The following is a 56285-nucleotide window of genomic DNA, read 5'->3' as shown; positions in this document are numbered from 1 at the left end:
ATGGGGCAGGCCGCGCCGGAGGGCCCTACCTACACACTGACGTTGATCGGCCAGAGCGCACTCACAGGCGATCGGTCCGCCTTGCGAACGAGGTCAGTGCTCGTCGTAGTGGCCTGCGTGTGCCGCGTGCCGGTGACCGTGGTGGATGTAGTCGAGGTGGTCGCCGTGCAGTACGGGGGAGTGGCCGCAGCCGTCCCCGTGGACGTGGTCGTGCTCTTCCGCGACCGCATGCTGACCCGATGCGCATTCGTCGTAGTGGTCGTCGTGCTCGTGGTGCACGTGCCCGTCGTGGAGGTAGTCGGTGTGTCCGTCGTGCGCGACCGCAACGTGCCCGCACCCGTCCCCGTGGCGGTGCTGGTGCTGCTCGGCGGGGCGGTGGCCCTCGGTGCTGCACTCGTCGTAGTGCCCGTCGTGCGCGTGGTGCAGGTGCTCGTCGTGCACGAAGTCGACGTGCCCGAGGTGCTGCACGCTCGGGTGCCCGCACTCTGGCCCGTGGGTGTGGCGGTGTTCGTCGACGTGGGTGGGGTGGATGGTGCTGGTGCTCATCCGTCCTCCTGAAATTGGCTCGCCCCAACAATATATGCGTGAAGACGCATCTGTCCGGTGATTGGGAACATAGCCGCGCCGTGGCGACGGCGACGACGGCTGGCGGCCGAACGGGGGCGGCGAGCTGTGAAACGAAAACCAGTACCGTTAGGTTGTGAGTCGACCCTTCGACGGCGGAGGTCTCGTGGCGCCGGAAGCGCTTGAGTGCTGGCCAAGGCACCTGAGCCGGCCTCGGCGGCCCGGCTGCCCCTGACACGGATCCTCGCTGCGGTCAAGCGGGCACGGCGCCACCACGCGACGGTCAAGGCTGAGGCGATTCGAGATGCGCCACGGACCGAGCACCTGCGCCAACCGTCCGTCGTGACAACCGCGTACGCCGTCACGGTCCGCGCACAGATCGCCGTCCTGGCCACCCTCAACGCCGAGATCAAGACCTTGCAGGACCAGGTGAGGGACCATCTTGGTCAGCACCCGGACGCTGATATCTACGTCAGCCAGCCTGGGTTGAGCGCTGCGCTCGGCGCCCGGGTGCTCCCCGCTACTACGGCCAACTCCGCGCTCGCGGCGTCGGCCACCGCGCCGCGCTACCCCAGCTCGGCAACCGACTCGTCGGCGTGCTCCACGGCTGCCTGAAACCAAGACCAACTACGACAAGAGACCGCCTGGCCCGACCTCACGGAACGCTTAGAACATGTCGCTTGACGGCCCTGCGTCGGGGTGGTCGGCTCAGTCCGCCAGATTCATGATCTTGTAAAGACGCTGGTCTACCGTGGTTTCTTGGCGGACTCCGATCCGCGGCTACCTTCTTTCGGTTCCCGTGGGCTCCCCCGGGCAGCAGGAGCACCCAGGCGCGCACGCACATCCGTCACCGGCGCCGTCGGCGCTGGGTGCGGCCACGGTCAGCGGGACTGCGCAACAGTTGTCCCCGCGCCACGCTTGCCGGCCTTCCTTGACCGCGACCACGGCGATCGCCAGCGCCGCGATCGGGTCGGCCCACGACCAGCCGAAAAGGCTGTTGAGGGCCAGGCCGACGAGCAAAACCGCCGACAGGTAGGTGCACAGCAGTGTCTGCTTGGAGTCGGCCACCGCCGAGCGGGAACCAAGCTCGCGGCCGACGCGACGTTGTGCCGCCGACAGCACCGGCATCACCACCACCGACAGTCCAGCCAGTACCAACCCGACCGTGGAGTGCTCGGCCTCGGCGCCGCCGAGCGCCCGTACCGCCTCGACCGTGACGTAGGCGGCCAGGGCGAAGAACGACAACGCGATGACACGCAGCGCGGCCTTCTCCCGGGCCTCGGGATCCAGGCCGGCGAACTGCCACGCCACCGCAGCCGCGGACGCCACCTCGATGATGGAATCCAGACCGAAGCCGATCAGCGCGGTCGACGAGGCGATCGTGCCGGCACCGATCGCCACGATCGCCTCGACGACGTTGTAGGTGATCGTCACGGCGACCAGCAGCCGGAGCCGTCGAGCGAGCACGGCGCGGCGGGCCGGCGCGGGACCAGCCGGCGCCAATGGAACCAATCGCAGGCTCATCAGCAGCAGTCCTCGCCGGAGTCGCCGCACGCGGCCGGGTCCACGGCGAGAACGACACCAAGGAGGTCGCCCAACGCGTGGGCGAGCCGAACGTCAGCCAATTCGTAGCGGGTACGCCGACCCTCGGCAACGGCCACGACCAGGCCGCACCCGCGTAGGCAGGCCAGATGGTTGGACAGGTTCTGCCGGCTGGTACCCAGCAGGTCGGCCAGCTCCGCCGGGTAGCCGGGTCCGTCCCGCAGGGCCAGCAGTAGCCGGGCGCGCAGCGGTTCGGACAGGGCGTGGCCGAAGCGGGCCAGTACCTGCGCGTAGGTCAACGTCTCCACCACGAAATAATACATCCAACGCTGAATCCAGCAGAAGATGTACCGAGGCAAGGGATGACCCAAGGACGACGCCCACCTTCGGGCCGTTCCACATCCAAGACCACGAACTTGGCGGGCTGGGACAGCTACCCAGGCACCCGGCCTTGACAGCCAAACCACACCGGCGGGCGGGCTGGCCACCAGCACCTTCGCCGCCCAGGACCCGGCGTTCATCGCCGCCATGGACGCCCTCGCCGCGCATCTGCGGGCGGACCGGCCCCGACCGGCGCCGGCCGCCGACCCGTTCGCCGACGAACGGGCGGTCACCGCACCATGGCAGCCGCCGGCCTCGCCGTCACCGCGATCAGTGAGCACCGGATCGAGAGCCGCTTCCGCGACGTGGACCACTGGATGGAGTGGATGTGGTCGCACGGTGGACGCGCGCTGCTGCGGCGCATCCCGGCCGAACATCTCGCCGCCGCGACCGACGCAGCGCGAGCACTCAGACCCGCCTGCCTGGGCCGGGGCGGCTTGACCTTGACCACCGGAATTCGGGTCACCGTCGCGACGCCGCAGCCAGCCGCCGCATGTCCAGAACCGTCGTAACGATTCCTACGGCGCATGACAGGCGGGGCAGGGCGTCGGTCCCAGCGACGCATAATTGTGGCACCGCAGGTAGAAGGCGAGATCGAAAGCGCCGAGTAGGCTACGGCCGCCAGCAAGGAGAATGCGTTCACGGTGACCCAGACGATGCAGAACGTAACCCGTAACACCCGTCAGCGGGGCGAGGTGCTGGCACTGCTGCGCGAGGTCGAGGGGTTCCATTCGGCACAGCAGCTGCACCAGATGCTGCTCGCCCGGCAGGCGCGCGTCGGCCTCACCACCGTGTACCGGACGTTGCAGATGCTGGTCGAGGCCGGCGAGGTCGACTCCACGCGGCTGCCCGGCGGCGAGCAGTTGTTCCGCCTGTGCAGCCAGAGCGCACACCATCATCATCTGGTCTGCCGCCAGTGCGGACGCACGGTGGAGGTCGCCGGACCCGCCGTCGAGCGGTGGGCCGACCAGCTGGCCGCCCAGCACGGCTTCACCGACGTCGCCCACACTCTGGAGGTCTTCGGCACCTGCGCGGAGTGCTCCCGCTGATCACAGCCATTCTTCGCTGAGGGAGGTCTCGTACCTCGGAGAAGGCGTTGTCCAGTGCCGGGTTGGTGTTCGGCCGGCGAGGGCGATGGTGCGGGTCGACGATGTCGGAAGCGGCGTTGGTCGATATGTGGGCGGCGCGGCGGTAGGGGGCAGGATCTTCAGGTCATCGTGCTCAACAAGACGGACCTGGTCAGCGACACCGACCTGGACGAGATCCGCCAGCGGCTCCGCCCGATCAACGCCCTCGCCGAGATCATCCCGGCCCAGCAGGCGAAGATCGACCTGGACCGGATCCTCGACGTCGGCGCGTTCGACCTCACCCGGGTGCTGCAGACCGACCCGCAGTTCCTCACCGACACCGACCACCAGCACGACACCACCGTCACGTCCAGGTCCACCTTGCCGCCGAGGGCTTCCGCATGCTCGCTGACCCGACCCGGATCAAGATTCTGTGGGCGCTGCTGCACGGTGAGTCGTCGGTGGCATGTCTTGCCGAGCTCGTCGGTGCCGTGCCGACCGCGGTCAGTCAGCATCTGGCGAAGCTTCGCCTGGCCGGTCTGGTCCAGTGCCGCCGCGAAGGTACCTTCGTCTACTACTCCGCCGCCGACCTCCACGTGCGGGCGCTGCTGGCCGAGGCGCTGTACCACGCCGACCACACCGACCGGAACCTGTCCGACCACCCCGCCGACGACCACGACTACCACGCCACCGCCGGTGCGGGCGCCGGCCGGAGCCGGTAGCTGCCACAGCCGTTCGCCGTGCGGTCCGACAGGTCCGTCAGGGTTGCGTCAGGACTTCGCAGCCATCCTCGGTCACCACGAGCGTGTGCTCGAACTGGGCTGTCCAGCTGCGGTCTTTGGTCACGGCTGTCCAGCCGTCGCTCCACATGTCGTACTCGTGGGTACCGAGCGTGATCATCGGTTCGATGGTGAAGGTCATCCCCACTTCCATCGTCGTGGTCAGCCGGGGATCGTCGTAGTGGGGGATGTGCAGCCCCGAATGAAACACTTCCGCGATGCCGTGGCCGGTGAAGTCTCGCACCACTCCGTAGCCGAACCTCCGGGCGTACGACTCGATGACCCGGCCGATCGCGTTGATCGGCCGTCCGGGCGCCACCACCCTGATGCCCCGCATCAGCGCCTCACGGGTGCGGGCGACGAGCAGATCCGCTTCCTCGGTGACCTCACCGACCAGGAACGTGGCGCTGGTGTCCCCGTGCACCCCGTGGATGAACCCGGTGACGTCGACGTTGACGATGTCACCGTCCTCGAGCACGGTCGAGTCGGGTATGCCGTGGCAGATGACTTCGTTCAGGGAGGTGCAGCAGGACTTCGGGAAGCCTCGGTAACCCAGCGGCGACGGGTACGCCCCGTGGTCGCAGAAAAACTCATGCACCACGCGGTCAATCTGGTCGGTCCGCACGCCGACGGTGCAGTGGGCGCCGGCGAGTTGCAGCGCCTGCGCGGCCAGCCGACCGGCTAGCCGCATCCGCTCGATGGTCTCGGGAGTTTGCACGTCGGCGCCGCGCCACGGCTTCGGGCCCGGCCGCCCGACGTACTCCGGACGAGGGATCGTCGCGGGAACGGACCGCTCCGGGGACAGCCGGCCGGGGGCAAGCGCACTACGAACGGTCATCCTCCCAGCCTAGCAATCATGGGAAAGGAAAACCATTTCCATTAAGGCGCCCAGGTGCCGCGTACGCGCGTCTGCCGTCTCCTGCGCTCACCGCCGGCCGTGCGGGTGTGGGCTGCCGATACCGGGCAGGTGGATGCGTTCACCACTGCGGTTGAAGATGGAGAGGACTTCGACCGGTTCACCGCCGAGGGCGGCGACGCCGTGTGGGATGCGGGTATCGAATTCGGCCGCTTGACCGGCCTCGATGACGAGTTCGCGGTCGCCGAGGATGACCCGGGCGCGGCCGCGTAGGACGTAGAACCATTCGTAGCCGTCGTGGCTGCGGGTCTGCATCGGCTCGGTCGTGGGGGTGAAGGTCATCTTGAATGTCTGGACGGGCGCGGTGTCGGGCGACAGGTATTCGACGGTGAGGTTCCCGAAGTGTCTGGTGCGCGACTGCACTCGCGGGTCGGGCGCATGCCACATCAGCAGGTCGTCGAGGCTCAACCGCAGGGCCCGGGTGACGGGCAGGAGCAGTTCCAGGTTCGGTGCGCGCTTGCCGGCTTCAAGCCGCGAGAGGGTCGAGGCGGAGATACCCGTGATCTCGGAAAGCGCCTCCAGGGTCAGGTCGTGCTTGAGACGGGCAGCGCGCGAGCTCGGACACATCCCGCCCGCCGAACACGAGGCCCTACACGCGATGACCCAGCCGGTCACCGCACCCCTGAAAACCAGCTAACCAACTCTCCATCAAACCCGGGGCTTGACACTCCCCACCATGCATGTCCTCGTGGGAGGTGGTCTCACAGCCCGCTTCGACCCGCGCGGTGTTCCAGTCCTCCGAGGCAGGGGAACAGCGCCATCCGCCGCCGAACCGTCGTGGCCTGCTGAACAGCATTGCGAAGGCGTAGTTCCCGCCGTGCCCGTTGACGATCACCAGGCTCTCCACGCCCGACGCCCGCAGGGACTCGTCGACATCCTCGATCACCGCGAGTAAGGTGCGGGCACTGATACTCACCGTCCCGGCGAACCCCGCGTGCTCATGCGAACACGAGATCGTCAGCGGCGGCAGCAACAACACCGGATAATCCTCAGCAACACGCCCGGCAACCAAACACGCAACCACCGTGTCCGTGATCAAGGGCAGGAACTCGCCGTGCTGCTCAAAGCTGCCCACCGGCAACACCGCCATCCGAGCAGCACGGACACGCTCATCACCGGACGTCGCGATCGGAAGCAGAAAGGTCACCCGGACAGCCTGCCACGAGCCGACGACGGCCTCGTCCATGCATCGCAGCGCGCGAGGCCCCGCCGGGTCAGGCGCCCGCGAACCGACGCAAGGCTCACCCTGCTTGGCCTCACGGCCAACACCAGGCCCAGCGACCTTCGGACCATCGGCTACGTTCGGTTACCGGCCAACGACGGCCAGCGCTCGGATCGCGGTAGTTTAGTGCAGCGGGGGCTGTCTCGCTAACGGTGTTTCCGGCGATCTTGGTTAGTAGGTTTCAGCGGCTGGGAAGCGGTCGCTGAAGGTGATGGCGAAGGCGTTCAACGCGGGTTTCCAGCGCATCGTCCATCGGGTTCTGCCTGCTCCGGTGGGGTCCAGGGATCGGGTCACCAGGTACAGACACTTCAACGCGGCCTGCTCGTTGGGGAAGTGGCCGCGGGCCTTGACCGCCCGCCGGTAGCGGGCGTTGAGCGACTCGATCGCGTTCGTGGAGCAGATGACCTTGCGGATCTCCAGGTCGTAGTCGAGGAACGGGATGAACTCCGCCCAGGCGTTGTCCCACAGGCGAATCACCGCCGGATACCGCCCGCCCCGCTTCTCCGCGAGGTCGTCGAACGCCGCCCGGGCGGCGGTGGCGTTGACCGCGGTGTAGATCGGCTTGATGTCGCGCTTGAGTTCGTCCCAGTAGCGGCGTGAGGTGAGCCGGAACGTGTTGCGGATCAGGTGGATCACGCACGTCTGCACCACGGTCCGGGGCCAGACGTTCGTGACCACCTCCGGCAGGCCTTTCAGGCCGTCGCAGACGAGGAAGAACACGTCCTTCACGCCCCGGTTGCGCAGGTCGGTCAGCACGCTCATCCAGAACTTCGCGCCCTCACCGCCCGTGCCAGCCCACAGGCCGAGGATGTCCTTCTCGCCCTCGAGCGTGACTCCGATCGCGGCGTAAAAGGGCCGGTTGGCGACCTGCCCGTCGCGGACCTTGACCACGATGGCGTCGATGAACACGGCGGCGTAGATCTCATCCAAGGGCCGGTGCGACCAGTCCGTCATCTCCTCGATCACCTTGTCGGTAATCCGCGAGATCGTCTCCTTACTGACCGAGGCGCCGTAGATCTCGGCGAAGTGAGCGCTGATCTCCCCGGTCGTCAAACCCTTGGCATACAACGACAACACGACCTCGTCGACCCCCGACAACCGGCGCTGCCGCTTCTTGACGATCTGAGGCTCGAACGTGCCAGCCCGATCTCGCGGCACCTCGACCTGCACCGGTCCGTTGGCCTCGGTCAGGACCGTCTTCGACCGGGTGCCGTTGCGGATGTTGCCCGACCCAGCACCGGCCTGGTCGTTCAGTGTCGCGGTCATCACGGCACCCTCCTCACCAGGCACAACGCCCAGCAGGTCAGGCCGGAAACACCGTTAGATCCACACGCCCGTGCAGCGGGTCCCTCCACGAAAAGCACCGACAGGGCGACTCGTGTGAAGGTTCTGCCCGTGGCTGCGACGGCGTTAAGCCCTGAAGCATCGTCCGGTCAAGGACGAATCTGTGGGCCTCGCTGGTGGTTGTCGTCTGGCTCGGGCGGCGGATCGTCGGGTGGTGAGCGGCGCATCGGGGTCCGGTTCAGCAGACCCGCGCCAACGGCGATGGCGAGAAAGATCGCTCCCACGGCGAGAATGGTCAGGACTACGTATTTGAGGATTTCCATGCTGGTTTCTGCCGTTTCATGGCTGGTAGCGGTAGCCCATGCCGGGTTCGGTGATGAGGTGGCGAGGTCGGGTGGGGTCGGCTTCGAGCTTGCGGCGTAGCTGTGCCATGTACTGGCGCAGGTAGCTGGTCTCGGTCCGGTACCCCGGGCCCCACACGTCGTGCAGGAGCTGTCGTTGGCTGATCAGCTTGCCGGGGTTGCGGAGCAGTGCTTCGAGGACTCCCCACTGGGTGGGGGTCAGTTTGACGTCGGTGCCGTCGTCGCGGGTGACGGTGTGGGCGGTGAGGTCGACGGTGTGCGGGCCGAGCCGCGCGGTGGGGCTGACCGGGTCGGCGCCGGCCCCGTGGCGGCGGGTGGCGGCGCGGATGCGGGCGAGGAGTTCGTCGACGCCGAAGGGTTTGGTGACGTAGTCGTCGGCGCCGGCGTCGAGGGCGTTGACCTTGTCGTCGCTGCCGGCGCGTCCGGAGAGGACGATGATGGGGACGGTGGTCCAGCCGCGCAGTCCGCGGATGATGTCGACGCCGTCGAGGTCGGGCAGGCCGAGGTCGAGCACGACGAGGTCGGGTGGGTGGCTGGCGGCGGCTTTGAGCGCGGCGGTGCCGGTGGCGGCGATGTCGACGTCGTAGCCGCGGGCGCGCAGGTTGATGCGTAGGGCGCGCAGGATCTGGGGTTCGTCGTCGACGACGAGGATGCGGTTCATTCCTGCGGGCCCTCCGGGGGGTCGGTCGGTGTGGCGGCGGGCAGCCGCAGCACCATGGTGAGTCCTCCGCCTGGGGTGGTTTCTGGGGTGATGCTGCCGCCCATGGCTTCGGCGAGGCCGCGGGACAGGGCGAGGCCGAGGCCGACGCCGGTGGTGTTGTCGCGGTCGCCGAGGCGCTGGAACGGCAGGAACACGTGCTCCCACTGGTCTTCGGGGATGCCGGGGCCGGTGTCGATGATGCGGAGTTCGACCTGGCCGGTGTGGGCGCTGGCGGTGATGGTGGGTGGTTGGCCGGGTGGGCTGTGGCGCAGGGCGTTGGCGATGATGTTGACCAGGACCCGTTCCAGCAGGCCCGGGTCGGCGGTGACGGCCGGCAGGTCGGCGGGGATGTCGGTGCGCACGTCGGCCGCGGATGGGCCGAGTTCGTCCAGGGCCCGGGGTACGGCGTCCTCCAGACCGATGGGTACGGGGTGGACGCCGAGCGCGCCGGCCTGCAGCCGGCTCATGTCGAGCAGGTTGGCGACCAGCCGGCTAAGCCGGTCGAGGGACTCGTCGGCGGTGGCGAGCAGCTCGGCCTGGTCGTCGGGATCGAAGTCGACGTCGTGGCTGCGCAGGCTGGACACGGCGGCTTTGGCCGACGCGAGGGGTGTGCGCAGGTCGTGGCTGACGGCGGCGAGCAGCGCGGTGCGCATCCGGTCGGCCTCGGCCAGGGGCCGGGCGGCGGCGGCCTGCTCGGTGAGGCGTTCCTGGCGCAGCGCGACGGCGGCCTGGGCGGCGAACGCCTCGACGACCCGCCGGTCGGCGGCCTCGAGCCGGCGGCCGGCGAGGACCACGGTGAGCCGCTCGTCCACCGGCACGGACGTCTCCCCCGCGCTCGGGCTGCACGGCGGCGCGTCGCCGACGCTGGCCACCACCCGCCACGCCTGCTCGTCCCGGGCCCGGCCGGGACGCCCCTCGGCCTCGGCGACCAGCTCCAGCACGCTCACCGCGCGCAGCCCGAACGTCTCGCGGAGCCGGTCGAGCAGGGCGGTCAGCGGGCGTGCACCGCGCAGGACCCCGCCCGCGACGGTGGCCAGGGTCTGGGCGTCGGCGGAAGCGCGTGCGGCCTCCCGGGTGCGCCGCGCCGCGACATCGACGATCCAGCTGACCGCGACCGCGACGCCGACGAAGACGCCGATCGCGAGGAGGTTTTCCCCCTCGGCGATGGTGAGCGTGTAATAGGGCGGGGTGAAGAACCAGTTGAGCAGCAGCGATCCGCCGAGCGCGGCGACCAGCGCCGGCCACAGGCCGCCGACCAGCGCGACGCCGACCACGGCGGCGAGGAAGAGCAGGATGTCGCTGGTCAGGGTGAGGCCGGGCAGCGCCTTCAGCAGCGCGGTCAGGGCGGGCATGCCGAGGCCGGCGAGCGCGAACCCCAGCAGCCGCCGCCGACGCGACAGCGCCGCCGGCACCTCGGCCCCCCGCCGCCTGCGGCCCGCCTCGGGGTGGGTGACCAGGTGGACGTCGATCGGCCCGGACAGCGCCGTGGTGGTGACGCCGACGCCCTGGGAGAAGATCTGCGCGATCCGGCCGCGGCGGCTGGCGCCGAGCACGAGCTGGGTGGCGTTGACGCCGCGGGCGAAGTCGAGCAGCGCCGCGGGGATGTCGGTGCCGAGCACCTGGTGATAGGTGCCGCCGAGGCTCTCCACCAGGACCCGCTGCCGGGCCAGCTGGGCCGGGTCGGCTCCGGCGAGGCCGTCGCTGCGGGCGACGTGGACGGCCAGCAGGTCGGCGCCCTTGCTGCGGGCGGCGATCCGGGCGGCCCGGCGGATCAGGGTCTCCCCTTCCGGCCCGCCGGTGAGCGCGACCACCACCCGCTCGCGGGCCTCCCAGGTGGCGGAGATGCCCTGCTGGGCGCGGTAGCGGTCGAGCTGCTCGTCGACCTTGTCGGCGAGCCAGAGCAGGGCGAGTTCGCGCAGCGCGGTCAGGTTGCCGACGCGGAAGTAGTTGCCGAGCGCGGCGTCGATCTTGTCGGGGCGGTAGATGTTGCCGTGGGCCATCCGGCGGCGCAGCGCCTCCGGGGTCATGTCGACCAGCTCGACCTGCTCGGCGGCGCGCACGATCTGGTCCGGGACGGTCTCGCGCTGGGTGGTGCCGGTGATCTGCGCGACGACGTCGTTGAGCGACTCGAGGTGCTGGATGTTCACCGTGGTCAGCACGGTGATCCCCGCGTCGAGGAGTTCCTGGATGTCCTGCCAGCGCTTCTCGTTGCGGGAGCCCGGAACGTTGGTGTGGGCGAGTTCGTCGACCACGGCGACGTCGGGCCGGCGGGCCAGCACCGCGTCGAGGTCCATCTCGGTGAACTCGGCGCCCCGGTAGGCGACGGTGCGTCGGGGCACCACCTCGAGGTCGCCGATCATCGCCGCGGTGTGCGGCCGGCCGTGGGTCTCGACCAGGCCGATCACCACGTCGGTGCCGCGCTCGGCCCGGCGGTGGGCCTCCTCCAGCATCTCGTACGTCTTGCCGACGCCCGGGGCGGCCCCGAGGTATATGCGGAGCTCTCCCCTTGCCACGAAACAATCCTCCCTGATCGGGGGGTCACAGGTCATCGGACGGTCGAGCGACGCGGGCGGGGCCAGCAGGTGGTGACCCCGCCCACGATCGTCCGGTCAGCGGGCGGGGAACTCCTGGTCGAGCGCGAGGTTGAGTTCGAGCACGTTGACCGCGGGCGCGCCCATGAAGCCGAGGGCCCGGCCGGTCGTGTGCTCGGACACCAGGCGGCGGATTGCCGCCGGGTCCGCGCCGCGCTCGCGGGCGACCCGGTTGACCTGGATTGCCGCGTATGCGGGGCTGATGTGCGGGTCGAGGCCGCTGGCGCTGGCGGTGACCGCGTCGGCGGGCACCGCCGGGATGGCGGGGGCGTCGCCGCGGATCGGGGTGATGAGCCCGCCCTCGGCGCGGTAGTCGTGGCCGGGCTGGGCCGGCTCGACCGGCACCCCCTGGTAACTGCTCACGAAGGGGGCGGCGGGGGCGGTCTGGTTGACGCTGACCACTCGGGTGACCGGGCCGGTGAGGCCGTCGCGGTGGAACACGGCGAGCACGGCGCCGACCCCGTCGGGGGTGCAGTAGGGCCGCCGCCCGTCGACGCCGTCGAGTTCCCCGACCGCCTTGCTGCGGGAGCAGACCTGGGTGAGCAGGCTCTGCGTCGAGTCGTCGGGGTTGGTGGCGTTGGTGTCGACGATGTCCTCCGGGCCGAGGTTGCTGGCCGAGGTGGAGGTGGGGTCGTAGCCGTCGCCGGCCGCGGACGGCCGGGACTGGAAGTAGCGGGGGACAGGGTTGCCGTCGGCGTCGGTGAACGACTGCCCGATCAGGCTGCTGCCGACCGTGCGGCCGTCGACCGATACCAGAGAGCCGTCGGCCTTGCCGTCGAGGCCGGGGACCCGGCCGACGGCGACCATGGCGAGCGGGTAGGCGAGGCCGAGCAGGACGGTGAACACGAGCAGCGCGCGCAGCGCGGCCAGGTGTTGGGCGAGCCAGGTGGGTAGACGCATCACGAGATCCCCGGGATGAACTGGATGAACAGGTCGATGAGTTTGATGCCGAGGAACGGCACGATAAGGCCGCCCAGGGCGTATACCAGCAGGTTGCGGCTGAGCAGCTGTGACGCGCTGGCGGGCCGGTAGCGCACGCCGCGCAGGGCCAACGGGATCAGCGCGATGATCACCAGGGCGTTGAAGATGACCGCGGACAGGATCGCCGATTCGGGGCTGTGCAGCCGCATGATGTTCAGCGTGTCCAGGCTCGGGTAGATGCCGGCGAACATGGCGGGGATGATCGCGAAGTACTTCGCCACGTCGTTGGCGATGCTGAACGTGGTCAGGGCACCGCGGGTGATCAGCAACTGCTTGCCGATCTCCACGATCTCGATCAGCTTGGTCGGGTCGGAGTCGAGGTCGACCATGTTGCCGGCCTCCTTCGCGGCCGACGTGCCGGTGTTCATGGCCACGCCGACGTCGGCCTGGGCGAGGGCCGGCGCGTCGTTGGTGCCGTCGCCGGTCATCGCGACCAGCCGGCCGCCCTCCTGCTCCTTGCGGATCAGGGCGAGCTTGTCCTCGGGGGTGGCTTCGGCGAGGAAGTCGTCCACCCCCGCCTCCTCGGCGATCGCCTTCGCGGTACGCGGGTTGTCGCCCGTGATCATCACGGTGCGGATGCCCATCGCGCGCATCTCGTCGAAGCGCTCCCGCATGCCGGCCTTGACCACGTCCTTGAGGTGGATGACACCGAGCGTGCGGGCCTGCTCACCCTCGACGTGTTCCGCGACGACCAGCGGGGTGCCGCCGATGCCGCTGATCTCGTCGACCAGTTGGCCCACCTGCTCGGTGGGGTGGCCGCCGTTCTCGCGGACCCACTTCATCACCGCGGTGGCCGCACCCTTGCGGATCCGCCGCGCCGGCCCGGAGTCCTCCGAGGTGAGGTCGACGCCGCTCATCCGGGTCTGCGCGGTGAACGGCACGAAGGTGGCGTGCGGGATCAGGCCCGGCTCGCGTTCCCGCAGCCCGAACTCGTTCTTCGCCAGCACCACGATCGACCGGCCCTCGGGGGTCTCGTCGGCGAGGCTGGACAGCTGCGCCGCGTCGGCCACCGTGGCCAGGTCCACCCCGTCGACCGGCACGAACTCGTCGGCCTGCCGGTTGCCCAGGGTGATGGTGCCGGTCTTGTCCAGCAGCAGGGTGTTCACGTCGCCGGCCGCCTCGACCGCCCGGCCGCTCGTCGCCAGGACGTTGCGCTGCACCAGGCGGTCCATGCCGGCGATGCCGATCGCCGACAGCAACGCCCCGATGGTGGTGGGGATCAGGCAGACCAGCAGGGACACCAGTACCACCCCGGTGACTCCGGCGTCGGTGATAGCGCCGGTGTCCGGGGCCGCCACCTGGAAGTTCTTCGAGAAGATCGCCAGGGGCTGCAGTGTCACCACCGCGAGCAGGAAGATGATCGTGAGCGCGGCGAGCAGGATGTTCAACGCGATCTCGTTCGGGGTCTTCTGCCGGTTCGCCCCCTCGACCAGGTTGATCATCCGGTCGATGAAGCTCTCCCCCGGCTTCTGGGTGATCATCACGACGATCCGGTCGGAGAGGACCTTCGTGCCGCCGGTGACCGCGCTGCGGTCCCCGCCGGACTCCCGGATCACCGGGGCGGACTCGCCGGTGATGGCGGACTCGTCGACACTGGCGATGCCCTCGACCACGTCCCCGTCGCCGGGGATGATCTCGCCGGCCTCCACCACGACGATGTCGCCCTGCCGCAGCTGCGGGGCGGGGACCGACTCGGTGCGGTAGGTCCCCGCTGCGGCGCCCGGGGTCCAGCCCAGCGCGCGGGTGGCGACGGTGTCCGTCTTCGCCTTCCGCAAGGCGGCGGCCTGGGCCTTGCCCCGGCCCTCGGCCACCGCCTCGGCGAGGTTGGCGAAGATCACGGTCAGCCACAGCCAGACCGTGATCGCCCAAGCGAACACCGACGGGTCGGCGACGGCCAGCAGCGTGGTGAACAGCGCGCCGATCTCGACGATCAGCATCACCGGGCTGCGCCACAGGGTGCGCGGGTCCAGCTTGCGCAGCGCGTCCGGAAGGGACCGGATCATCTGCTTCGGGTCGAGCAGGCCGCCGCCCCGCTCGCCCTGGGTGGCCGGTGTGCCGGCGGTTGCGGCGTCCGCCGTACCGTGCGGTGCCGGCGTGGAGGTGGTCATGTCGTTCTCTCTCATGATGGTCACAGCCCCTCAGCGAGAGGGCCGAGCGCGAGCGCGGGAAGGAAGGTCAGCGCCACGAGGACCACCGTGACGCCGACGACCATCCCCACGAACAGCGGTCGGTGGGTCGGCAGGGTGCCCTCGGAGGCGGGGGTGGGTTTCTGGCGCGCCAGGGAACCTGCCAGGGCGAGCGCGAAAACAATCGGCAGGAACCGGCCGAGCAGCATGCACAGCCCCAGGGCGGTGTTCCACCACGGGGTGTTGACGGTGATGCCGGCGAATGCCGAGCCGTTGTTGTTGCTCGCCGAGGTGAACGCGTACAGCACCTCGGACAGGCCGTGCGGGCCGACGTTCAACGCCGTGGAGTTGTTGCCGGTGGCGAACGCCGCGGCCGTGCCGGCCAGCACCAGGGCCGGGGTGATCAGGAAGTACAGCGAGGCCAGCTTGATCTCCCGCGAGCTGATCTTCTTACCCAGATATTCCGGGGTCCGGCCCACCATCAGGCCGGCGACGAACACGGTGATCACGGCCAGGATCAGCAGGCCGTACAGGCCGGCGCCGACACCGCCGGGGGCGACCTCGCCGAGCATCATGTTGACCAGCAGCATCCCGCCACCGAGCGCGGTGTACGAGTCGTGGAACGAGTTGACGGCGCCGGTCGAGGTGAGCGTGGTGGCCGCGGCGAAGGTGGCCGAGTTCGACACGTCGAACCGGACGTCCTTGCCCTCCAGCGCCGCGCCGACCGCCTGCGGCACGGTCCCGTTGCCGGCCAGCTCGAAGACGTTGGTCAGCGTGATGCTGGCCAGGGCGAGGATCGCCATGACCGCGGCGATCGCGTAGCCCTGGCGGTTCTGGCCGACCATCCGACCGAAGACCCGGGGCAGACTGAACGGGATCATCAGCAGCAGGAAGATCTCCAACCAGTTCGTCCACGACGTCGGGTTCTCGAACGGGTGGGCGCTGTTGACGTTGTAGAAGCCGCCACCGTTCGTGCCGAGGTCCTTGATCGCCTCCTGGCTGGCCACCGGGCCGCCGGTGAGGTGCTGGCCGCCACCGGTCAGGGTGCTCACGTCGGTGCCGCCGGACAGGTTCTGCACCGCGCCACCGATCATCAGCACGATCGCGGCGAGCACACAGATCGGCAGCAGGATCCGCAGGGTGATCCGGGTCAGATCGACCCAGAAGTTGCCCAGCTCCCCGGTCCGGCTGCGGGCGAACCCACGCACCAGAGCGACCGCCACGGCGATGCCGACCGCGGCGGACAAGAAATTCTGCACCGCCAGGCCGGCCATCTGCACCAGATGGCCCATCGTCGACTCACCCGAGTACCACTGCCAGTTCGTGTTGGTCACGAACGACACCGCGGTGTTCCACGCGCCATGGGTCATCACCGGATCGAAGCCCAGCGACAGCCACAGGTGGTTCTGCAGCCGCATGAACGCGTACAGGAACAGGACCGACACCGCTGAGAAGGCCAGCAGGCTGCGGGCGTACACGCCCCAGGTCTGCTCGGCGGCGGGGTTCACCCCGACAAGCCGGTAGATCCCCCGCTCGACGCGGGAGTGCCCGGTGCCGGAGACCACCCGGTACATGTAGTCACCGAACGGCTTGTGCACGGCGACCAGCGCCGCCACGAGGGAGAGGATGAACAGCACACCGGCTGTCGTCACGGTCATCAGAAGCGCTCCGGGAACAGCAGGGCGACCACCAGGAACACGGCCAGGCCGATCGCCAGCACCAGACCGATCGCGTTGACGGCGCTCACAGCTTCTCCACACCCCTCACCACGAGGGCGAGCACTGCGAACAGCGCCACCGTCAACACCACGAACACCACGTCAGACACGCTGACTCCTCATGTACCGGACTCGTTCGTCGCGGCCGCCGATCGGCCGCGCCGGGCAATCACAACGCCACCCGCCCCTCTACGACAGGGGCTATAACGCGACCATCACGGCGAACCGGCGCTTTTTAACGCCTTCTTCACGCCGTCCCACGATCGGGTGGCCCGGGCCACCCTCGGGGGCGAGGATCAGGCGGGCCGGCCCCACGACGGCAGCAGCGGCGGCAGGTCCCTCAACATGGCCGTCGAGCCGCGGCCGGGGCATGCCTCGGGCGGCTCACCCGGCATGGTCCGGCCGTACTGGTCGGGCAGGTTTCCCCAGCCGCCGACGGGGCGCGGAGCGCGCGGCGGCGCGGGAGGGGTGTCGGCGGCACGGGTGACGGTGCACAGATGCGTCCAGTCCTCACCGAGGTCGAACACGTAGGCGAACGACATCCCCGGGCGCAGCAGCGCCAGCCGGCAGGACCGGCCGTCGCGGGTGCCCGGGAAGGCGGGACCCGCCCGCCAGGCCGACCAGCTCACCTGCACCCCGCCGGGCAGGACGAACATCCGCAGGTGACCCAGGTCCCAGCGGCCGAAGGCGACATCGACCGCCTCGGCGAACTCCGCGAACGTGTGCACCGGGCTGGCCGCGAAAACCCGACCGGGCCGCGGCCACCAGTCCCGGCCGCGCCCCGTCACCAACTCCACCGCAATCGACAACCCCGCCGTCGAAGCCTCCCCGGCGCGCGCGGCTGGCACGACGTCAGCGCCCATCCGGCCCACCGGGCCTGCTGCCGGGCGGACTCGCCACCGTGTTCGTCTCCCAAGGGCAGCGTCGGGGCGTCGGCGCGGGCCGCTGCCCGGCACGGTCCTCGGCGGACATCGCCATGCGCCGGTAGCCGGCGCCGAGAGCCGCGGCGAACAGGATCAGCGGCGCATACGACCACCCGTCGCCGCCGGTCAACTCGCCGAACCGGTTGGCGAGGAACCCCACGAAGACCGCCACCGCCAGGGCCGTCACCGCCACCACCGCCCGCAGGTCCCCCACCCGAGCGGCGTACAACCCGACCACCGCGGCGATGACAAGCACCCGTGCGGGCAGCTCCGCAGCCCCGAACACCGCCGCCGCCACCAGCGCGGCGCCGGTGACCACCACCGCACCGGCAGCCACCTTGATGCCCACCGGCGTCGGCTCACCGTAGACAACACGCCCAGGACCTCGATCGACACTCACCACACGCCTCCGACAACAGCCAGGGCCCGCGCCTCGGACCCGCCGTGACGTCCATGTCAGCCCCGCCAGCCAGCCACCGCCGACGACTTTCACGCGACCGCTACGACCACCGGCCGAATTTTCACGGCAATACGACGCGCCCCCCGTGCCGACGATCGGAAGACGCCACCGATGAGCGGCCCACCTACAGGCCGACACCGCACGGTGAGGCGCACGAGGCAATCGGGATGGCCCCGTCGAAGGCGGAAACGGTTGCGGGACGATCCGATGCAGCCGGGCCGGCGACCATCGGATGCGGCCCGGGCGCCGCTGCGCGAGACGCCCCAAAACCGTCCCAATACGGTCGGAACCGGTGGCGGCCACGACGTGCCCGGGACCGCTCGCCGCGCCGCCGAACCTGGCCGCTCGGCACTGCTGCGGCGCCTGCCGGCGCCGGTGCGCGGTCGCCATCCCCGACACCACCCAGCGGCCCGCGCCCGCACAGACTCGGTTGCGTCCACGGGAGTGGTGTACGACTTGCCCGTGATGGGCGTGTTGCGTAGATAGGAGACGGCCATCGCGTGATCCTTCGAGACGACCAAGTCATGAAGGAGAGGAACGCGATGCCCGCATCTGAGAGTGTGAACCCTGTTGAGCTGCTGCGCGAGCAGATCGAGGGCGCGTCGCCGGACGTGTTGCAGGCGATGGTGAAGACGTTCGCGCAGGCGTTGATGTCCGCCGAAGCGGACGCCATCTGCGGTGCCGCCTATGGGCAGCGCAGCGACGAGCGGGTGAACTCGCGCAACGGCTACCGGCGTCGGGAGTGGGACACCCGCACCGGCACGATCGACCTGGCTATCCCGAAAGCTGCGTCAGGGCTCCTATTTCCCGGACTGGCTGCTGACGCATCGCCGGCGGGCGGAGCAGGCCTTGGTGTCGGTCGTGGCGACGTCGTATCTGCTGGGGGTGTCCACGCGGCGGGTGGAGAAGCTGGTCGAGCAGCTCGGGATCCGGCAGTTGTCGAAGTCGCAGGTCTCGGAGATGTCCGCCCATCTGGACGCCCAGGTCGAGGCGTTCCGCAACCGGCCTCTGGACTCAGGGCATTACACGTTCGTGTGGATGGACGCGCTGACGATGAAGGTCCGCGAACATGGCCGAACCGTCAACGTCCACGCCCTGATCGCCGTCGGCGTCAACGCCGACGGAGGACGCGAAGTGTTGGGCCTCGACGTCGCCTCCGACGAGGACGGCGCCGGCTGGCTGGCGTTCCTGCGCAGCCTGACCGCCCGCGGCCTGTCCGGGGTCCGGCTTGTCATCTCCGACGCCCACGCCGGGCTCGTCGCCGCGATAGGGGCGGCGCTGCCGGGAGCATCGTGGCAGCGCTGCCGGACCCATTACCTGCGGAATCTGCTGACGAAGGTGCCGAAGTCGGCGCAGCCGTGGATCGCCACCCTGGTGCGCACGATCTTCGACCAGCCCGACGCCGACGCTGTCCGAGCCCAGTTCGACCGCGTCGTGGCCACGATCGAGGCGAAGTTCCCGGCCGCGGCCGAGCACCTCGACACCGCCCGAGACGACCTGCTCGCGTTCACCGCTTTCCCGCGTGAGATCTGGCGCCAGATCTGGTCGAACAACCCGCAAGAGCGGCTGAACAAGGAAATCCGCCGCCGCACCGACGTCGTCGGGATCTTTCCCAACCGGGCGGCGATCATCCGCCTCGTCGGCGCGGTCCTAGCCGAACAGACCGACGAATGGACCGAAGGACGCCGCTACATGGGCTTGGAACTCCTCGCCAAAGCCCGCCTGATGACGATCGACACCAGCCAACACGACATCGAGCAGCCCGACCCAGCCCCGATCGCCGCCTAACATCAAACCGGATCCGCGATGGCCGTCTCCTACACCACCAGCGCGGACGTGACCCCGACCGCCGGTCGCAAACCGGGGTTCGTGTGCTCGGTGTGTGCTCCTGGGCTGCGTGAACGGCGGTCGTGGGAACGTGGGTGAACGTGGGCCACTCCCTGCCACCCCAGGTGAACCCCCAGGTCGCTAGACTAGGCCCTCGCGCCCTCGTAGCTCAGGGGATAGAGCATCGGTTTCCTAAGACGACGCTCTATCTGTACCCAGAGGCCCACTGCCTGCAGGTTCCTATTTGCCTTTATGTTAGCGGGTCGCACAGGCGCGTTGCTGTGCTCGCTTGCCGAAGATCGGCAGAACATGTGTAAGTCCTGCTCAGGCCACGCTTCGGTCGGCCCACGTGTCCCTGCCGCGATCCGGCAAAGCTGCCGCGCCGCGTTAGTCTACGGTGCCGCAAGAGCTTGGGCCAGCAGCGTGGCGAGTTTGGCTGCGCGTGCCGGGTGGTGATGGCCGACTCAGAGAACTCGTCCGATGAGGTATGGAGCGAAGTCGGGGTGGTCGGTCCGGTGCTGGGCGGCGAGGCCGGTGCGGGCGGCGTTGTGGAGGATGGCGCGGAGCTGGTCGTATTCGTCGCGTGGTGTGGCGGGGTGGTGGTTGACGACGAGTCCGGCGAAGAGTTGCCGGTCGGCGCGCCCACGGACGCGGGTCTTGGCTGGGTGGACTCGGAAGCCCTCTTCGCGGGCGATGTCGGTGACGGCGGCGATCGGGTGTGGATGCGGCGGGTGGTGAGGTTGCCGGAGAAGGCGAGGTCGTCGGCGTAGCGGGTGTAGGTGGTCTCGAAGGCGTCGGCGAGGCCCGTGAGGCGTCGGTCGAGTCGGTAGGCGCACAGGTTGGCCAGTGCCGGGGAGGTGGGCGCGCCTTGGGGCAGGTGGCCGGTGCCCAGCGCGGCGAGCCGTGTCGCCCGGTGGGGTAGGCCGGTGGGTGCGCGGCGGAGGACGGGGTGTGGGGTGCGGGTGGTGCAGAGTCCGGTGAGGGTGTGGGCGACGGGTTCGGGGTATCCGGCGGTGCGGAACAGTCCGTGGACCCGGGTGGCGGGGATGTGGGTGAAGAAGCCGAGCGGGTCGATCCGGACGACGACCGGCTGTGCGGCGTGAGCGGCGGCGAAGGTGTGTGCGGAGCGGCCGGGTACGAAGCCGTGGGCGGCGAGGTGGACGGGGATGCGGCCGAGGACCTCGGCGAGGAGCCGGCGTTGCAGGGCGCGGAGCCGGGACTTGGCACCTGTGGTGTGGTGCCGGGGTGAGTGGTCCTTCCCTGAGTTGCCCCGGAGAGACCGTGACCGGACCCCGCACGGAAGACCGGCTTGGTCAGCTCGGGACACGCCGCCATGGGAGCAGCGTAGAGAACGGAGACCGTCATCGGTGTCCCCGGTGCGTGTGGCGCGGTGGAGAGAACCGTGCAGGGCTGGGTCTCGCTGTCGTGGGACAACGGGCGTGCCGGCCGGAGTGCCTCGCGACTGTACGGCGCTGTTGATCGGTCGGTAGGCGGTACCGGTGTCGGGTCGATGTCGGCGCGGATCTCGCCGTGCCTGCTGGGGCACGCCGGTGACCCTGACGACGGCAGGCCAGAGAATCTAGGCTGAAACGACTAGACATCCTCGGTGGCGTGGAATACTCTTCTGCGAGTCGAGAGAGAAGATCCGTCAAGACGCAGACGGAGCCGCCCGGCCGTGGGGTCACGACGGACGGCAAGAAGCGGGATTCGTTCCGCCAGAATGGCAGTAGGAGCACGTCAGCCCCAACGTGTGATGCGCGATGGGGCACGCGGGTGGGGCCAAGGCTTGCTCAGGGTTCCAGCTGATGTTCGCCGCACCTGTCGGGGCCATGAAGTCGTGTGGGCTCCGGCGCCGGCGGGACCGTACGACCGCAAGGTAGGTAGAAGCAGAGGAAAGGGAGGGCCGTTCACCGTTGGATCGCCCGCCAGCAGCCGTAATCCAGGCTCGGCGGACACCGCAGTTTCCATCGAACGAGAGGTGGTCTCCGGTCACGCATATGCGATCCTCGCACCCGAAGCCTTCAGCGGCTGGTGCGGATACGACAAGCCGACGCTCCTGTCGGCAGATGGTGTTCTGACCCGTAACCCTGGGCCCCGGCGCTTGTGCGCCGGGGCCCTCGACGTGGAGGTGACATGGGGCGAAACCCCGACGACATGTTCGGCGACGAGAACACTCCGGCCTACACCATTGGTCAGGCCGCGGAGATGCTCGGCACCACGCAGGACTTCCTACGCCGCCTAGACGAGGCGAAACTGATCAACCCGCACCGCTCTGCCGGCGGACACCGCCGCTACTCCCGCTACCAGTTGCGTCTGGCCGCCCGGGCCCGCGAGATGGTGGATCAGGGCACCGCCCTGGAAGCCGCCTGCCGGATCATCATCTTGGAAGACCAGCTCGAGGAAGCCCTGCGGCAGAACGAGAAGCAGTAGCGCCGAGCACCACCATGACCAGCAGGCACAGGGTCAGCTCGTCGGCCGTCGCGGCAGCCTGGCCGGGTCGCTCTCGGCTGAGGTCGTCGGGCGATGAGCCGGCCGCCCGCCAGAGCGAGAGCCCCCGTCCCCGGCTCGGTCCCGGTGGCCCGTACTCCTGCTGTCGCACCTCTTCGCATCCCGGCCGTCGGCCGGGATGTTGCTGTTCGTGACCGGCGGTCGGAGGCGGCCGTCGGCCGCCGGTGCCCGCGCGGGGCGGGTCGGCGGCGTGTAGCGTCCGACCATGGGCAGCGGCGGGACGGACAACGTGGGTGCCGGGTGGCGCACCGCTGGTCCGCGCCGCCGCCTGAATCAGATCGCTCCCCGCTGACGCGAACCCATCGCGCCGGCCACTCCACCCTGCCCGCCAAGATCACCCGGAGTCACATTGAGACTCCTTAAGGCGACGCCCTATCTGTACCCAGAGGCTCGCTACCTGTGGGTTCCTATTCTGTCTTCACGTTAATGGGTCGCGAACGCGCGTTGCTGTGCTCGCTTGCCGAAGATCAGCAGAACGGCGTAAGTCCTGCTCAGGTCATGCTTCGGTTGGTCTGACGTGTCCTTGTCGAGATCCGGCGACGTTGTCGCGCCGGGTTATGTGGGAGACACAGTGGCGGTGGCAACCGTGCGCCCGGTGCCGTCGTATGCGGTAACCCTCGGCGGCCGGCGAGAGCCCCAGACCACGATCAGGTGACCGTGGTACGGGACGGGTAGGTGGCGGCCGTTGACATGCAGTTCTGCGACCCCATGGCCGACGAGCACCGCCGACCCGCGCACCCATCGCGTGCCCCCCGGCAGCACGGGGTCGCCGTCGCGCACGACGCCAGCGCTCCCACTCAGCGCCACCTGGTACGGCGCGAGGTCGTCGCGGGTCCGCTGGAACTCTTCCGCAGTGGGGTCTTCGTCGTCCGACGCTCCGCCGCTGCCGAGCCTTCGCCAGGCTCCGTGGTTGTCGACGGCCAGCAGGTGCGTCTCGTCCCAGTAGCAGCCAACGCCTCGGCGTAGGAACCGTGTGGCGGCGATGTCGCCGTCCACGTCGACCGCGACCGGCGCGAAACGACGGCGCCGACTCAACCGCACGGGGCCGTTCGGCAACCCCGAATTGATCAGGCGCAAGCTCTCTACCAGGGCGTCGTACGCCACCCGCTGACCGTACCCGAGCCGAGGCACGGATCGATCACCCACGGGCCGGGTCGGTCCCGGTTTCCGGGCGTGGTCGGTCCGGCCCGGACCGTGTCATGCTGCACGGACCCCGACGAGAGGACGACGATGGCTGCTGGCGATGCCGTACAGGTGCGGCCGGCGCGAGGGGCGCTGCGACCGCTGGTGTCCGGGGCGACGCTGGTCGCGGTCCTGGCGTTGCTGTTCGGGCTGCCCTGGTGGACGTTGACGGTGGCGGCGCGGTGGCCGGCGCCGGTGGTGGCCGCTGGCACGAGCGTGTTCGTCGTCGCGCTGGTCGCGTTCCCCGCCCTGATGTATCTCGGGCACGGCCGCCGGCGGCTGGACGCGGCGGCCCGCGCCGGGGACACCCTCCTTGGCCTGGTCTGGATCCTGTTCGTCTGGGCGCTGATCGGCAACGCGGCCCGGCTCCCGCTGGCCGCCGCGGGGGTCGCCGATCCGGTGCGGTCCCGGGCGGTGGCGGCCGGTGCGGCGGTCGTCTCGGTCGTCCTGGCCGTCTGGGGGTACGCCGAGGCGATGCGGGTGCCCCGGGTCCGGCGGGTGGACGTCACCGTCGACCGGCTCGGCGCGGGTCTCGACGGGGTCCGGGTGGTGCTGCTGACGGACACCCACTACGGCCCGATCGACCGGGCCCGCTGGTCCGCCCGCACCGTCGAGGTGGTCAACGGGTTGGCCGCCGACATCGTCTGCCACACCGGGGACATCGCCGACGGCACGGTCGACCAGCGCCGGGCGCAGGCAGCGCCGTTGGGCGCCGTCCAGGCCCGGCTGGCCCGGGTCTATGTGACGGGCAACCACGAGTACTACGGCGAGGCGCAGGGTTGGGTCGAGCACATGCGGGTCCTTGGTTGGGAGCCGCTGCACAACCGGCACCTGGTGGTGGAGCGGGGCGGCGCACGGCTCGTCGTCGCCGGGGTGGACGACGTGACGGCAGCCTCGTCCGGCGTGGCCGGTCACCGAGCCGACCACGCGGCGGCGCTGGCCGGCGTCGATCCGCAGCTGCCCGTGCTGCTGCTGGCGCACCAGCCGAAGCAGATCGACGACGCGGTGAAGGCCGGCGTGGACCTGCAGCTGTCCGGGCACACCCACGGCGGTCAGATGTGGCCGTTCCACTACTTGGTCCGGCTCGACCAGCCGGTCGTGCAGGGCCTCAGCCGGCACGGCCGGACCCAGCTCTACACGAGCCGGGGCACCGGTTTCTGGGGCCCGCCGTTCCGGATCTTCGCGCCGAGCGAGATCACCCTGCTCACCCTCCGGGCGGGGTAGCCCCGACCGGGCCTATACCTACCGCCCCCACCTGAACGTGACGGGGGTACGCCGGCACAGCGCTCTCACAGGTGGGGGTAGGGCTGAAGCTCGCTCCCGTGCGGGCAAGCAGGTCGACCCGGGTCAACTGCGGCGCGGATCAGCGGTGACGACACGCAGTCGCGGGTGGCTGCGGCGAAGCTGGTCTTCCAGTCCTCGCCGGAGGGTGGTGCGAGCGGCGGGGCAGCCGTGGCAGGCGCCGGCGAGCGTGACGGTGACGGTGCCGTCGCGGACGTCGACGAGCTCGATGTGCCCGCCGTGGGAGTGAGCGAGGTCGCCGACGGGCCCGTCGAGCAACTCCTGGGCGGCGTCACGCAGTGGCCCGTCGTCCGGCTTGCCGGCGGAGTCCGCCGGGGCCCAACCGGCCGGGTCGGCGAGAGCGGCGTGCAGAGCCGTACGGACGCGGGCGCCGTCGCGGGACCACTGCCGACCGGGATGTAGTGTGGTGACGATCGCGGCGGGTTCGACGCGGACCTGGGCGAGGGTGCCGTCGTGGCGCAGGGCGGCGAGCGGGGCTGGCAGGGTGGCGGCGACGCCGGTGAAGGGCAGCACCCCGGCCGAGGTGATCCAGCGCAGCTGCTCGGGGTGGCCCGCGACGGGCTGGGGGTGAATGGGGATCATGACCTCAGCCCGCCAGGAGCGCGGTGATGGTCCTGGCGACGTAGGCCATGATCCAGGCGAGCGCGGTCAGGTAGCCGAAGGCGATCAGGGGCCACTTCCAGCCGCCGGTCTCCCGGCGGATGATGCCGACGGTGGCCATGCATTGCAGCGCGAAGGCGAAGTAGACCAGCAGCGCCGCGATGGTCGGGGCGGTGAACAGTGGCAGCCCGGCGTGCGGCCCGTCGGTGTAGGTCATCGCCTTGAGGGCCTTGGACGGTTCGTCGGGGTTCTCCGCGGCGGCGACCTGGCCGAGGGTGGCGACGAACGTTTCCCGGGCCGACTGCGCCGACAGCACGCCGATGTTGATCCGCCAGTCGAAGCCGAGTGGGTCGAAGACCGGCGCGACGAGGTGGCCCAGGTCGGCGGCGTAACTGTGGTCGGCGACGTACGCGGAAACCGCGGTGTCGTTGCCCGGGTCGACGCCGTGGGCGCGCAGGTCGGCGGTCGAGTGCAGGGGCAGGTTCAGCAGCAGCCACAGGCTGACGGTGGTGACCGCGATGATGGTGGTGCACTTGCGCAGGAACGACTTGGCCGAGTCGCCGACCGCGATCAGCACCGAGCGGGCCGAGGGGATCCGGTAGGGGGGCATCTCCATGTAGAACGGCAGCAGCGGGCCGGTGCGGTCGCCGAGTTTCTTGAATACCCAGGCGGCGGTCATGGCGGAGACCGCGCCGAGCAGGTACATGCCGAACATGACCAGGCCCTGCGCCCCGAACGGCCCCCACTGGGCGGCCGGGTCCACGAGCAGGCCGATCAGCAGCACGTACACAGGCAGCCGCGCTGAGCAGGTCATCAGCGGTGCCGCCATCATGGTGGCCAGGCGGTCCTTGGCCGACGGCAGGGTGCGGGTGGCCATGATGCCCGGGATCGCGCAGGCGAAGGAGGACAGCAGGGCCACGAACGCGCGGCCTTCCAGGCCGGCGCGGGACATCACCCGGTCCATCAGGAAGGCGGCGCGGGACATGTAGCCGACGCCCTCGAGTAGGGAGATCAGCAGGAACAGCAGCATGATCTGCGGTACGAACACGAGCACCGCGCCGATACCGCCGATGATCGCGTCGCCGAGCAGCCCGGCCAGCCAGGGGTTGCCGACGTGGGTGGTCACCACCCCGGACAGCCAACCGAAGAACGTCTCCACGTAGCCCTGCAGGGGTGCGGCGAGGGTGAACACGGTCTGGAAGAAGGCCACCATCACGGCGAGGAACACGATCGTGCCCCACAGCGGGTGCAGCAGCACCGCGTCGACCCGCTGGGTGATGCGGTGGCGTTCCGGGGCCCGGTAGCGGGCGAAGCTCAACACCGACTCCGCCCAGGCGTCCGCTTCGGCCGGGTCGTCCGGTGGCGGCAGGGCCGGTGTCGGCCACGTCGGCCATTGCGCGATCTGCTCGCGCAGGTCGTCGATGCCTTGCCCGCGGTTGCCGAGCACCCGCACCACGGGCACACCCAGCGCCTGCTGCAACGCCGGCAGGTCCAGCTGGCCCTGCCGTACGGTCATCTCGTCGGTGAAGGTCACCACCAGGCAGGTGGGCAGGCCGCGGCGCAGCACCTGTGCGACGAACCGCAGGGAGCGGCGCAGCGTAGTGGCGTCCACGACGACCAGCAGGGCGTCCGGGGGTGCCTCGCCGTCGAGGTGGCCGTCGAGCACGTCGACCATGATCTGCTCGTCGGGGCTGATCGGGTCGAGGCTGTAGGTGCCGGGCAGGTCCTCGATCAGGTACCGCCGGTCGCCCGCCTGGATGGTGCCGACGAAGCGGGACACTGTCACGCCGGGGTAGTTGCCCGTCTTGGCGTGCAGACCGGTCAGCGCGTTGAAGATGCTCGTCTTTCCGGCGTTCGGGCTGCCCGCCAGCGCCAGGCGGGGCAATGGCGTGTCAACGGCGCCGCCCCCGGCCTCAGTGTGGCAACCCGCGTCCTTCACTGCGCGTCCCGGACCAGCACGTGCGCGGCCTGCGCGCGGCGCAGGCACAGGTCGTAGTCCTTGACCCGGTACACCACCGGATCACGCAGGGGCGCGCGACGGACGACCTGCACCGGCGTGCCGGCGGTGAACCCGAGGTCCGTGAGCCGACGGGCCGTTGAGGGCGGCGCCCCGTCGGCCAGCCCCACGATCGTGGCCCGACTGCCCGGGGGCAGGCCGGACAGCCGACCCGTTGACCCGGTGGACGCCTCGACGGCACGCACCGGACCGCCGGAGTGGGCGGCAGTAGGACGTCTTAGCAGCACCAGCTCACCATAAGGTAAGGCTCGCCTCACCTGCCAGGGCGTGTGACGAACTTCGGCGGGCGGTGACCCGTCCGACCATGACCACGTACCGTGCGGTTGTACTGGCTGCGGCCGTGGTCGGCCTCGCGTCGGTCGGATCCGTCGCGGTGGCTGGGCCCGGCTCACCCCGTCCACCCACGCCTCCAGGCGATGATCGGGTGTTCCCGCGGTGCTGCAGCGTGCGGGCGTCGATGTTCCGGAAGGGGTGGACGGGGTGCGGGTGCTGGTCGTCGAGGACGAGACCGCCCTGGCGCAGGTGCTGCGCGCCGGCCTGATTGACGAGGGTTTCGCCGTGGATGTGCAGCACACCGGGACCGACGGGCTGTGGGCGGCCACCGAGAACCCGTACGACGTGATCGTGCTGGACATCATGCTGCCGGGCCTGAACGGCTACGAGGTGTGCCGGCGGCTGCGGGCGCGGGGCGTGTGGACGCCGGTGTTGATGTTGACCGCAAAGGACGGGGAGTACGACCAGGCGGACGCCTTCGACCTCGGGGCCGACGACTATCTGGTCAAGCCGTTCTCGTTAGTGGTGCTGGTGGCTCGGCTTCGGGCTCTGGTGCGCCGGGGCGCGCCGGCCCGGCCGGTCGTGCTGACCGCCGGGGACCTGGCCGTGGATCCGGCCCGGCGGCAGGTCAGCCGGGCCGGCCAGGCTGTTCGGGTCACCGCGCGGGAGTTCGCGCTGCTCGAGTTCCTGATGCGGCACCGTGGTGACGTGGTGTCCAAACGGCAGATCATCGACAACGTCTGGGACGCCCACTTCGACGGCGACCCGAACATCGTCGAGGTGTACGTCGGCTACCTCCGCCGCAAGATCGACCAACCGTTCGGTCGCCGGGCGATCCAGACCGAGCGGGGCATGGGCTACCGCCTGGCAGCCGACGGCGGCTGAGGATGGTCATCCGATGGACGCGCCGGCGTCTGGGGGTACGGCTACGTTCGGCGCTGGCTGCCGCCGCTGTCGTGGGGGCAGCCTTCGCCGTCGGCGCGGCGGCGTTCGTCTACCTCGCCAGCGCGGATCTCGCCGGCAACGTGGACGCCGCAGCGCGACAACGGGCGGCCGAGGTGGTCGCGGCGGTAGCCACCGGTGATCAGGACGCGCTCGCCCAGACGCTGAAGCCCAGCCCGGGAGAACAGACATTGGTGCAGGTCCTCGACCCGTCCGGACGGGTCGAGGCGGCCTCGGCCGCGCTCGGCGACGCCGCGCCGCTGTCCCCGCTGCGGCCCCGACCCGGTCAGCTGCTGCGCGAGCAGCGGCTGCTGCCGTTCGCCGACGAGGACCCCTTCCGGATCGCCGCCGAAGGGGTGGCCACCAGCTCCGGCACCCGCACCGTGCTGGTCGCGCAGTCGCTGCGGCCGGTCAACGAGAGCACCGAGGCGGTCGCGGCGATCCTGGCCGCCGGGCTGGCCCCCATGCTGCTGGTGATCGGCGCAGCGGTGTTCTGGTTCGTGGGACGTTCCCTGCGCCCGGTCGAGGCGATCCGCCGACGGGTCGCCGGCATCACCGCCCGTGACCTGCACGCCCGCGTGCCCGTACCTACCGCCCGAGATGAGGTCGCGGCGCTCGCCGAGACGATGAACCGGATGCTCGAGCGGCTGGAGACCGCCGCGGCGAGCCAGCGCCGGTTCGTCGCCGACGCCAGCCACGAGCTTCGCAGCCCGCTGACCACCCTGCGGGCCGGCCTCGACCGCCTGGCGCTGGCACCCGTACCGGAGGGGCACCGCGACCTGGTCGAGCTGCTGCGCCGCGAGACCAGCCGGCTCGGCGATCTCGTCGCGGACCTGCTGCTGCTCGCGCGCATCGACGAGCGGGGAGCCGCCCGCCGCCGGGACGACGTCGACCTCGACGATCTCGCCTACACCGAGCGGGACCGGCTCGCCGCGCACCACCCGGACCTTACCGTCCGGGCCGAGCTCACCCCGGTACGGGTGACCGGGGACGCCCACGACCTGGGCCGGGCGTTGCGGAATCTGGCCGACAACGCCGCCCGTCACGCCCGTACTCAGGTGACCCTGCGCGTGTCGGCGTGCGAGGGCTGGGGGCGTATCGAGGTCACCGACGACGGACCCGGTGTCCCCGACGCCGACCGGGAGCGCATCTTCGACCGGTTCGTCCGTCTCGACGACAGCCGCACCCGGCCGGAAGGCGGCACCGGCCTGGGCCTCGCCATCACCCGCCAGGTCGTCGCGGCGCACGGCGGACACGTGCAGGTGCTGCCCGGGCCGGGCATGACCGTCCGGATCCGCCTGCCCCACCACGTCGACTCCGAAGATCACTGAACCCCGGCCTCGGCGATTTCAGGCTCCTCTCAGGTGACCGGCGGCACTCTTGGCCTGATGGGCACCTGCATGAACCGGAACCCATCTGCCACGGGGGAGCGATGAACTACCACCTGTTCCAGATCGTCAACGACACAGCCGGCCGAAGCGACCTCGTCGACGACGTCTTCGAATGGTCGGCGGTGTGGCTGATCTACGTCCTCGTCGCCACCGCGGCCGTACCTGTCCTGGCTCACCTGCGGCACGGGCGCGCCGCCCTGGTGCGCGTCGTCGTCTCCCTCGGGCTGGCATTCGCCGTCGGGCAGGCCGTCGCCGCGCTCAGCACCGAGCTACGGCCCTTCCAGACCCACCCCGTGCACCAGCTGATTCCGCACGCCGCCGGAGCATCGCTGCCCAGCGACCACGCCACCGCGGCGTTCGCGGTGGCCTTTGCCGTCGGGGCGTTTCTGTCCCGTCGGTGGGGGGTAGCGCTGAGCGTGCTCGCCACCGTCATCGGCTTCGCCCGAGTCTGGACCGGCGTGCACTACCCCGGGGACATCGTCGTCGGCGCGCTCGTCGCCGCCGCAGCAGTCGCCACCATCGGCGTCGTCGGCCGCGCCTACGACCGCCGTGCCAGCCGCCGCCTCGACACCACCGCCTGAGCACCACCCCCGCCCCCCTCGTTCCGGAGGTCATGCCATGTCCACGCCTCAAGCGCTATTCGCCGTGGGCCCCAGCTTCATCGACCCGGAATGGCTGATTTCCACCTTCGGTCTGATCGGGATCCTCGCGATCATCTTCGCCGAGTCCGGGGTGCTCATCGGGTTGTTCCTGCCCGGCGACTCGCTGCTGTTCACCGCCGGTCTGCTCGTCGCCGACGGCCGCTACCTGCACCAGCCGCTCTGGCTGGTCTGCCTGCTCGTCGCCGTTGCCGCCATCGCCGGCGACCAGGTCGGCTACCTGTTCGGCAAGCGCGTCGGCCCGAGCCTGTTCCGTCGCCCCAATTCCCGGCTGTTCAAGCAGGAGAACGTGCACCGGGCCAACGCCTTCTTCGCCCGCTACGGCGCCCGCTCGATTGTGCTGGCCCGCTTCGTGCCGGTCGTGCGGACCTTCACCCCCGTCATCGCCGGGGTCAGCCGGATGCACTACCGCACCTTCGTCACCTACAACGTCCTCGGTGGCCTGCTGTGGGGAACCGGCGTCACCGTGCTCGGCTACTTCCTCGGGCAGATCAGCTTCGTCAAATCGAACATCGAGTTCATTCTGATCGCCATCGTGCTGGTCTCCGTCCTGCCGATCGGCATCCAGTTCCTGCGCTCCCGCCGCGGCTCGGCAACCGACGCCGCCGACGCGACGGCGTCCAGGAGCCCATCCGGCGCCAACTGAACGACGCATCGGCGCTGGGGCAACACTGACCGGATGACCTCGACGATGCTGGTGCTCGGGCCGAGACTCGCCGTCGCGCTGGCGCTGCTGACCGCCGCCGCGGCCGCCACCGCCACCGTCGGACGGCTCGGGCACAGCCGACAGATCGCCGTCGCCGCCGCCCGCGCCGCGCTGCAACTGGCCGCCGTCTCACTGGTGATCACCGCGATCGTCGGCTCACTGTGGGCCACCGGGGCGTTCGTGCTGCTCATGTGCGGTCGCCGCCGGCACCTCCGGCCGGCGGATCACCGGTGGACCGTACGGCTGGTGGGCGGGCGTCCCGATCGCCACCGCCAGCCTGACCGTCGTCGCCGCCCTACTGCTCGCCGGCCTGGTACCCCTGCGCGGCATCGCGATCATCCCGATCGCCGGCATCCTGACCGGCGGCGCCATGACCGCCACCAGCCTCGCCGGGCGGCGCTTCAATGACGATCTGCGCGCCCGGCGCGGCGAGGTCGAAGCCGCGCTCGCGCTGGGCCTGCTTCCCCGCGACGCCCGGCTGCTCGTCTGCCGCCCCGCCGCCAGCCAGGCACTGGCGGTGGCCATGGACTACACGGCACGCGGATTCCGCTACCCCACGCCGGGGTTGGGTCGCTCGCCCGAATCGGCGTACCCAACCGCGGCCGAGCATCTGGCCGAGCGGTACCGGCAGCTTTTCGTCATCGCGCTCGGCGAGTTGATCCTGGTCACCGCGTTGACCCTCAGTGGCAGCGGCTTCGCGGCTGATCGGACCGCGGCGTTCGTGGTGTCGTTCGTCGGCACGGCGCTGTTCTTGCGGATCTACATCTACCGCTCGGGAGAGTTGTTGCCGGCTGCCATCGCAGCGGCGCCCCACCCAGACCGCTTAGCCGTGTCGGCGCTAACCGCTCATCTGCTCATGATGGCCGGCATCGTCGCGACCGCGGTGGGCGACGAACTCGTCATCGCCCATCCACTCGGGCACACGGCCGGCCTGGGTCGCCGTCATCCTCGGCGGGCCCGCGCTGTTCCTGGTCGGGCGTTCCTTCTTCGAGTACGCGGTGTTCAGCCGCGTGTCCCGGGACCGGGTGATCGGGCTGCTCGTGTTGATTGCCCTGACACCGCCGATGCTCCTCCTGCCGCCGCTGCTGGCCGCCATCGCCGCCATCGCGGTCCTCACCGGGATCGCCATCGCCGACGCAGCACGCGCCCGCGGACGCCCACCTGAGCCGCCGTCACCACCCGGCTAAGGGATGTCTCGTAACTCGGTGGTCGATCCATGGTGGATCATGTTGGGGTGCAGGTGATCTCGGCGGCCCGCCCGGAGTGGATCTTCCCGTTCACCGGGCTGCAGCCCGCCCAGTTCCGCAGGCTGGTCCGGCTGGTGGCCGAGCGTGGTGGTGAGGCGATCGCTGACGGTCGGCCGGGCCGGCAGTGGTCTCTCGATCTCGCCGATCGGGTGTTGCTGGTGGCGGCGTACTGGCGGACGAACCTGACGATGCGGCAGATCGGCCCGCTGTTCGGGGTGTCGCATTCGGCCGCCCACCGGGTCATCGACACCCTCGGCCCCCTGCTGGCCCTGGCGCCAGTGCGCCGGCGGCGGGTCGACCAGATCACGATCGTCGACGGCACGCTGATCCCGACCCGGGATCACCGGCTGGCCGCCCCGAGCAAGAACTACCGATCTCCAGGGTGATCTTCAAGGTGTCGCGGGTCCAGTCGACGAGACGGCCCGCGAAGCCCTGGTCGGCGAAGACGTGCCGGATCGGGGTGGCCAGGTAAGCGCTGAGCAGGGCGGTCTTCGTGCCGTCGCGGTCCTGCCACGACGCGGCCATCACCGCCACGGTGACCAGCAGCCCGGCGGTATCGATGATGATGAACCGTTTCCTGCCGTTGACCTTCTTACCCGCGTCGTAGCCACGCGTCTGCCGCCCGACGGTGTCGGCGCCCTTCACCGACTGCGAGTCGATGATCCCCGCCGACGGCTCCGGATTCCGCCCGTCCTGCACCCGCGCCTTGACCCGCAGCGTGGCCAGCAGGTTCTCGGTCACACCGGCGTCTTCCCAGCGCACGAAATACCAGTACACCGTCTGCCATGGCGGCAGATCCGCCGGCAGGTACCGCCACGGACACCCCGAGCGGACCACGTACAAGATCGCGTTAACGATCTCCCGACGAGGCGACGACACCCGGACACCCTGCCCGCCCCGGCGGCCACCGTCACGCCGCCACACCGTCCACATCCGACCTTCTCAAACACGCACTCAGAGCAACCGTCCAAGCTTGGCGGCTAAGGTCATCGCGTACGTGCCCGAGCGGCTGTCCGTGCACAAGCGTCCCCGACAGGTCCACTTCGTCGAGCGTCGAGGCGTTGTCACGCAACGCGCTGGGCAAGGTGCAGAAGAAGCTGTTCAGCGCCGATTCCTAGCCGCCATCGTGTGGAACACCTGCTTCGGCTCCCACCGGGTGTGGTCGAGCATCCGGACCACGCCGTAGGAGCCGATGTCCTGCTCGCCGGGCCGGCCGTAGCCGGCGAAGGTGAACCAGAGCGCGGTGTCCACTCCCTCCTCCTCGAAGATGTCCAGGAGTTCGGTGAGGTAACGCACCTGTTCGCCCTCGTCCGGTTCCGCGCCGGGCGGCACCTGCCACGCCATGCCGCCGTGCTCCCCGGCGCCCCGGTAGGCGCAGGTGCCGTACTCGGTTACCGCGACGGGCTTGCCGTGCGCGAGGTGCCCGCGCAGCTCGGACCGGAAGGTGCCGGCGTTGTAGGCGGCCCGGTAGGCGTCGACGCCGACGAGGTCGAACGGGCTCCAGTCGATGAACTCCCAGGGTCCGGCGGCGTAGGTGATCCGCCCGCCGAAGTAGGCGCGGGCCGCCTCGGCGACCTGGCCGAGGAAGGCGTTGAGCCGCTCCTGCACTGGGCCGAGGGCGGTCCACCACTCCACGTCGGCGGTGGCCATGGCGTGCAGCCGGTCGCCGTAGGTGTCGCCGGGGATGAAGCCGCCGCAGAAGGCGCTGATCTCGCACCCGGCGACGAACACCACCTCGGCGCCGGCGCGCCGCACGGCCTCGGCCCGCCGGGCGCAGTCGGCGAAGAACGGGAGCAGCTCATCGGCGGGAAAGTCGACGGGGAACGGCGCGAACCACACCTCGAGGCCGGCGGCCGCGGCGCACTGGGCGGCGATGCTGAGCCGTTCGGGGTCGCGGCCGGAGACGCGTACGGCGTCGCAGTGCAGCTCGCTGGCGATCACCGCCATGTCGTGCCAGACCGTCTCGGCGGTGAAGGTCTTGCGGGTGAGATCCGATCCGGGGAGAAATCCGATGTCGTAGTTGATGCCCCGTGCGCGCACGTCACTGCCCTCCGTGATGCTTGATGCCGTGTTCCAGTAGGTCGAAGGCGAGCTCGACGTCCCCGGCCAGGCCCCGGGCTGCCTCGGCCGGCGCGGCGCCGCCGACCAGGAGGTGGAAGAACGATTCCTGGAGGGTGAGCAGGGCCGCGGCGATCTGGGCCGCCATCAGCGTCGCCCGGGTCTGCCCGTGATCCTCGGCCAGCACCCTGGCTAGCGCCTGGCGCTGCTGGTAGAGCAGGGCGTTCGCGGCGCCGCTGAGCGCGGGACTGTCGAAGATCACGCGCATCCGGGCGATCACCTCGCCCCGGTCCAGCGCCGCCGGTTGCCCGGTCGCGAATGTCCGGTAGTGAGCCCGCAGCGCGTGCAGGGGAGACTGCCCGGCCGGCCGTCGCGCGACGATCCCGGCCAGATCCTCCTGCCCGACGCCCGCCAGCACGAGCGACTCCTTGCTGGGGAAGTACGCGAAGAGGGTGGCCTTGGCCACCTCGGCGGACTCGGCGATCTCGTTGACCGTCACCGCGTCGAAGCCGCGCTCGGCGAACAGCCGCAGCGCCACCGCGGCGATCCGCTGCCTGGTCTGTTCCTTCTTGCGCTCGCGAAGCCCGGTCACGCGCCCGAGCATAACCATACCCGGTCTGAAATTCAACCTGGTATGGGAAATGCCATTGATGCCGTACGCGGAGGACGACGACCCTTTAAGTCACCTGAGTGGGTCATTCAAATAGAATCCAAATGGCGCACTCTCATCGGCTAGTTCCGGATGGCGAGCGGCAGCTCCAGCGCCGTCACGCTGCGTGCCGCGCGGATCGCGGCTAGATCAGTGTGCCAACCGTGAGCTGGCGGGTCGATGCGCCCTACAGAAAGTGACCGGACGGCATCGTTAACCTCCTGGCCCACGCCGCGTTGAGATCGGCAGGTGTTGCTCGCCTCACGGCTCGGCGGGTGGTGGCAGCACGCACGGCGGCACCTGGCGATGCCAACGCCGCGGACGTTGGCCGACCCGTACCCAGCGTCGACACGCGGGTACGCCATCCTCGTTAACCACGTTGCTGACATGTAAGTTTGATGCTGGCGCAGGTCAGAGCACCGCGCGGACCATTGCAGGTCGGTAAAAGCAACGTCGTTCAGGAAGCCAACGTCGCCGGACCGAGGATGACTCTGTTCCCCGCTCGGGCCGACTGGGACGACGCTCGAGTTGCCGCCGGCATGCACAGCACAGCCCACCAGGACATGCACGCGGGCGAGCTCGAGGTTTCGCTGCTTCTGCACGTTGCGCCCGAGGTGGTGCGTGATGGCTTCCAGCATGCCGACCATCTAGCGGACGATCGGCGTCACCTCCTCACGCGGGGCATGAGTGGCTACACCACCAGCGGCGTCATCGGTCTGCCGTCCCACGCCACCGCCGCCAAGGGCAAAGCGGGTCTGCTGCACCGATAGGTGACATCTGAGATGGCTTGCCCTGGTGGCGGGCTGGAAGGATGTCGCTGTGCCCAAGCCCTACCCTCGTGAGTTCCGCGATGACGTCGTGCGGGTGGCCCGTGACCGTGACCCGGGCGTGACGGTCGAGCAGATCGCGAAGGACTTCGGAGTTCACCCGATGACGTTGTTCAAATGGCTGCGCCAGGCTGACGTTGACGCCGGGACCAGGCCTGGCGTCAGTGGCAGCGAGTCGGCCGAGCTGCGGGAGGCCCGTAAGCGGATCAAGCTGCTGGAGCAGGAGAACGAGGTCCTGCGCCGGGCTGCGGCGTATCTGTCGCAGGCGAACTTGCCGGGAAAAGGCTCTACCCGCTCGTGAGCGAGCTGGCCGCCGACGGAATCCCCGTGGCGGTGACGTGCCGGGTATTGACCATCGCTCGTCAGCCCTACTACCGGTGGCTCGCCCGGCCTGTCGGCGACGCCGAACTCGCTGCCGCTTACCGCGCGAACGCCTTGGTGGACGCTCACCGCGATGACCCGGAGTTCGGCTACCGGTTCCTGGTCGATGAGGCCCGCACCGCCGGACAGGCGATGGCTGAGCGCACCGCATGGCGGATCTGCTCGGATAACGGCTGGTGGAGCGCCTTCGGCAAGCGCAAGAGGCCCGGCAAGGGCGGCAAGGTCGGTCCGCCGGTGCATGACGACCTCGTGAAACGAGACTTCACCGCCGACGGCCCGAACCGGCTGTGGCTGGCCGACATCACCGAACACCGCACCGCCGAGGGCAAGCTCTACCTCTGCGCGATCAAGGACGTCTGGTCCCACCGGATCGTCGGCTACTCCATCGACTCGAGGATGAAGTCCCGGCTGGCCGTCACCGCGTTGCACAACGCCGTAGCCCGCCGTGATGACGTGGCCGGCTGCGTGCTGCACACCGACCGCGGGTCGCAATTCCGAAGCCGGAAATTCGTCCGTGCCCTCAACCAGCACCACGTGATCGGGTCGATGGGCAGAGTCGCGGCGTGGATTGACGCCTACCGGCACTGGGCCGGAAGGTAGGCCACGATGAGCGAGTACCAGTACTACGAATTCATCGCCGTCGACCGACCCCTCACCGGCCGGGAGCAGGCCGAGCTTCGGTCGCTGTCCACCCGCGCCGACATCACCGCCACCAGCTTCGTCAACACCTACGAGTGGGGCAACTTCAAGGGCGACCCGCGCAAGCTGATGGAACGATACTTCGACGCACACCTGTACCTGACCAACTGGGGCACCCGCCAGCTCATGCTCCGGCTACCGAAACACGTGCTCGACCCCGCCATCGTCGCCCGGTACTGCCAGGGTGACAGCGCGTCCGCGTGGACCGCCGGCAAACAGGTCATCATCGACCTTCACGACGAGGACGAGGACGGCACCGACGAGTGGGACCTCGACGGTCACGGTCTGCTCGCCTCCATCATCCCGGTCCGGGCCGGCCTCGCTGCCGACGATCTGCGCCTGCTCTACCTGGCCTGGCTCCGCTGCGTTCAGTCCGAGGAGATCACCGCCAACGAGCCCGAACCGCCCGTCCCGGCCGGGCTGGGCACCCTCGACGCGCCCCTGACCGCCGTCGCCGAGTTCCTACGCATCGACCCCGATTTGATTGCGGCCGCGGCGGCCGGATCGGCGCCGCCCGCCTCCGGTGAACCGACCGCCGCGCAACTCCGCACCTGGGTCGTCGGGCTGCCCGCCCGGGACAAGGACGCCATCCTGACCGACCTGATCACCGGCGGCGACAGCCACCTACGCAGCCGACTGCTGCGCCGCTACCGCGACGCACACCGCACTGATACGCCCGCCCCGGCAGTCGCCCGTACCGCCGCGGAACTGCTCGCCACCGCCGCGGGGTTGCGCGCCCAGCGGGAACGACGGGACGCCGAGCAGCGCGAACGCGACCGGATTCGCCGGGAACGGTCCGCCGCAGCAGCCCGGCAACGGCACCTCGACACCCTCGCGGTCGACCAACCCGCCGCCTGGCAGCGGGTCGACGAACTCATCGCCACGAAGAAACCCCGCGAGTACGACACCGCCGTTCAACTCCTCGTCGACCTGCGCGACCTCGCTGAACGCGACGGAGACAGCACATCGTTCCGAAATCGCCTGGCCGAGCTACGGACGGTGCACGCCCGCAAGCCCAGCCTGCTCGAACGACTCAACCGCGCAGGTCTCGAAACTTGACGCATGGTTCCCCGCTGACCGTCGCCAGGTGCGACAAGGATCGTGGAGGGCCGGCGCGGCGTGCCAGCGTGACGCCCCAGACAGTCGACGCCGGCGGCAGGGCGCTCCAGGCGTCCGTCGGGACCCGCAACCGGACAACGAACTGTGCCGTTTGATGGATGGACCCGGAGGGTCGGGTGACTGTCTGGGTGTGTGCTGCCGATGTCATGGCCAGCTTGGAGTAGGACGCCCCGGCCCTCGCTGATGACCGCTGTATCAGCACTGGATGGAGACTTGCGACCGATCGCCCTTTCCGAAGTTGTGACTACTGAACCGCGGCGGGTCCACGCCCCTTGACCAGCACGAGCAAAGAGGGTGATGCCCGATGGGCAGCCTGTGGGCCGGCGTCGACGTCGGCAAGACCCATCACCACGTGTGCGTCGTGGACGACGACGGCACCGTAGTCTTGTCTGAGAAGATCCCTAACGACCAGCAGGCCATCGGCGGCGTCGTCGGACGGCTCGGTAAGCGCCGTAAGCCGATCCGCTGGGCCGTCGACCTGCGGGGCGGACCCGCCTCGCTGCTGCTGGCGGTGCTGTTCGACCGGGGCGCGGACGTGCGCTATGTCAGCGGCACGGTCACCTCGCGGATGGCGGAGGCGTTCCATGGCGAGCGCAAGACCGACGCCCACGACGCGTACGTCATCGCCCAGACCCTGCGCATGCGCGCCGATCTGCCGACCCTCACCCTCGCGGACGGGGTGCAGCAGCAGTTGAAGCTGCTTGTCTCCCGCCGCCTCGACCTGGTCGCCGACCGGGTCCGCATCACCGCCCGCATCCAGGACCTCCTGACCATGATCAGCCCCGCCCTGGAGAAAGCACTCAACCTGAGTAGCAAGGGTGCACTCCGGCTCCTCGCCCAGTGGCAGACCCCCGCCGGGCTGCGCCGCGCCGGAGAAAACCGCATCCTCGCCTATCTACGCCAGCACGGCGTCCGGGCCGCCAAGGCGCTGACCGTCAAAGTCCTCACCGCCGCGCGGACGCAGACCGTCGCCGTCGCAGGGGAAGCCACCGCGGCCGGGATCGTGGCGCAAATGGCCACTGACCTGGAAGCGGTCAACGACCGCATCACCATGATCGAGGAAACCATCGCCGGCATCGTCGCCGAGCACGAACTTGGGGAGATCGTCACGAGTCTCCCGGGTATCGGCACCACCCTCGCCGCCGAGTTCCTCGCCCACGCCGGCACCCTCACGACCTACCCCAGCGCTGCGGCACTCGCTGCCCACGCCGGCCTCGCCCCGATCTCCCGGGATTCCGGACGCAGGCAGGGTCACCAGGTTCGGCCGCACCGCTACCACCGTGGTCTGCGCCGGGTGTTCAGCATGTCTAGCTTCACCGCCCTGACCCACTGCCCACGATCCCGCGCCTACTACGACAAGAAAAGAGCCGAGGGAAAGACCCACCGCCAAGCCACCGCAGCCCTGTCCAGACAACGCCTCAACGTCCTCTGGGCCTGCATCCGCGATAAGACCCCCTACCAGCCCAAACAACCAAGATCAGCAGAGCTGGCGTCATGCGAACTCGCGTAGAGACTCCGACGTGTGGTCCTGGGCTGGGCGAACGGGGGTCCGGGAAACGTGGGTGAACGGGGGCCACTCCCTGCCACCCCAGGTGAACCCCCAGGTCGCTAGACTAGGCGCTCGCGCCCTCGTAGCTCAGGGGATAGAGCATCGGTTTCCTAAACCGTGTGTCGCAGGTTCGAATCCTGCCGGGGGCACCAGTCACACCCTTGATCAATGATCACTGTTCCGCCTTCCGGGGCTTGCGTGCCCGCTGCGTGCCCGATCGCCTCGCTACCTTCGCCCGGCTCGCGTCCAGGTGCTGAGCGACCTCAGCGTCCCGACCGTCAGCGGCACAAGGTGCTCCCGAAGCACTGCACCACGAACGCCGGCACGGCCAGCTCCCGCCGCTGGTGGTTCTTCGGGGTGTCGATGACCGGACCGCCGGGCACCTGCGCCACCGCCTGATGGGCTAGGTGGACCGGGCCGGCCGTTACGTTGTGCTATCGGGCTTGCCGCTCTTCATGTCTCTGGTTGTGGCCCACGCCCGAGCCGCCTCGGTCAGCTTGCCGATGAGGTCTGTCTTGCCCTCGGTGTACGCCTCACGGTCGTGTGGGTAGCGGTCGGCCAGCTCTCGCTTGAGTGCTTCGTAGTCGGCACGGGCGTCAGGATGGGCTCGTAGATAGTCCCGAAATGCCAGGACGTTGAGGTAACGCGGCGAGCCGGTCGGCACGAGATGCAGGTGGTGGGTCCGGTGGCTGGGGCGTGGCTTGCAGAACCAGTGCATGACCTCAGCCAGATAGGGCCAGTAGCAGTAGTCCAAAGGCTTCAGCAGTTCGATGCAGGGGCGCGACAAGTCCAGGTCTGCCACGCCGACCATGATGTCGATGACTGGTTTGGCGGCGAGCCCGGGCACTGCGGTGCTGCCGACGTGGTGGATGCTGCCAGTGATCCAGGGACCGATGGTCTGGCCGATCACGCTGGCCTCGGTGGCGAACCGCTCGGGCCATGCGGCGTCGTAGGGCTCAATGTGAACGGGGGCGTTGACCTCGTCCGACTCGCTGCTATGGCTGTCCGACATGGCGGTCACTCTGCCAGGGAAGCTGTTTCGCCGCGGTCCCAGCAGTCCCGCCGCTGCTCGCCGCCATCGCCGCTGCCGTGGAGGCCCCGTCCCCGTCCGCCTAGCGGAGACGGTCCGCATCCAGTCCGCAAGAGGTCCACAGACGGCAGGGGAGTGGCGAGAGATGCCGAAAGGTGTTTCCGCTGCTAGGAGCCCCATCCGCGCTGCTTGCCTGAGCGTCCGTTTTGATCTCATAATCCCTCGATCGCCGTGCCCGTTGCGTGCTCGTTGGGAGAGGTGACCGTGGTCAATGGCGGTTAGCACTTGGCCGTGGGGGACAGCGTGGCGAGGCAGGTCAAGCCAGGGCATTGCCGAGCAGGTTCCGGCCGTGAACACACTTCCTAAACCGTGTGTCGCGGGTTCGAATCCTGCCGGGGGCACCAGGTCTTGATCACCGATCACTGTTCCGCCTTCCGGGCTTGCGCGGCCTGCCGCACCCCCAACCCGTCCTGCGAAAAAGATCATCGTTGCTACGATCCTCATCCGTGCACCGCACTGTGGAGCGACGGAGCGTCGCCGTGCTGGCGGGCTGGTACGCGTTGGCCGTCCTCGTGCCGATCGTGATGGCGACCCTGATCCTCGGCCCCGAGTTTCTGGGCCTGGGCCCGGAGCAGCCCGGTCCGGCGCGGCTGTGCACGAGGAAGACCCTGGCGTGCTGGGGACCGGGTCCGGACGTGCGGGACCTGCTTCAGGTCTGGGTGCCACCCCTTCTCGTCGGCCTGGCGATGTCGCTGCTGGTGCACCGGTTCCTGGTCCGCCGGTTCGAGTCGGCGGTGGTCACGGGCACGCTGTCGGCGTTCAGTGGCTGGCTTGGCTGTGCGGTGCTGGCCTGCGGTCTCCTCGCAATGCTCTACTCGTAGCCGGACGTCTCACGGAGCTGCTGGCCGGCGGGACACAACAGCCTGGAGGGAGTCGGTTGATGGCCGGCATCACGGTCCGACCGATGACGGCGGAGGACGCCGACGCGGTGCTGGCCATCTACCAGGCCGGGCTCGACGCCGGCGACGCCAGCTTCGAGACGGCGGCCCCCACCTGGCCGGCGTTCGACGCCGCCAGGCTGCCCGACCACCGGTTCGTCGCCGTCGACGGCGGCGGCGCGGTCGTGGGCTGGGTCGCCGTCTCGCCGACCTCGACCCGGGCCGTCTACGCGGGGGTGGTGGAGCACTCGGTGTACGTGAGCCCCGCCGTTCAGGGGCGGGGCGTCGGCCGGGTGCTGCTGGACGCGCTGATCGCGTCCACCGAAGCGGCCGGGGTCTGGACGATCCAGTCCGGTGTCTTCCCCGAGAACACCGCGAGCCTCGCCGTGCACCGCCGGGCCGGCTTCCGGGTGGTCGGCACGCGGGAGCGGGTCGGCCGGCAGCACGGCCGGTGGCGTGACGTCGTCCTCCTGGAACGCCGCAGCCCGGCGGTGGACTGAAGGCCGAGCCGAGCCGAGCCGCCGGTCAGCCGGGCAGGCGGTACACGGAGACGTGGGACCGGGACTCCTCCGTGAACTCGGCCCCGGACCAGTCCGCGTGCCGGGACTCCAGCTCGAAGCCGGCCAGCTGGCCCATCAGGTCCAGCTCGGCGGGCCAGATGTAGCGGTGCGGGCTGCGGGACAACCGCGCCTCGCGGCCCTCCCCGAACCGGAAGTGGTGCGACACGACCTGCTGGCGCAGCACGTCGTAGGTGTCCAGGCCGATGTAGCCGGGATCGGCGCGCCACACCGTCGCCCGATCGCCCGGGGTCAGCTTGCGCAGCTCGGGCACCCACAGCTCGATGACGAACCGCCCGCCCGGGCCGAGGTGGCGGGCCGCGTTGCGGAAGCAGGCGACCTGTTCCGCCTGGTCGAGCAGGTTGGAGATGGTGTTGTAGACCAGGTAGACCAGGGTGAAGTCGCCGGGGGCCGTGGCCGTCGCCATGTCGCCGACGACCACCGGGATCGTGGCCTCGTCGGCCTTCGTCCGGAGCTGCTCGATCATCGGTTCGGACAGCTCGATCCCGGTGACCGGCACGCCGCGTTGCGCCAGCGGGACGGCTACCCGGCCGGTGCCGATGGCGAACTCGAGGGCGCGTCCGCCACCGGCGAGCGCGGCGAGGCGGTCCACCGTGGGTCCGAGGACCTCCGGCGCGAACATCTCGGTGCCCGGTGTGTCGTAGTGCTGGGCGGTCTCGGCGTCCCAGATCTCGTCCTGGCGCATGGCGCCACGATCGCCGTCGATGCCGGTCGTGTCCAACGGTTTTCCGGGCGCGTGCCGGGCGGCGGTCGGGCGCAGCCCCGCCGAGGACGACCCCGCGGGCGTGACGGGCCTCCGGAACCGGCCGGTTGCCTCCGTGCGCGCTGTTAACCTGCGTGCGAGGGGCTGCGCTGTGTGGTGGGCGGCCTCGACCGGGCGCCAGCCCCGGGCCATCGGGGTGCCGGTGGGTCACGTCGGTACCCTGCTAGTCCTGGCCTGCCCGCGACGACATGGTGGTACTTCGTGAACGATCTTCGAGTGGTGGCGTTCGACCTGGACGACACGCTGGCGGTTTCCAAGTCCCAGATCGATCGTCGGATGGCGGAACTCCTCGGGCACCTGCTCACCGAGGTGGATGTGCTGGTCATTTCGGGTGGCCGGTTCGAGCAGTTCGAGGCGCAGATGCTGGCGCACCTCGACCTGACGGAGGAGCAGCGCGGCCGCCTGCACCTGATGCCGACGTGCGGCACCCGCTACTACCGGTGGCTGGACGGGGACTGGCGGCAGGTCTACGCCGAGGACCTCAGCGAGGCCGACAAGGTTCGGGTCGTCGCCGCGCTCACCGAGTCGGCGCGGGCGCTCGACCTCTGGGAGCCGAGGACCTGGGGCGACATCATCGAGGACCGGGGCAGCCAGATCACCTTCTCGGCGCTGGGCCAGTCCGCGCCGCCGGCCGAGAAGTACGGCTGGGACCCGGACGGCAGCAAGAAGAAGCGGCTGCGGGACGCGGTCGCCGCGAAGCTGCCCGACCTGGAGGTCCGCGGCGGCGGCTCGACCTCGATCGACGTCACCCGCAAGGGCGTGGACAAGGCGTACGGCATGCGGAAGCTGCTGGAGTGCCTGGACCTGAAGATCGACAACGTGCTCTTCGTCGGTGACCGGCTCGACGTGGGCGGCAACGACTACCCGGTGAAGGCCATGGGCATCCGGTGTATCGCCGTCACCCGCTGGGAGGAGACGGCCGACTACGTGGAGAGCCTCGTCGACGACCTGGTGAAGCTGCGGACCGAGCCGGCCTGACCGCCGCCCCGGGTCGAGGGACGGCGGCCAGGTCGGGCGTCAGAGGGCGGCGCGGATCGCCTCGGCGAGCGTGGTCGGGGTGCGCCCGAGCAGCCGGGCCAGGTCGTCGCCGACCGCCAGCTCGCCCTGGGCGAGGCCCCGATCGCCGTCGGCGAGCACGGCCGCGTACCCCTCGGGCAGGCCGGCCGCGACCAGCAGCTCGGTGTACTTGTCCACGGGCAGGTCGAGGTAGCTGACCGTGGCGCCGGCCAGCCGGGAGATCTCGGCGGCCAGCTCGGTCAGGGTGAACGGCGACCCGCCCAGCTCGTACACCTTGCCGGCCTGACCCTCGGTGGTGAGCACCGCGGCCGCCGCCTCGGCGTAGTCCGCGCGGGTGGCGGCGCTGACCCGCCCGTCGCCCGCCGCGCCCGCCACCCCATGCTGGAGGTACGTGGGGAGCTGGCCGGTGTAGTTCTCCAGGTACCAGCTGTTGCGCAGGAAGACGTACGGCAGCCCGGAGTCCTTGATCAGCTGCTCGGTCGCCTTGTGCTCGGCGGCGAGCACCAGGCTGGAGGTGTCCGCGTTGGCGATGCTGGTGTAGACGACCAGCCCGACGCCGGCCTCCTTGGCGGCGGTGACCACGTTGCCGTGCTGCACCACCCGCTTGCCGACCTCGCTGCCAGAGACGAACATGAGCTTCTCGGCGCCCGCGAAGGCCGCCTGCAGCGACCCGGGGTCGTCGTAGTCGGCCCGCTGGGTGACCACGCCCAGCTCCGCGAGGCCGGCGAGCCGGTCGACGTCGCGGCCGACCGCCACGATCTGGTCGGCGGACACGCCCCGGTCGAGCAGCGAGGAGATGATCAGGCGGCCGAGTGGGCCGGTGGCACCGGTGACGACGATGGACATGAGCACTCCCTGTTGGTGGCGACGTCAACTGTCTTCCCTCGCCAACGGGAACAACTCCCTGATACTTCCCGTTGGAGAGTAGACACCTTCAAGTTCGATACGCACTGAAAGAGAGTGACCACGTGCAGGCGGACCCGTTCAACCGGAACTGCGGCAGCCGGAAGGTTCTGGACCGGATCGGCGACCGTTGGAGTGTGCTGGTCGTGCTCACCCTCGCGGGCGGCGACAAGCGCTACGGCGAGGTGGCCGAGCGGATCGACGGGATCAGCCAGAAGATGCTCACCCAGACCCTGCGCGGCCTGGAGCGCGACGGCATCGTCACCCGCACCGTGCACGCCAGCGTGCCGCCGCGGGTCGACTACGCGCTCACCGACCTCGGCCGCAGCCTGCTCGACCTGGTCGCCGGCCTGGAGGCGTGGGCCACCACCCACCTGACCGAGGTGGAGGCCGCCCGGGTCCGCTACGACGCGCGGGGCTAGTTCCGGAACCGGGCCGAGTCTGGCGGGATCGGTGTCGATGCGGTAGGAACGCGCAGAGAGCGCTCTCCGTCCCCATCACCGAACAGGCAGGCAGATGAGACCACTCGACCCCTCCCGCCGCCGCTTCCTCGCCCTCACCGCCGCCTCGGCGGCGTCGGTCACCGCCCTCGGGCTCCCGGCCGTGCCCGCCGCCGCGTCCCCGGCCGGCCACGGCGACGGCGCCGAGCCCGACTTCGGCCCCAACGTCTTCGTGTACGACCCGGCCACCCCGGTTGAGGAGATCCAGTCCACCCTGGACCGGCTTTTCGCCGGCCAGGAGCACAACGAGATGGGCCTCGACCGCTACGCCGTGCTGTTCAAGCCCGGCCGGTACGAGGTGAACGCCCGGCTCGGCTACTACACGACGGTGGCCGGCCTCGGCGCGCACCCCGACGACGTGGAGATCCACGGCGCGGTACGGGTCATCGGCCAGCCCGACCCGAACTCCCCGGCCGGCATCTCCGCGCTGACCAACTTCTGGCGCTCGGCCGAGAACCTCGCCGTCACCCCGACCGACTGGTCGAACCAGTGGGCCGTCTCCCAGGCGTCCCCGATGCGCCGGGTGCACATCAAGGGCATCCTCTGGCTGGAACCCGGCAACGGCGGCTACTCCAGCGGCGGCTACATCGCCGACTCCAAGGTGGACGGCATCACCATCAACGGCTCGCAGCAGCAGTGGCTGACCCGGGACAGCGAACTCGGCGGCGACTGGACCAACGGGGTCTGGAACCAGGTCTTCTCCGGCGTCGTCGGCGCGCCCGCGCAGGGCTTCCCGGACCCGCCGTACACGACGCTGCCGACCAGCCCGGTGACCCGGGAGAAGCCGTACCTCTTCGTGGACGGCGCGGGCCGCTGGCGGGTGGCCGTTCCCCGGCTGCGCCGCGACACCGCCGGCACCACCTGGGCCGCCGGCGCCCCGCCGGTGCCCTCGCTGCCGCTGTCCGACTTCTTCATCGCCAAGCGCACCGACTCGGCCAAGCGGATCAACCAGGAACTCTCGCGGGGGCGGCACCTGCTGCTCACCCCGGGCGTCTACCGCCTGGACCAGGCGCTGCGGGTCAAGCGTCCGGACACCGTCGTGCTCGGCCTCGGCATGCCGAGCCTCGCCCCGACAACCGGTGACGCCGCCCTGCGGATCGAGGACGTGGACGGCGTCCGCATCGCCGGGGTGCTGGTCGACGCCGGGCCGGTCGAGTCGGAGGTGCTCGTCGAGGTCGGCAAGCGGCACAGCCACCGGTCGCACGCCGGCAACCCCATCTCGCTCCAGGACGTCTTCTTCCGCATCGGCGGCCCGTACGCCGGCCGGGCGGTGACCAGCCTCGTGGTGAACAGCCGGCACACCCTGATCGACAACATCTGGGCCTGGCGCGGCGACCACGGCAGGCCGGGCACCATCGGCTGGACCGTGAACACCGCGGCCACCGGCGTGGTGGTCAACGGCGACGACGTGACCGCGTACGGGCTCTTCGTCGAGCACTACCAGCGCTGGCAGACCATCTGGAACGGCGAGCGCGGCCGGACCGTCTTCTACCAGAGCGAGTTGCCCTACGACCCGCCCAGCCAGGCGGCCTGGCGCAGCCCGACCGGCAACGGCTGGGCCTCCTACAAGGTCGCCGACCACGTGCGCGAGCACGAGGCGTGGGGGCTGGGCGTCTACTCGTACTTCAACCAGCAGGTGGACATCCGCTGCGACCGGGCCATCGAGGCGCCGCGCCGGGCCGGCGTGCGGTTCCACGACGCGATCACCGTGTTCCTGGACGGCAGCGGCGGCATCGAGCGCACCGTCAACGAGGCCGGCACCCCGGTGGTCGGCTCGTACGGCACCAGCCCGGTGGTCAGCTACCCCTGATCCGCCGATCAGTACCACCGGCCGGCCGCGCCCGCGGCCGGCCGGTGGTGGCTCCAGCGATGTAACGAGATTTCGCCGGAACACGCTGCGCCCGTTACCCCGTGCGGGGTGGGATTCCCGGTCATAGGCTCCCGTACATCGAGGACCGGCGGCATCGCGGCCACCTGTGAGGGGGCGACGGACGCGATCGAGGGGGCGCGTCCGACGCCGCCGCCGTCCCGCCACCAGATCCTGGACCGGAGGACTCTTTGCGTCGTTCCACACTTCGCGCCTCAATGACCACCGCGGCGGTCGCGGCGGTCCTGGCCGCCGCTGCACCGGCGTCGGCCATCAACACCTACAACGCCCAACCCGCGCCGGAGCGCACCGAGGTCGGCGCCATGCTGGCCCTCTGGGACCGCGACGGCGACGGCGTCTCGGAGACGGTCGACTGGTACTGCTCCGGCACCATGGTCGACCGGAACACCTTCCTCACCGCCGCGCACTGCACCACCGACTGGTCGCCCGGCGTGCGCTTCTACGTCTCGTTGGCCCAGGACGTGCAGGGCGCGCTCGACGCGGCCAGGGCCGCGGGGCTGACCCCGGCGCAGACCGCCGCCACGGTCGGCGTCGAGGGCACCGCACACACCAGCCCGGACTACCCCGGCAACTCCGCCGACGCGCACGACATCGCCGTCATCGAGTTCTCCGACGGCCAGGCCGCCGACCTGGCGGGCCGGTGGTCGTTCACCCCGGCGACGCTGCCCGCCGCCGGTCAGCTCGACGCGCAGGGCACCCGGGCCCTCGACGCCGCGACCTGGGTGGTGGCCGGTTACGGCACCGAGGAGGCCGTGCGCGGCCCGGGCGGGCAGACCCACCCCGGCGGCGGCGTCCGGAACAAGGCCGAGGTCGGCTTCAACGCGTTGAACAAGACCTGGGTGCGGCTGGCCATGAACGAGAGCCGCGGCTACGGCGGCGCCTGCTACGGCGACTCCGGCGGGCCGAACTTCGTCACGCTCGGCGGGCAGCGGGTGCTGGCCGCCACCACCATCACCGGCGACGGCCCCTGCTACGCGACCAACGTGGCGTACCGGCTGGACGCCCCGACCGCGCGGGACTTCCTCGACGAGTTCGTCGACCTGCCCTGACCTGAGGCGCGACCGGCGGCCGGCGGGGTCACCCCGCCGGCCGCCCCCGTTCGTCGGCCCCCGCTCAGGCGGGAAGTTGCTCGGCGCGGGTGACCACCTGGTCGATCAGGCCGTAGTCACGGGCCTGCTCGGCGGTGAACCAGCGGTCCCGGTCCCAGTCGCGCTGGATCTCTTCCAGGGTGTGTCCACTGTGCTGAGCGATCAGCTCCTGCATGGTCCGCTTCACGTGCAGCATGTTCTCCGCCTGGATGGTGATGTCGGCGGCCGTGCCGCCCATCCCGCCGGACGGCTGGTGCATCATCACCCGCGAGTGCGGCAGCGCGAACCGCTTCCCGGCCGCGCCGGCGCACAGCAGGAACTGCCCCATCGAGCCGGCCATCCCGAGGGCCAGCGTGGCCACGTCGTTCTTGACGTAGCGCATGGTGTCGTAGACGGCCATCCCGGCGCTCACCGAGCCGCCCGGGGAGTTGATGTAGAGGAAGATGTCCCGCTCCGGGTCCTCGGCCGCCAGCAGCAGGATCTGCGCGCAGATCTGGTTGGCCGAGGCGTCGGTGACCTCGGTGCCGAGGAAGATGATCCGCTCCTTGAGCAGCTTCTCGAAGACCCGGTCGCCGAGGGTCGGTTGCCCCTCGTCCAGCATCCAGATGCCGTATCCCATGACCTGACCACCCTCCGTGCCGCCGGCGGGCGAGGGACCGCCCGGCAACCGGCGGTCTCCAGCCTCCGGCGGCCGGTGCCCCACGGCCCAGGGTTTCTGCCCGGGGCAGATCCGCCGTGGGCAGAACCGGCCGGGCCTAGGCGGCGGTCAGCCGCCGCCGGCCGGCCCGGGCCCGCCGCCGGGCCAGCGTGACGGAGGTACGCGGACGGTGGCGGGCGGCCGGCGCGGAGGGGATCAGCCAGATCCGGGTGCCGGTGCCGAATGCCGAGGGGGAGCCGTACCCGAGTTCCGGGCCGATCGGCGCGGGCGCGGTGCCGGGCAGCCGCAGCGCCCCGCCGAGCAGGGGGGTCGGTGCGACCGGCCGCCGGGTGGCGTGCAGCCGCGGCCCGCCGGCCCGGAGCTGCGGCCCGGTCCGGGTGGCCGGCACCCGATCCAGCCGGGCCAGCGTCACCCCGGAGGTCACCGGCGCCCGCCGCTCGACCCGGCGCAGCTCGTCGCGGGCCTCTTCGAGCAGGTCGGAGAGGTGGATGCCGAGGGCCCGGCAGATCGCCGCCAGCACCTCGGAGGAGGCCTCCTTGCGGCCGCGTTCCACCTCGGAGAGGTAGGGCAGGGAGACGCCGGCAGCCAGCGCCACCTCGCGCAGGGTGCGGCCCTGACGCAGGCGTACCCGGCGGAGCACCCCACCGATCACCCGTCGCAGCAACGACATGCGGGCCTCCTCGCGCTCGTCGTCCCCCGGACGTCCCCATCATGCCCCGTTCCGGCGACGGAGAGCGGCCCGGCTGGGCCGCACCTCGCCCCGGACGGCCGGATCCCGGCGTACCCGCTATGTTGTGGGCGTGCAGGCGACGGTGGCGGAGCAGGGCCGACGGTGATCCATTTTCCCGCGCAACGGCGGGGGCCGCTGAGCGCGCTGAGCCTGCGCCTGCTCGCCGCCCTGGGCCTGGTCCTGGCCGTGGTGGCGGCGGTGTGGATCGACCGTGACGGCTACCGCGACGTCAACGAGGACGGCCTCACCCTCCTCGACTGCTTCTACTACGCGGTGGTCTCGCTCTCCACCACGGGCTACGGCGACATCACCCCGGCCGCGTCCTCGGCCCGCCTCGTGAACGTCCTGTTCGTCACCCCCGCCCGGGTGCTCTTCCTGATCATCCTGGTCGGCACCACCCTCGAAGTCCTGACCGAGCAGTACCGGACCGGCCGTCGCCTGACGCGGTGGAGGAAAATCGTGAAGGACCACGTCATCATCTGCGGCTACGGCACCAAGGGCCGCAGCGCCGTCTCCGCCCTGCTGGAGAACGGTCTGGACAAGTCCAAGATCGTGGTGGTCGAGCGGAGCGGTCCCGCGCTGCGGCAGGCCACCTCGGCCGGGCTGGTCGCCATCGAGGGCTCCGCCACCCGCTCGTCCGTGCTCGAGGAGGCGCACGTCCGCACCGCCAAGTCGGTCATCATCGCCACCGACAGCGACGACGCCTCGGTGCTGGTGGCGCTGACCGTCCGGCAGCTCACCGCCGGCCAGGTGCGGATCATCGCGGCGGTCCGGGAGGCGGAGAACGCGCCGCTGCTCAAGCAGAGCGGGGCGCACCACGTGATCGTCTCCTCGGCGACCGCCGGCCGCCTGCTCGGCCTGTCGACCTCCGCCCCGCCGCTGATCGATGTGGTGGAGGACCTGCTCACCCCCGGTCAGGGCATGGCGCTGGCCATGCGCTCCGCCGAGCGCAGCGAGGTGGGCCGCTCGCCCCGGGAGCTGGAATCGCTCGTCATCGCCCTGGTCCGCCGGGGCAAGGTGGTCACGTTGAACGACCGGGCGGGCGCCGTGATCGAGACCGGCGACATGCTGGTCCACGTGCGGGACGACCGGCCGCAGTCCGCGACGACGGTCTGACCTCTCCCTGACACCCGCCCGCCGGCCCGGCGGTCAGCAGCTGGCGTCCGGCTCGTCGCCGGACTCCTCGGCGCAGATCACCTGGCGGCCGCTGGTCGCCCGGCGGAGCAGTTCGTAGAGGGTGTCCCGCTCGGCCGGCTCCAGCGCGCCGAGCACCTCGTCCTCCACCCCGGCGAGGGCGCACTCGGCCTCGCGGAGCCGTTTCGCGCCCGCCGTGGTGAGGCTCACCACGTGGCGCCGGCGGTCCTCGGGTGACCGTCGCCGCTCGACCAGGCTCTCCGCCTCCAGGTCGTTGAGCAGCCCGACCACGTTGGTGCCGTCGATCTGCAGCGTGCCGGCCAGCGCCTGCTGGCTGATGCCGCCCGACTCCCGCAGCACGGTGAGCGCGACGAGGTGCCGGGGGCGCAGGCCCAGGGGCGCCAGTACCGACTCGGAGCGCAGCCGCATCCGCCGGGCCAGATGGTCGAGCAGCGGCCCGGAGCGGTGCTCCGACTCCTCGACCGGCAGGGCTGGCATGTGACCCAGTTTACGCACGGCGTGGAACATCGGCCTGCTATAAATGGTTGGCGTTACACAAACGATCCGTGGAGGGTTAATCACATGGCACACCTGCTGTACATCGACTCCAGCATCCGGGGCGAGCACTCGGTCAGCCGGCGGCTCACCGCCCGGGCCGCCGCCGCGTGGCGCGCCGCCCACCCGGGTGGCACCGTCACGCACCGCGACCTCGGCCGGGAGCCGCTGCCGCACCTCGACGAGGCCGGTGGCCTCGCACGGATGGTGCCGGCGGAGCAGCACACCCCGGCGCAGCGCGCGTCCTGGCAGCTGAGCGAGCGGCTGGTGGACGAGGTGAAGCGGGCCGACACGGTCCTGCTCGGCCTCCCGCTCTACAACTACGGCGCGCCGAGCAGCGTGAAGACCTGGGTCGACCACCTCATCGCGCCCGGCATCGCGTACGACCCGGCCACCGGGGGCGGCCTGCTGGGCGGGCGCGAGTTCATCGTGCTGGGCACCCGGGGCGGCGGCTACGGCCCGGGCACCCCGCGCGAGGGCTGGGACCACGCCGAGCCCTGGCTGCCGCACGGCCTGTCCATGACCGGCCTGGAGCCGCGCTTCATCTCGGCCGAACTGACCCTGGCGCCGGTCACCCCCGCCATGGCCGAGCTGATCCCGCTGCACGAGCAGAGCCTCGCGGCGGCCGAGCGGGCCATCGACGAGCTGTGGGTGCCGGCTGCCGCGGTGGCCTGACCCGACGAGAAAGGGCGGGCCGTCCCCTCGGGGAACGGCCCGCCCTTCTGCGTCGTCAGGGACGGGTCAGAGGATCGTCCAGGTGTCGCCGGCCGACAGCAGGCCGGCGAGCTGCTGCTCGGGAGTCTGGTCGACGCCGGCCTTCGCCGCCGCCACCTGCTCCTGCACCGCCCGGTCGTAGGAGGAGCGGGTCACCGAGCGGAACACGCCGATCGGGGTGTTGCGCAGGTCCAGACCGGGCAGCCGGGACAGCGCGAAGGCGTACGCCGGGTCGGCGACCCCCGCGTCGTGCACCACGATCTCCCCGGCCGGGGTGGCCGCGGTCTCCCGGACCTCCAGCCCGAAGCCGCCCGGCGGGTGGACGACGCAGAACTGGTCGTCCTTGCCGAAGGTGATCGGCTGCCCGTGCTCCAGGCGGATGAGGAAGTCGTCCCGGGTGGCCGGCTCCTTGAGCGGGTCGAACGCGCCGTCGTTGAAGATGTTGCAGTTCTGGTAGATCTCCACGAACGCGGAGCCCTGGTGCTCGGCGGCGGCCCGCAGCACCGACTGGAGGTGCTTGCGGTCCGAGTCGATGGTCCGGGCCACGAAGGTGGCCTCCGCGCCGAGCGCCAGCGACAGCGGGTTGAACGGGGCGTCCGCCGAGCCGACCGGCGTGGACTTGGTGACCTTGCCGATCTCGGAGGTCGGCGAGTACTGCCCCTTCGTCAGGCCGTAGATCCGGTTGTTGAACAGCAGGATCTTGAGGTTGACGTTGCGGCGCAGCGCGTGGATCAGGTGGTTGCCGCCGATGGAGAGGGCGTCGCCGTCACCGGTGACCACCCAGACCGACAGGTCCGGCCGGCTCACCGACAGGCCGGTGGCGATCGCCGGGGCACGGCCGTGGATCGAGTGCATCCCGTAGGTGTTCATGTAGTACGGGAAGCGGGACGAGCAGCCGATGCCCGAGATGAAGACGACGTTCTCCCGGGGGATGTTCAGCTCCGGCATGAAGCCCTGGACGGCCGCCAGAATGGCGTAGTCGCCGCAGCCGGGGCACCAGCGCACCTCCTGGTCGGACTTGAAGTCCTTGGCGGTGAGCTTGAGGGCGACGGGCTCAGACATTCTTCAGGACCTCTTCCAGCATCGTCTCCAGCTCGGCGGCGGTGAACGGCAGGCCGCGGACCTGGTTGTAGCTGATCGCGTCGACCAGGTACTTCGCCCGGATCACGTGGGCGAGCTGGCCGAGGTTCATCTCGGGAATGACCACCCGGTCGTACGCGCGCAGCACCTCGCCGAGGTTGGCCGGCATCGGGGCCAGGTGACGCAGGTGCGCCTGGGCGACGGAGAGCCCGCGCTGCCGCAGGCCCCGGCAGGCCGCCCCGATCGGGCCGTACGTCGAGCCCCAGCCGAGCACCAGCACCCGGGCGTCGCCGTCCGGGTCCTCCACCTCGACGTCCGGCACCGGGATGGTCTCGATGCGGGCCGCCCGGGTGCGCACCATGAAGTCGTGGTTCGCCGGGTCGTACGAGATGTCGCCGGTCTTGTCGGCCTTCTCCAGGCCGCCGATCCGGTGCTCCAGCCCCGGGGTGCCCGGGATGGCCCACGGCCGGGCAAGGGTCTCCGGGTCCCGCAGGTACGGCAGGAAGGTGGTGCCGTCCTCGCCGTTGGGCCGGCTGGCGAACTCGACCCGCAGGTCGGGCAGGCTCTCCACGTCCGGCAGCAGCCACGGCTCGGAGCCGTTGGCCACGTAGTTGTCCGACAGCAGGAGCACCGGGGTGCGGTAGGTCAGCGCGATCCGGGCCGCCTCCAGGGCCGCGTGGAAGCAGTCCGCGGGCGACTTCGGCGCGATCACCGCGACGGGGGCCTCGCCGTGCCGGCCGTACAGGGCCATGTTGAGGTCGGCCTGCTCGGTCTTGGTGGGCATGCCGGTGGACGGCCCGGCCCGCTGCACGTCGACGATGACCAGCGGCAGCTCCAGCGCCACGGCCAGCGAGATCGTCTCGCTCTTCAGCGCGACGCCCGGGCCGCTCGTGGTGGTGACGCCGAGCGAGCCGCCGTACGAGGCGCCCAGCGCCGCGCCGACCGCCGCGATCTCGTCCTCGGCCTGCATGGTGACCACGCCGAGCTTCTTGTGCTTGCTCAGCTCGTGCAGGATGTCCGACGCCGGGGTGATCGGGTACGCACCCAGGAAGACCGGCAGCCCGGAGCGGACGCCGGCGGCCACCAGGCCCAGGGACAGCGCCGCGTTGCCGGTGATGTTCCGGTAGGTGCCCGGCAGCATCTTCGCCGGCTTGACCTCGTAGCGGACGGAGAAGTCCTCGGTGGTCTCGCCGAAGTTCCAGCCGGCCCGGAAGGCGGCCACGTTCGCCGCGACCAGCTCGGGGCGGGCCGCGAACTTCCGCTCCAGGAAGCGCAGCGTCGACTCGTACGGGCGCGAGTACATCCAGCTCAGCAGGCCGAGCGCGAACATGTTCTTGGCCCGCTCGGCGTCCTTCTTGGACACCTCGTGCTCGGCGAGGGCACCGATCGTCATCGAGGTCAGGGCGACCGGGTGCACCACGTAGCCGGCGAGGGAGTCGTCGTCGAGGGGGCTGGTCGCATAGCCCACCTTGGCCAGGTTGCGCCGGGTGAACTCGTCGGTGTTGACGATGATGTCCGCGCCGCGCGGCAGGTCGGTCAGGTTGGCCTTGAGCGCGGCCGGGTTCATCGCCACCAGCACGTTCGGCGCGTCGCCGGGGGTGAGGATGTCGTAGTCGGCGAAGTGCACCTGGAAACTCGACACGCCCGGCAGGGTGCCGGCGGGGGCGCGGATCTCGGCCGGGAAGTTGGGCAACGTGGAGATGTCGTTGCCCAGCTGCGCCGTCTCCGAGGTGAACCGGTCACCGGTGAGCTGCATGCCGTCGCCGGAGTCGCCGGCGAACCGGATGACCACCCGGTCCAGTTGACGGATCTGCTTGGTCACGCCCGCACCTCGCTTCGCTGAGCGCCGTCGCACGGGCGGCTGAACGTGATGGTGACTCCGCCTTGCCCGGCCACGTGCCCTCCTAGACGCGCTGCTGCCGCCGGCCGTCCGTCGATTGGTCCGACCCGCTTCATCTCTCACGTCAGAGCCTACGTCGGTCCCTTAGGGCAACCTTGGTGCAGGTCCGACGTGTGGGACCTGATCGGGCCGGTGTATGCCCGGCTTTGCGGTGTTTAGTACCGCGGCCCGTAATTCAGATCACCGCAACCAGCCGGACGCATCCGTCCCTCACTCCTCCGCGGGGCGGGCGACCGGGTCCACGGCCGCGGCGCCCATGCGCCGGCGCAGCGAGGTGGTCGCCAGGGCCAGCGCGAGCACCACCAGCAGTCCGGAGACCCCGATCAGGGTCACCGCGGTCCGGTGCACCGAGGTGACGTCGTCGTCGGTGGCCGGCGCGCCGGCGGCCACCACGCCCTGCGATCCCGTCGGGGCGGGCGTACCGGCCGGCGGCGTGGCCAGCGCGGCCGCGGCGGTGATCCGGAAGCTCATCTGCACCTGCCGGTCGCGGCCGCTGCGCGGGTCCAGCCGACCGACGACGGCGCCGGCCAGCGGGGCCCGGCGCTGGGCCTCCGCCGAGGCGGTCACCGGCAGGCTCAGGCTGACGGTCCGGCCGGCCGGGACGGTGCCCAGCTCGCACCGGGTCCGGTCGGGGCCCGCCGGGGCGCAGCCGGCCGGCGGATCGGTGACCGTCACCCCCGCGGGGAGGACCACGTCGACCCGGCCGGCGGCGTCGACCTCGCCGGTGTTGCCGAGGCGCACGCCCAGGGTGCTCGGCGCGCCGCTGATGTCGAACAGCACCTCGTCGGCGCGGAGCGAGATGCCGGGCACCGGCGGCCCCGGCGGGAAGAGGACCGCGAAGCCCTCGTCGTCCCCGGCCGCGCCGGCCACCCCGGGCGCGGTGGCGGTGACCTGGACCGACCCGCTCAGCGGCATGGACCGCCAGGCGGTGCCGGCGACCCGGACGCGGATCGAGGCGCGGAACTGGGCGCCCGCGGCGGTGGTCCACCCGCCGCAGCGGTGGCTGCCGCCGCCGGCGGGGGCGCAGCCCGGGGTGCCGGCGTCGGTCAGGCCGGGCGGCAGGGTGTAGCCGAGGCGGATCAGTTCGGGCCGGCTCCCGGTGTTGGTCACCGTCACCCGCAGCGTGGTCACCGTGCTGTCCGCGTTCCAGTAGGCCGGCGTCAGCACGACGTCATCGGTGGTGACCCGCACGCCGAGCGGGCTGCCCGCCGGCGCCGACAACCACGGCCCCCGAACCGGTGCCCACCACCACGGCGCC

Annotated in this window: 53 protein-coding genes, 1 tRNA gene and 9 pseudogenes; 29 read left to right on the top strand and 34 right to left on the bottom strand. The window is 70.5% G+C overall.

Annotated features, from left to right (window positions below; genetic code table 11):
* Positions 1-93: 93 nt before the first annotated feature.
* Positions 94-546, bottom strand: coding sequence for a hypothetical protein (locus F8274_RS03175; RefSeq protein WP_151460743.1), 453 nt, complete (start codon positions 544-546; stop codon positions 94-96).
* A gap of 204 nt (positions 547-750) precedes the next feature.
* On the opposite strand from F8274_RS03175, the gene F8274_RS03170 reads away from it, so the two are divergent.
* On the top strand, positions 751-1179 hold the full coding sequence (locus tag F8274_RS03170; RefSeq protein ID WP_225853576.1) for a hypothetical protein: 429 nt from the start codon (positions 751-753) through the stop codon (positions 1177-1179).
* A gap of 165 nt (positions 1180-1344) precedes the next feature.
* Here the strand turns inward: F8274_RS03170 and F8274_RS03165 are convergent, their stop codons facing one another.
* Both F8274_RS03165 and F8274_RS03160 read right to left on the bottom strand, forming a co-directional pair.
* Complete coding sequence (locus F8274_RS03165) at positions 1345-2088, bottom strand: cation transporter (RefSeq protein ID WP_151460742.1); 744 nt, start codon at positions 2086-2088, stop codon at positions 1345-1347.
* A complete protein-coding gene (locus F8274_RS03160) occupies positions 2088-2429 on the bottom strand; it encodes a helix-turn-helix transcriptional regulator (RefSeq protein WP_151460741.1) in 342 nt (113 codons plus the stop codon). Before F8274_RS03160 ends, F8274_RS03165 begins: the two co-directional genes overlap by 1 nt.
* A gap of 145 nt (positions 2430-2574) precedes the next feature.
* Between F8274_RS03160 and F8274_RS31125 the strand changes: the two are divergent.
* Positions 2575-2999, top strand: a pseudogene (locus F8274_RS31125) (methyltransferase type 11); the annotation flags it as partial.
* Positions 3000-3143: 144 nt separating this feature from the next.
* Positions 3144-3536, top strand: a complete 393-nt coding sequence (locus F8274_RS03150) for a Fur family transcriptional regulator (protein ID WP_151460740.1) — start codon at positions 3144-3146, stop codon at positions 3534-3536.
* On the opposite strand, the gene F8274_RS03145 is transcribed toward F8274_RS03150, so the two are convergent.
* Positions 3537-3908, bottom strand: a complete 372-nt coding sequence (locus tag F8274_RS03145) for a hypothetical protein (protein ID WP_151460739.1) — start codon at positions 3906-3908, stop codon at positions 3537-3539.
* Positions 3909-3925: 17 nt separating this feature from the next.
* Between F8274_RS03145 and F8274_RS03140 the strand changes: the two are divergent.
* Positions 3926-4276 (top strand): annotated as a pseudogene (locus tag F8274_RS03140) (ArsR/SmtB family transcription factor); the annotation flags it as partial.
* 37 nt (positions 4277-4313) lie between these two features.
* Here the strand turns inward: F8274_RS03140 and map are convergent.
* The 13 genes and pseudogenes from map to F8274_RS03075 all read right to left on the bottom strand — a co-directional run bounded on the left by map (position 4314) and on the right by F8274_RS03075 (position 17504).
* A complete protein-coding gene (gene map / locus F8274_RS03135; RefSeq protein WP_151460737.1) occupies positions 4314-5171 on the bottom strand; it encodes a type I methionyl aminopeptidase in 858 nt (285 codons plus the stop codon).
* Positions 5172-5258: 87 nt separating this feature from the next.
* Entirely contained in the window at positions 5259-5864 is a 606-nt protein-coding gene (locus F8274_RS03130; protein ID WP_225853575.1) for a helix-turn-helix domain-containing protein, read from the bottom strand.
* Positions 5839-6435, bottom strand: a complete 597-nt coding sequence (locus F8274_RS03125; protein ID WP_225853574.1) for a creatininase family protein — start codon at positions 6433-6435, stop codon at positions 5839-5841. The genes F8274_RS03130 and F8274_RS03125 overlap by 26 nt, the downstream gene beginning before the upstream one ends.
* 207 nt (positions 6436-6642) lie before the next feature.
* Positions 6643-7722 (bottom strand): annotated as a pseudogene (locus F8274_RS03120) (IS256 family transposase); the annotation flags it as partial.
* Positions 7723-7904: 182 nt separating this feature from the next.
* Positions 7905-8078 carry a hypothetical protein gene (locus F8274_RS31120; protein WP_192579681.1) on the bottom strand — a complete coding sequence of 58 codons (174 nt, stop codon included), beginning with the start codon at positions 8076-8078 and terminating at the stop codon, positions 7905-7907.
* Positions 8079-8094: 16 nt separating this feature from the next.
* Positions 8095-8778, bottom strand: coding sequence for a response regulator (locus F8274_RS03115; protein ID WP_151460736.1), 684 nt, complete (start codon positions 8776-8778; stop codon positions 8095-8097).
* Entirely contained in the window at positions 8775-11330 is a 2556-nt protein-coding gene (locus F8274_RS03110) for a DUF4118 domain-containing protein (RefSeq protein WP_151460735.1), read from the bottom strand. Before F8274_RS03110 ends, F8274_RS03115 begins: the two co-directional genes overlap by 4 nt.
* 96 nt (positions 11331-11426) lie before the next feature.
* Positions 11427-12308 (bottom strand): potassium-transporting ATPase subunit C, encoded by an 882-nt coding sequence (locus F8274_RS03105; protein WP_151460734.1) that lies wholly within the window; start codon positions 12306-12308, stop codon positions 11427-11429.
* Positions 12308-14497 (bottom strand): potassium-transporting ATPase subunit KdpB, encoded by a 2190-nt coding sequence (gene kdpB, locus F8274_RS03100; RefSeq protein ID WP_151460733.1) that lies wholly within the window; start codon positions 14495-14497, stop codon positions 12308-12310. The genes F8274_RS03105 and kdpB overlap by 1 nt, the downstream gene beginning before the upstream one ends.
* A gap of 20 nt (positions 14498-14517) precedes the next feature.
* Positions 14518-16173: a potassium-transporting ATPase subunit KdpA gene (gene kdpA, locus F8274_RS03095; protein ID WP_151460732.1), complete on the bottom strand. Its 1656-nt coding sequence runs from the start codon at positions 16171-16173 to the stop codon at positions 14518-14520.
* Entirely contained in the window at positions 16173-16262 is a 90-nt protein-coding gene (gene kdpF / locus F8274_RS03090; protein WP_091080931.1) for a K(+)-transporting ATPase subunit F, read from the bottom strand. The genes kdpA and kdpF overlap by 1 nt, the downstream gene beginning before the upstream one ends.
* A gap of 266 nt (positions 16263-16528) precedes the next feature.
* On the bottom strand, positions 16529-17029 hold the full coding sequence (locus F8274_RS03080; RefSeq protein WP_225853573.1) for a plasmid pRiA4b ORF-3 family protein: 501 nt from the start codon (positions 17027-17029) through the stop codon (positions 16529-16531).
* 55 nt (positions 17030-17084) lie between these two features.
* A complete protein-coding gene (locus F8274_RS03075) occupies positions 17085-17504 on the bottom strand; it encodes a hypothetical protein (RefSeq protein WP_151460730.1) in 420 nt (139 codons plus the stop codon).
* A 653-nt stretch (positions 17505-18157) separates the two neighbouring features.
* On the opposite strand from F8274_RS03075, the pseudogene F8274_RS03070 reads away from it, so the two are divergent.
* Together F8274_RS03070 and F8274_RS31730 are read left to right on the top strand one after the other, a co-directional pair.
* Positions 18158-19403: pseudogene (locus tag F8274_RS03070) on the top strand (IS256 family transposase).
* A 449-nt stretch (positions 19404-19852) separates the two neighbouring features.
* Positions 19853-20212, top strand: a complete 360-nt coding sequence (locus F8274_RS31730) for a hypothetical protein (protein WP_225853581.1) — start codon at positions 19853-19855, stop codon at positions 20210-20212.
* A gap of 29 nt (positions 20213-20241) precedes the next feature.
* On the opposite strand, the pseudogene F8274_RS32530 reads toward F8274_RS31730, so the two are convergent.
* A pseudogene (locus tag F8274_RS32530) lies at positions 20242-20769 on the bottom strand (hypothetical protein); the annotation flags it as partial.
* Positions 20770-21575: 806 nt separating this feature from the next.
* Between F8274_RS32530 and F8274_RS03060 the strand changes: the two are divergent.
* Positions 21576-21872, top strand: a complete 297-nt coding sequence (locus F8274_RS03060; protein ID WP_043326983.1) for a helix-turn-helix domain-containing protein — start codon at positions 21576-21578, stop codon at positions 21870-21872.
* 633 nt (positions 21873-22505) lie between these two features.
* On the opposite strand, the gene F8274_RS03055 is transcribed toward F8274_RS03060, so the two are convergent.
* The gene (locus F8274_RS03055; RefSeq protein WP_151460729.1) at positions 22506-23054 is read right to left on the bottom strand and encodes a hypothetical protein; all 549 of its coding nucleotides are present in this window, start codon (positions 23052-23054) and stop codon (positions 22506-22508) included.
* Positions 23055-23180: 126 nt separating this feature from the next.
* Between F8274_RS03055 and F8274_RS03050 the strand changes: the two genes are divergently transcribed.
* Positions 23181-24356 carry a metallophosphoesterase gene (locus F8274_RS03050; protein WP_151460728.1) on the top strand — a complete coding sequence of 392 codons (1176 nt, stop codon included), beginning with the start codon at positions 23181-23183 and terminating at the stop codon, positions 24354-24356.
* A 123-nt stretch (positions 24357-24479) separates the two neighbouring features.
* Here the strand turns inward: F8274_RS03050 and F8274_RS03045 are convergent, their stop codons facing one another.
* The 3 genes from F8274_RS03045 to F8274_RS03035 are packed head-to-tail and all read right to left on the bottom strand — an operon-like array spanning position 24480 to position 27278.
* Positions 24480-25016, bottom strand: a complete 537-nt coding sequence (locus tag F8274_RS03045; RefSeq protein ID WP_151460727.1) for a NifU family protein — start codon at positions 25014-25016, stop codon at positions 24480-24482.
* Positions 25017-25020: 4 nt separating this feature from the next.
* Entirely contained in the window at positions 25021-26973 is a 1953-nt protein-coding gene (locus F8274_RS03040) for a ferrous iron transporter B (protein ID WP_370518188.1), read from the bottom strand.
* Positions 26970-27278: a FeoA family protein gene (locus F8274_RS03035; protein ID WP_225853572.1), complete on the bottom strand. Its 309-nt coding sequence runs from the start codon at positions 27276-27278 to the stop codon at positions 26970-26972. Before F8274_RS03035 ends, F8274_RS03040 begins: the two co-directional genes overlap by 4 nt.
* A 253-nt stretch (positions 27279-27531) precedes the next feature.
* On the opposite strand from F8274_RS03035, the gene F8274_RS03030 reads away from it, so the two are divergent.
* From F8274_RS03030 to F8274_RS03000, 7 genes and pseudogenes are all read left to right on the top strand, one after another.
* Positions 27532-28209 carry a response regulator transcription factor gene (locus F8274_RS03030; protein WP_151460775.1) on the top strand — a complete coding sequence of 226 codons (678 nt, stop codon included), beginning with the start codon at positions 27532-27534 and terminating at the stop codon, positions 28207-28209.
* Between the two features lie 71 nt (positions 28210-28280).
* Positions 28281-29597 (top strand): cell wall metabolism sensor histidine kinase WalK, encoded by a 1317-nt coding sequence (locus F8274_RS03025; RefSeq protein ID WP_225853571.1) that lies wholly within the window; start codon positions 28281-28283, stop codon positions 29595-29597.
* 101 nt (positions 29598-29698) lie between these two features.
* On the top strand, positions 29699-30238 hold the full coding sequence (locus tag F8274_RS03020; RefSeq protein WP_151460724.1) for a phosphatase PAP2 family protein: 540 nt from the start codon (positions 29699-29701) through the stop codon (positions 30236-30238).
* A gap of 37 nt (positions 30239-30275) precedes the next feature.
* On the top strand, positions 30276-30962 hold the full coding sequence (locus tag F8274_RS03015; protein ID WP_151460723.1) for a DedA family protein: 687 nt from the start codon (positions 30276-30278) through the stop codon (positions 30960-30962).
* A gap of 33 nt (positions 30963-30995) precedes the next feature.
* Positions 30996-31205, top strand: a pseudogene (locus F8274_RS32275) (ABC transporter permease); the annotation flags it as partial.
* A gap of 40 nt (positions 31206-31245) precedes the next feature.
* Positions 31246-32209: pseudogene (locus F8274_RS32270) on the top strand (ABC transporter permease).
* Between the two features lie 47 nt (positions 32210-32256).
* Positions 32257-32643 (top strand): annotated as a pseudogene (locus tag F8274_RS03000) (transposase family protein); the annotation flags it as partial.
* Here the strand turns inward: F8274_RS03000 and F8274_RS02995 are convergent.
* The 3 genes from F8274_RS02995 to F8274_RS02985 all read right to left on the bottom strand — a co-directional run bounded on the left by F8274_RS02995 (position 32573) and on the right by F8274_RS02985 (position 34919).
* Positions 32573-33202 carry an IS5 family transposase gene (locus F8274_RS02995; RefSeq protein WP_151460720.1) on the bottom strand — a complete coding sequence of 210 codons (630 nt, stop codon included), beginning with the start codon at positions 33200-33202 and terminating at the stop codon, positions 32573-32575. The pseudogene F8274_RS03000 and the gene F8274_RS02995 sit on opposite strands and share 71 nt — an antisense overlap.
* A 168-nt stretch (positions 33203-33370) precedes the next feature.
* Positions 33371-34309 carry a hypothetical protein gene (locus tag F8274_RS02990; protein ID WP_151460719.1) on the bottom strand — a complete coding sequence of 313 codons (939 nt, stop codon included), beginning with the start codon at positions 34307-34309 and terminating at the stop codon, positions 33371-33373.
* Between the two features lies 1 nt (position 34310).
* A complete protein-coding gene (locus F8274_RS02985) occupies positions 34311-34919 on the bottom strand; it encodes a TetR family transcriptional regulator (RefSeq protein WP_151460718.1) in 609 nt (202 codons plus the stop codon).
* A 503-nt stretch (positions 34920-35422) separates the two neighbouring features.
* Here F8274_RS02985 and F8274_RS02980 point away from each other — a divergent pair.
* The 6 genes and pseudogenes from F8274_RS02980 to F8274_RS02955 form a co-directional block, all read left to right on the top strand.
* A pseudogene (locus F8274_RS02980) lies at positions 35423-35746 on the top strand (creatininase family protein); the annotation flags it as partial.
* 49 nt (positions 35747-35795) lie between these two features.
* Complete coding sequence (locus tag F8274_RS02975) at positions 35796-36104, top strand: transposase (protein ID WP_151460717.1); 309 nt, start codon at positions 35796-35798, stop codon at positions 36102-36104.
* On the top strand, positions 36101-36784 hold the full coding sequence (locus F8274_RS02970; RefSeq protein WP_151460716.1) for an IS3 family transposase: 684 nt from the start codon (positions 36101-36103) through the stop codon (positions 36782-36784). The genes F8274_RS02975 and F8274_RS02970 overlap by 4 nt, the downstream gene beginning before the upstream one ends.
* Positions 36785-36790: 6 nt before the next feature.
* Entirely contained in the window at positions 36791-37942 is a 1152-nt protein-coding gene (locus F8274_RS02965; protein WP_151460715.1) for a hypothetical protein, read from the top strand.
* A gap of 364 nt (positions 37943-38306) precedes the next feature.
* A complete protein-coding gene (locus tag F8274_RS02960) occupies positions 38307-39512 on the top strand; it encodes an IS110 family transposase (protein WP_151460714.1) in 1206 nt (401 codons plus the stop codon).
* A gap of 115 nt (positions 39513-39627) precedes the next feature.
* Positions 39628-39703, top strand: a tRNA-Arg gene (locus F8274_RS02955).
* A 272-nt stretch (positions 39704-39975) separates the two neighbouring features.
* On the opposite strand, the gene F8274_RS02950 is transcribed toward F8274_RS02955, so the two are convergent.
* Complete coding sequence (locus F8274_RS02950; protein WP_151460774.1) at positions 39976-40563, bottom strand: GrpB family protein; 588 nt, start codon at positions 40561-40563, stop codon at positions 39976-39978.
* Between the two features lie 524 nt (positions 40564-41087).
* On the opposite strand from F8274_RS02950, the gene F8274_RS02945 reads away from it, so the two are divergent.
* Positions 41088-41462, top strand: a complete 375-nt coding sequence (locus F8274_RS02945; protein ID WP_151460713.1) for a hypothetical protein — start codon at positions 41088-41090, stop codon at positions 41460-41462.
* A gap of 59 nt (positions 41463-41521) precedes the next feature.
* Entirely contained in the window at positions 41522-42019 is a 498-nt protein-coding gene (locus F8274_RS02940) for a GNAT family N-acetyltransferase (protein WP_151460712.1), read from the top strand.
* Positions 42020-42044: 25 nt separating this feature from the next.
* On the opposite strand, the gene F8274_RS02935 is transcribed toward F8274_RS02940, so the two are convergent.
* Entirely contained in the window at positions 42045-42782 is a 738-nt protein-coding gene (locus F8274_RS02935; RefSeq protein WP_151460711.1) for a bifunctional 2-polyprenyl-6-hydroxyphenol methylase/3-demethylubiquinol 3-O-methyltransferase UbiG, read from the bottom strand.
* A 279-nt stretch (positions 42783-43061) separates the two neighbouring features.
* Here F8274_RS02935 and F8274_RS02930 point away from each other — a divergent pair, with 279 nt between their 5' ends.
* Complete coding sequence (locus F8274_RS02930; protein WP_151460710.1) at positions 43062-43838, top strand: HAD-IIB family hydrolase; 777 nt, start codon at positions 43062-43064, stop codon at positions 43836-43838.
* Between the two features lie 39 nt (positions 43839-43877).
* Here F8274_RS02930 and F8274_RS02925 read toward each other — a convergent pair whose 3' ends face one another.
* On the bottom strand, positions 43878-44723 hold the full coding sequence (locus tag F8274_RS02925; RefSeq protein WP_151460709.1) for an SDR family oxidoreductase: 846 nt from the start codon (positions 44721-44723) through the stop codon (positions 43878-43880).
* A 122-nt stretch (positions 44724-44845) separates the two neighbouring features.
* Between F8274_RS02925 and F8274_RS02920 the strand changes: the two genes are divergently transcribed.
* The 3 genes from F8274_RS02920 (at position 44846) to F8274_RS02910 (ending at position 48217) form a co-directional block, all read left to right on the top strand.
* On the top strand, positions 44846-45202 hold the full coding sequence (locus F8274_RS02920; protein ID WP_151460708.1) for a helix-turn-helix domain-containing protein: 357 nt from the start codon (positions 44846-44848) through the stop codon (positions 45200-45202).
* A gap of 94 nt (positions 45203-45296) precedes the next feature.
* Positions 45297-47090, top strand: coding sequence for an adenylyl cyclase (locus F8274_RS02915; RefSeq protein ID WP_151460707.1), 1794 nt, complete (start codon positions 45297-45299; stop codon positions 47088-47090).
* Positions 47091-47365: 275 nt separating this feature from the next.
* Positions 47366-48217: a trypsin-like serine protease gene (locus F8274_RS02910; protein ID WP_151460706.1), complete on the top strand. Its 852-nt coding sequence runs from the start codon at positions 47366-47368 to the stop codon at positions 48215-48217.
* 64 nt (positions 48218-48281) lie between these two features.
* On the opposite strand, the gene F8274_RS02905 is transcribed toward F8274_RS02910, so the two are convergent.
* On the bottom strand, positions 48282-48875 hold the full coding sequence (locus F8274_RS02905) for a ClpP family protease (RefSeq protein ID WP_151460705.1): 594 nt from the start codon (positions 48873-48875) through the stop codon (positions 48282-48284).
* 136 nt (positions 48876-49011) lie between these two features.
* Positions 49012-49584, bottom strand: coding sequence for a helix-turn-helix domain-containing protein (locus F8274_RS02900; RefSeq protein WP_151460704.1), 573 nt, complete (start codon positions 49582-49584; stop codon positions 49012-49014).
* 162 nt (positions 49585-49746) lie between these two features.
* Here F8274_RS02900 and F8274_RS02895 point away from each other — a divergent pair, with 162 nt between their 5' ends.
* Positions 49747-50760, top strand: coding sequence for a TrkA family potassium uptake protein (locus F8274_RS02895; protein ID WP_151460703.1), 1014 nt, complete (start codon positions 49747-49749; stop codon positions 50758-50760).
* Positions 50761-50793: 33 nt separating this feature from the next.
* On the opposite strand, the gene F8274_RS02890 is transcribed toward F8274_RS02895, so the two are convergent.
* Entirely contained in the window at positions 50794-51276 is a 483-nt protein-coding gene (locus tag F8274_RS02890; RefSeq protein WP_192579677.1) for a MarR family winged helix-turn-helix transcriptional regulator, read from the bottom strand.
* An 84-nt stretch (positions 51277-51360) separates the two neighbouring features.
* Between F8274_RS02890 and F8274_RS02885 the strand changes: the two genes are divergently transcribed.
* Positions 51361-52008 carry an FMN-dependent NADH-azoreductase gene (locus F8274_RS02885; RefSeq protein WP_151460701.1) on the top strand — a complete coding sequence of 216 codons (648 nt, stop codon included), beginning with the start codon at positions 51361-51363 and terminating at the stop codon, positions 52006-52008.
* Between the two features lie 66 nt (positions 52009-52074).
* Here the strand turns inward: F8274_RS02885 and F8274_RS02880 are convergent, their stop codons facing one another.
* From F8274_RS02880 to F8274_RS02870, 3 genes are all read right to left on the bottom strand, one after another.
* Positions 52075-53109, bottom strand: a complete 1035-nt coding sequence (locus tag F8274_RS02880; RefSeq protein ID WP_151460700.1) for a 2-oxoacid:ferredoxin oxidoreductase subunit beta — start codon at positions 53107-53109, stop codon at positions 52075-52077.
* Positions 53102-54949: a 2-oxoacid:acceptor oxidoreductase subunit alpha gene (locus F8274_RS02875; protein WP_151460699.1), complete on the bottom strand. Its 1848-nt coding sequence runs from the start codon at positions 54947-54949 to the stop codon at positions 53102-53104. The genes F8274_RS02880 and F8274_RS02875 overlap by 8 nt, the downstream gene beginning before the upstream one ends.
* A gap of 288 nt (positions 54950-55237) precedes the next feature.
* A partial coding sequence (locus tag F8274_RS02870; protein ID WP_151460698.1) for a hypothetical protein occupies positions 55238-56285 on the bottom strand: 1048 nt, incomplete at its 5' end.

Source organism: Micromonospora sp. AMSO31t, from assembly GCF_008868175.1.
In the GTDB taxonomy this organism is placed as follows: Bacteria; Actinomycetota; Actinomycetes; order Mycobacteriales; family Micromonosporaceae; genus Micromonospora.
Note: the sequence above shows the minus strand (reverse complement) of the source record. Positions and strands in the feature narration are given on the sequence as shown.

Excerpts from the sequence above, each read along its gene's own strand:
- F8274_RS02890 (WP_192579677.1), bottom strand. The coding sequence starts at position 51,276 with ATGCCAGCCCTGCCGGTCGAGGAGTCGGAGCACCGCTCCGGGCCGCTG.
- F8274_RS03050 (WP_151460728.1), top strand. The coding sequence starts at position 23,181 with ATGGCTGCTGGCGATGCCGTACAGGTGCGGCCGGCGCGAGGGGCGCTG.
- F8274_RS03160 (WP_151460741.1), bottom strand. The coding sequence starts at position 2,429 with ATGTATTATTTCGTGGTGGAGACGTTGACCTACGCGCAGGTACTGGCC.
- F8274_RS02880 (WP_151460700.1), bottom strand. The coding sequence starts at position 53,109 with ATGTCTGAGCCCGTCGCCCTCAAGCTCACCGCCAAGGACTTCAAGTCC.
- F8274_RS02905 (WP_151460705.1), bottom strand. The coding sequence starts at position 48,875 with ATGGGATACGGCATCTGGATGCTGGACGAGGGGCAACCGACCCTCGGC.
- F8274_RS03015 (WP_151460723.1), top strand. The coding sequence starts at position 30,276 with ATGTCCACGCCTCAAGCGCTATTCGCCGTGGGCCCCAGCTTCATCGAC.
- F8274_RS03045 (WP_151460727.1), bottom strand. The coding sequence starts at position 25,016 with ATGATCCCCATTCACCCCCAGCCCGTCGCGGGCCACCCCGAGCAGCTG.
- F8274_RS02925 (WP_151460709.1), bottom strand. The coding sequence starts at position 44,723 with ATGTCCATCGTCGTCACCGGTGCCACCGGCCCACTCGGCCGCCTGATC.
- F8274_RS03150 (WP_151460740.1), top strand. The coding sequence starts at position 3,144 with ATGCAGAACGTAACCCGTAACACCCGTCAGCGGGGCGAGGTGCTGGCA.
- kdpA (WP_151460732.1), bottom strand. The coding sequence starts at position 16,173 with ATGACCGTGACGACAGCCGGTGTGCTGTTCATCCTCTCCCTCGTGGCG.
- F8274_RS03165 (WP_151460742.1), bottom strand. The coding sequence starts at position 2,088 with ATGAGCCTGCGATTGGTTCCATTGGCGCCGGCTGGTCCCGCGCCGGCC.
- F8274_RS02915 (WP_151460707.1), top strand. The coding sequence starts at position 45,297 with ATGAGACCACTCGACCCCTCCCGCCGCCGCTTCCTCGCCCTCACCGCC.
- F8274_RS03125 (WP_225853574.1), bottom strand. The coding sequence starts at position 6,435 with ATGGACGAGGCCGTCGTCGGCTCGTGGCAGGCTGTCCGGGTGACCTTT.
- F8274_RS31120 (WP_192579681.1), bottom strand. The coding sequence starts at position 8,078 with ATGGAAATCCTCAAATACGTAGTCCTGACCATTCTCGCCGTGGGAGCG.
- F8274_RS02965 (WP_151460715.1), top strand. The coding sequence starts at position 36,791 with ATGAGCGAGTACCAGTACTACGAATTCATCGCCGTCGACCGACCCCTC.
- F8274_RS03105 (WP_151460734.1), bottom strand. The coding sequence starts at position 12,308 with ATGCGTCTACCCACCTGGCTCGCCCAACACCTGGCCGCGCTGCGCGCG.
- F8274_RS03060 (WP_043326983.1), top strand. The coding sequence starts at position 21,576 with ATGGGGCGAAACCCCGACGACATGTTCGGCGACGAGAACACTCCGGCC.
- F8274_RS02910 (WP_151460706.1), top strand. The coding sequence starts at position 47,366 with ATGACCACCGCGGCGGTCGCGGCGGTCCTGGCCGCCGCTGCACCGGCG.
- F8274_RS03175 (WP_151460743.1), bottom strand. The coding sequence starts at position 546 with ATGAGCACCAGCACCATCCACCCCACCCACGTCGACGAACACCGCCAC.
- F8274_RS02935 (WP_151460711.1), bottom strand. The coding sequence starts at position 42,782 with ATGCGCCAGGACGAGATCTGGGACGCCGAGACCGCCCAGCACTACGAC.
- F8274_RS02900 (WP_151460704.1), bottom strand. The coding sequence starts at position 49,584 with ATGTCGTTGCTGCGACGGGTGATCGGTGGGGTGCTCCGCCGGGTACGC.
- kdpB (WP_151460733.1), bottom strand. The coding sequence starts at position 14,497 with ATGACCACCTCCACGCCGGCACCGCACGGTACGGCGGACGCCGCAACC.
- F8274_RS02995 (WP_151460720.1), bottom strand. The coding sequence starts at position 33,202 with ATGTGGACGGTGTGGCGGCGTGACGGTGGCCGCCGGGGCGGGCAGGGT.
- F8274_RS03115 (WP_151460736.1), bottom strand. The coding sequence starts at position 8,778 with ATGAACCGCATCCTCGTCGTCGACGACGAACCCCAGATCCTGCGCGCC.
- F8274_RS02940 (WP_151460712.1), top strand. The coding sequence starts at position 41,522 with ATGGCCGGCATCACGGTCCGACCGATGACGGCGGAGGACGCCGACGCG.
- F8274_RS02885 (WP_151460701.1), top strand. The coding sequence starts at position 51,361 with ATGGCACACCTGCTGTACATCGACTCCAGCATCCGGGGCGAGCACTCG.
- F8274_RS02960 (WP_151460714.1), top strand. The coding sequence starts at position 38,307 with ATGGGCAGCCTGTGGGCCGGCGTCGACGTCGGCAAGACCCATCACCAC.
- F8274_RS02950 (WP_151460774.1), bottom strand. The coding sequence starts at position 40,563 with ATGTCGGACAGCCATAGCAGCGAGTCGGACGAGGTCAACGCCCCCGTT.
- F8274_RS03020 (WP_151460724.1), top strand. The coding sequence starts at position 29,699 with ATGAACTACCACCTGTTCCAGATCGTCAACGACACAGCCGGCCGAAGC.
- map (WP_151460737.1), bottom strand. The coding sequence starts at position 5,171 with ATGACCGTTCGTAGTGCGCTTGCCCCCGGCCGGCTGTCCCCGGAGCGG.